We start from the raw sequence: 47,514 nt of genomic DNA on the forward strand, positions 1-47,514 counted from the left end.
CCTTCAAAACGTCGAAACCTCGGCTAAACAAAGGAAAAAACCTCTGTCTAACCGAAAGTCCCCCTTAGGCAGTTCCCGATTGTGCACAACAAGCGATGTTTCTGTACGAAATTTCTCGATAATGCATCATATCCATTATAGACAAAAGGGAAAATTCTATACAGAAAAATTAAACACGACGACGTTTTGGCGGACGACATCCATTATGAGGAACTGGAGTAACATCTCTGATTGCTGTTACTTCTAGACCTGCAGCTTGAAGAGCACGAATTGCAGCTTCACGACCAGCACCAGGACCTTTTACAGTAACCTCTAAAGTTTTTAAACCATGCTCCATTGCAACTTTAGCAGCAGTTTCAGCAGCCATTTGCGCAGCGAATGGAGTAGATTTACGAGATCCACGGAAACCAAGTGCACCAGCACTAGACCAAGAAAGTGCGTTACCATGAGTATCTGTAAGTGTTACGATTGTGTTGTTGAAAGTAGAACGAATATGAGCAATACCAGCTTCAATATTCTTTTTCACACGTTTTTTACGAGTGTTTGTTTTACGTGCCATTGTTAGTTCAACCTCCTTTACTTATTATTTCTTTTTATTTGCTACTGTACGACGTGGACCTTTACGCGTACGAGCATTATTTTTAGAATTTTGACCACGAACTGGTAAACCACGACGGTGACGAAGACCACGGTAAGAACCGATCTCCATTAGACGTTTAATGTTAAGAGAAACTTCACGACGAAGGTCTCCCTCAACTTTAACGCGGTCTACGATGTCACGGATACGTCCTAATTCGTCTTCCGTTAAATCACGAACTCGTGTTTCTTCAGAAACACCAGCTTCAGCAAGAATTTTTTCAGCAGTTGTGCGACCAATGCCGAATACGTAAGTTAAAGAAATAACAACGCGCTTGTCACGAGGAATATCTACACCTGCGATACGTGCCATTCCGAATGCACCTCCTTCTGATTAACCTTGTTTTTGTTTATGTTTAGGGTTTTCACAAATAACCATTACTTTTCCACGTCTACGAATAACTTTACATTTTTCGCAGATTGGTTTAACTGACGGTCTTACTTTCATGTCTCGAACCTCCTTAAAGATTACGGAGTGCTATATTATTTAAAACGGTACGTAATACGACCACGATTTAAATCGTACGGAGATAATTCTACCGTAACTTTGTCTCCTGGTAAAATCCGAATGAAGTTCATACGGATTTTACCAGAAACGTGAGCCAATACGACATGCCCATTCTCTAATTCTACTTTGAACATAGCATTTGGCAACGTTTCAAGAACGGTACCTTCGACTTCAATTACATCATCTTTAGCCATTCAATAGTTCTCCCTTCTTCAAATCAGTAACATTTTACACTGCTCTGAAATCCCGGAGAGCCAGCTACTTATAAAGTGGTAAGGATTTCGTATCCTGCTTCTGTAAGAGCAATCGTGTGCTCAAAATGTGCACACCATTTACCATCTACCGTTACCACTGTCCAGTCATCAGATAGTGTTTTTACATATCGTCTTCCTTGGTTCACCATCGGTTCGACACAGATGACCATTCCCGGCTTTAATCTAGGACCTTTATTTGGTGGACCGTAGTGCGGGATCTGAGGGTCCTCATGTAAGTCTTGCCCGATTCCGTGACCAACATACTCCCTAACGATCGAGAATCCATTATCTTCAGCATACGTTTGAACTGCATGTGAAACATTTGATAATCTCACGCCTGGTTTTATTTGTTCTAGACCAAGATACAACGATTTTTCTGTGACATCAAGTAGCTTTTGAACAGATTCAGAAATGTTTCCTACTGGATACGTCCACGCAGAATCTCCATGGTACCCATTGTATTTCGCACCAATATCGATACTGATGATATCACCTTCTTGGAGCTTGCGCTTACCTGGAATCCCATGTACAAGCTCTTCATTTACAGAAGCACAGATGCTTCCCGGAAATCCGTTGTATCCTTTAAAAGATGGCGTAGCACCATATTTTCGAATCGTCTTTTCCGCTATTTGATCGAGCTCTTTCGTTGTAATTCCTGGAGTAATATGCTTTTTCAACTCTTGATGAGTTAAAGCAACGATCTTGCCAGCTTCTCGCATGATTTCTATCTCGCGAGGAGTTTTGCAAATGATCATTACGCTAAGTCTCCAATGAGAACATCAATATCAGCAAATACCTTATTGATATCTTGCTCACCATTAATGCTTTGTAAGTAACCAAGCTCTTCATAGAAATCAAGCAAAGGTTTTGTTTGCTTAATATTTACCTCTAAACGATTCGCTACAGTTTCTTCATTGTCATCAGAGCGTTGATATAATTCGCCACCACATTTATCGCACACGTCAGCTTTTGCTGGCGGATTGAATTCTAAGTGATAAGTCGCACCGCACTCTTTACAAATACGACGGCCTGTAAGACGTTTTAATAGCAATCCTGAATCCACATTAATGTTTAAAACATAGTCGATTTTTTTGCCAAGATCTTTCATAATCTCTTCAAGTGCAGATGCCTGTGCAACTGTTCGTGGGAAACCATCTAGTAAGAAGCCTTTTACACAGTCTTCTTGACTTAAACGTTCACGAACAATTCCGATTGTAACTTCATCTGGAACAAGCGCACCTTTATCAATAAAGGACTTTGCTTGTAAACCAAGTTCAGTTTCAGCCTTCATAGCTGCACGGAACATATCTCCTGTTGAGATGTGAGGGATGTTATACTTGGCAACAATCTGTTCGGCTTGTGTACCTTTACCAGCACCAGGAAGCCCCATTAAAATTAAGTTCATCCTTGTTCCCCCTCAATACATGAGCATGTAGGGAAGACAATTCTTCCCACTTACTCACTGCTTGATAAACCCTTTGTAATGGCGTTTTACCAGTTGGCTTTCTAGCTGCTTCATTGTTTCTAAAGCAACGCCGACAACGATTAACATACTCGTTCCACCGATCTGTGCAGATGGAGGAAGATTTCCCAATTTCGTAAAGATAACTGGAAGAATTGCAATCGCTGCTAGGAAAATAGATCCTACAAAGGTCAAACGATACAAGATTTTTGTTAGATATTGTTCTGTATTCTTACCCGGACGAATACCTGGAACATATCCACCTTGCTTGTTTAGGTTTTCTGACATTTGCTCTGGATTAACCTGAACAAATGCATAGAAGTATGCGAAGGCTACAATGAGCGCTACATATATTATCATTCCCACTGGGTGGGAATAGTTAAAGTTTGCAATAATCCACTGCGATACGTCATGTTTCGGGAAGAACTGTGCAATAGTTGGAGGTGTAATTAAGAATGAAACAGCAAAAATTACTGGAATAACACCCGCACTATTTACCTTAAGCGGTAAATGTGTGTTTTGTGCTCCAGCATGATTACCATTTCCTCCTGTTACACGCTTCGCATATTGAATTGGGATCTTTCTAACAGCTTGTTGAATGAAAATAACACCAACAACAACTGCTAACACAGCTAGTAAAATCAATACAACTTTAACGATACTCATGAACAATTGATCTCCGGCATTTTGAAACTGTTGTTGATACACTTGAGATATTACACTTGGGATCGCTGCGGCAATACCACCAAAGATTAGGATGGAAATACCATTACCTACACCTTTAGCTGTAATCTGTTCACCTAACCACATTAAAAATGCAGTACCAGCAGTCAGTACCGTAGCAATGTATAAATAAGTGCTCCAACCTGGATTCAAAATTAACTGTCCACCTACCATACCGTTAAAACCGATTGACATACCAAACCCCTGAATAAACGCAAGAACAATTGTAAAATAACGCGTGAATTGCGTTAGTTTACGACGGCCCATTTCGCCTTGCTTCGACCATTCCGAAAATTTAGGAACAACATCCATCTGCAATAATTGCACGATGATGGATGCTGTAATATACGGCATGATTCCCATCGCAAAGATGGAGAAGTTTTTCAACGCGCCACCGCCAAATGTATTTAGGATGCCTAATGCATTTAACTGATCTTGTGCTTTCAGTACGTCTCCATTTGTGAATGGCACTGGGATAAACGTGCCAATCCTGAATACGATTAACATCGCTAAAGTGAATAATATTTTACGTCTTATCTCAGCAACGCGCATAAAGTTGGAGATTGTACGAAACATTAGATCACCTCAACTGATCCGCCAGCTGCTTCAATTGCTTCTTTAGCACTTGAAGAGAACTTGTGCGCTTTAACAGTTAATTTTTTCTCTACAGCTCCGCTTGCAAGAACTTTAACACCGTCGTTTAATTTGCTGATAACGCCAGTTTCCAGCAATAATTCAGGTGTTACTTCTGTACCATCTTCAAAACGATTTAACGTTGCTAAGTTTACGATAGCAAACTCTTTACGGTTAATGTTTGTGAAGCCGCGTTTTGGTAAACGACGGAATAATGGAGTTTGACCACCTTCGAAGCCAAGACGAACACCGCCACCAGAACGTGCGTTTTGTCCTTTATGACCTTTACCAGCAGTTTTACCGTTACCAGAACCGATACCACGACCGACACGGTTACGTACTTTACGAGAACCTTCTGCAGGTTTTAATTCATGAAGTTTCATTCCCAGGCACCTCCTTATATTAATGAGTTATCCTTAAGCTTCTTTTACAGTTACAAGGTGAGAAACTTTGTTGATCATACCAAGAATAGCAGGAGTTTCTTCCTTAACTACAGTTGAATTCAACTTTTTAAGACCTAAAGCTTCTACCGTCGCACGTTGATCTTGTGGACGACCAATTACACTACGAGTGAGGGTAATTTCTAACTTTTTCGCCATTTGTTTTCCCTCCTTCTTAACCTAGTAGCTCTTCTACAGATTTACCGCGTAATTTTGCAACATCTTCAGCGCGCTTAAGCTCGCTTAATCCGTTCACAGTAGCGCGAATCATGTTAATTGGTGTGTTAGAACCAAGAGATTTCGAAAGAATATCTTGTACACCAGCTAATTCAAGTACCGCACGAACTGGTCCACCAGCAATAACTCCAGTACCTTCAGCAGCAGGTTTTAAGAATACTTCACCAGCTCCAAAATGACCGTTGATTGTGTGTGGAATTGTTGTACCAACTAATGGTACTGTGATTAAGTTTTTCTTAGCGTCTTCGATAGCTTTGCGAATTGCGTCTGGTACCTCTTGTGCTTTACCCGTACCGAATCCAACATGACCGTTTTTATCGCCAACTACAACTAGTGCAGCAAAGCGGAAACGACGACCACCCTTAACAACTTTCGCGACACGATTTATCGTAACTACACGTTCTTCAAGTTCTAATTTACTTGGGTCAATGCGATGCATCAATTTTCCCTCCTTTGACCATTAAAATTGTAATCCAGCCTCACGAGCAGCTTCAGCTAGAGCTTTAACACGGCCATGGTATAAGTAACCACCGCGATCAAATACTACTTCTTTAACGCCTTTCTCTACAGCACGCTTAGCAACTGATTCTCCAACTTTCGTAGCAGCTTCAATATTGCTAGTACCGTTAAGAGCAAGGTCTTTATCAAGAGTAGATGCACTTACTAATGTTACACCATTTACATCATCAATAACTTGAGCGTAAATATGTTGGTTAGAACGGAACACATTTAAACGTGGACGTTCTGCAGTACCAGTAAGTTTTGCACGTACACGTGCATGTCTTTTCTTACGAGTCGCATTTTTATCAGCTTTAGTGATCATTCTTGTCACTCCTTTCTCTCACCTAACGGGTTTACTTAGCAGTTTTACCTTCTTTACGACGAACAACTTCGCCTTCGTAACGAATACCTTTGCCTTTATATGGCTCTGGAGCACGTACAGCACGGATGTTAGCAGCAAATTCGCCAACACGTTGCTTGTCGATACCTTTAATTACGATTTTAGTTGGTGCAGGTACTTCAACTTCAAGTCCTGCTTCCGGAGTCATTTCTACTGGATGAGAATAACCTACGCTTAATACAAGTTTATCACCTTGTTTTTGAGCACGGTAACCAACACCGACTAATTCAAGTCCGCGTGCGAAACCTGTAGTTACACCTTCAACCATGTTTCCGATTAAAGCACGAGTTGTACCGTGTAATGCACGGTGTTCCTTCTGTTCAGATGGACGCTCAACTGTTAGTGTATTTTCTTCAATTTTGATAGACATATCAGCATTGAAAGTACGAGTTAATTCACCTTTAGGGCCTTTTACTGTTACAGTATTGTCTTCTGCAACTGTGATAGTAACACCTGCAGGGATTTCAAGAATCTTTTTACCAATACGAGACATGTGGTCACACCTCCGTTCGTTTTAAATATATATTACCAAACGTATGCTACTACTTCTCCACCAGTTTGTAATTGACGAGCATCTTTGTCTGTCATTACTCCCTTAGATGTAGAAACAAGAGCGATACCTAATCCGTTAAGTACACGTGGTACTTCGTCAGCTTTAGCGTAAACGCGTAAGCCAGGTTTACTGATACGTTTTAATCCAGTGATTACACGTTCATTGTTTGCACCATATTTCAGGAAAATACGAAGGATACCTTGTTTGTTATCCTCGATGTATTCTACATCACGAATGAAACCTTCACGTTTTAAAAGTTCAGCGATCTCTTTTTTGATTTTAGAAGCAGGAACCTCTAATTTCTCATGACGTACCATGTTCGCATTACGGATGCGAGTAAGCATGTCTGCAATTGGATCTGTCATCACCATGTGTTTTACCTCCTTCCCATTTGTGGGTTTTACCAACTAGCTTTTTTAACACCAGGAATTTGACCTTTATATGCAAGTTCACGGAAACAAATACGGCAAAGCTTAAATTTGCGGTATACAGAATGCGGACGACCGCAGCGTTCGCAACGTGTATACTCTTGTACTTTAAACTTAGGAGTACGCTTTTGTTTCGCGATCATAGATTTTTTAGCCACGTTTTCGCCTCCTCTACTTAGCGTTGGCTTCCATTATTTTTGGAATGGCATACCGAATTGTGTTAAAAGTTCACGAGCTTCTTCATCAGTTTTCGCTGTAGTAACGATTACGATGTCCATACCGCGGACTTTACTTACTTTATCATAATCAATCTCAGGGAAAATTAGTTGCTCTTTAACACCTAATGTGTAGTTACCACGACCGTCGAATGATTTCTTAGAAACACCACGGAAATCACGCACACGTGGTAAAGAAACTGATACTAATTTATCGAAGAACTCATACATTTGCTCACCGCGTAAAGTTACTTTTGCACCGATTGGCATACCTTCACGAAGACGGAAACCAGCGATTGATTTTTTAGCGCGAGTTACAACAGGTTTTTGACCTGCGATATGCGTTAATTCTTCTACTGCATTGTCTAAAGCTTTTGAGTTAGATACCGCGTCACCAACACCAGTGTTGATTACGATCTTTTCGATTTTCGGTACTTCCATCACAGATTTATAGTTAAACTTGCTCACTAGAGCAGGAGTAATTTCCTTTTGGAACTTCTCTTTAAGGCGATTCAATGAAGTGACCTCCTTTCTTAAGAAAATTATTTATCTAATAATTCACCAGATTTTTTTGCAATACGAACTTTTTTACCATCTTCTACTTTGAAGCCTACACGAGTAGGTTCGCCTGTTTTCGGATCTAATACCATAACATTAGAAACGTGAATAGGTGCTTCTTTCGTAATAATTCCACCTTGTGGATTTAATTGAGATGGCTTAGAGTGTTTCTTAACGATGTTAACACCCTCAACGATAACACGGTTTTGCTTTGGGAAAGCCACAAGGATAACACCTTGTTTTCCTTTGTCTTTACCAGTGATTACCTGTACTTTATCACCTTTTTTTACATGCATCTTAATTCTGCACCTCCTTAGCAAGGCAATACCTTAAATTATAGAACTTCTGGAGCTAAAGAAACGATCTTCATGAAGTTGCTATCACGTAATTCACGAGCTACTGGTCCGAAAATACGAGTACCACGTGGGCTCTTATCGTCTTTAATGATAACCGCTGCGTTTTCATCAAATTTAATGTAAGAACCGTCCGGACGACGAGCTCCGCTCTTCGTACGTACCACTACTGCCTTAACAACGTCACCTTTTTTAACAACGCCACCTGGTGTTGCTTGTTTTACCGTAGCAACGATAATATCACCAATGTTAGCATATTTACGACCAGAGCCGCCTAATACTTTAATTGTTAAAAGTTCACGTGCACCAGAGTTGTCAGCAACTTTCAAACGAGATTCTTGTTGGATCATGTTATGAAACCTCCCTTCGGACTAAAAATTCCGATTCGTCTATTTAGATAATAACCGCTTCTTCAACGATTTCAACTAAACGGAAACGCTTAGTAGCAGAAAGCGGGCGAGTTTCCATGATTTTTACGATATCGCCAATTTTTGCTTGGTTTTGCTCATCATGGGCTTTGTACTTTTTAGAATACTTAACACGTTTTCCGTACAAGGAATGAGTTTTGTAAGTTTCAACTAAAACTGTAATCGTTTTGTCCATTTTGTCAGACACTACACGACCAGTATAAACTTTGCGTTGGTTACGTTCGCTCACTATGCAAACCTCCCCTCAATTTATCGATTAATTCCGATCTCTCTTTCACGAACTACAGTTTTCATACGAGCAATTGCTTTACGCACTTCACGGATGCGAGTTGGATTCTCTAATTGTCCTGTAGCAAGTTGGAAGCGAAGATTAAACAACTCTTCCTTTAAAGCTTTAACTTTTGTTTCGATTTCGGCAGTGGTTAATTCACGAATATCATTAGTTTTCATTAGATTCACCACCATTTTCTTCACGTTTTACGAATTTACATTTCACTGGTAATTTGTGAGCTGCAAGACGTAAGGCTTCGCGTGCTACCTCTTCAGATACACCCGCGATTTCGAACATAATTTTCCCAGGTTTTACTACTGCTACCCAGCCTTCTGGTGCCCCTTTACCGGAACCCATACGTACTTCTAGAGGTTTTGCAGTGTAAGGCTTAGAAGGGAAAATTTTAATCCATACTTTACCGCCACGTTTCATGTAACGAGTCATTGCACGACGAGCAGCTTCGATTTGACGGTTTGTAATCCATGAAGCAGCTTGTGCTTGTAAACCGAATTCACCGAAAGCAATTTCAGCTCCACCTTTTGCACGACCACGCATTTTACCACGATGCTCTCTACGATATTTTACGCGTTTAGGCATTAACATATTATTTTCCTCCTTCCTCAGAAGCTTTCTTTTTTGTAGGAAGGACTTCTCCACGGTAGATCCATACTTTTACGCCTAATTTACCGTATGTTGTATCAGCTTCAACTGCTGCATAGTCAATATCAGCGCGAAGTGTATGAAGTGGAACAGTTCCTTCACTGTAAGATTCTGCACGAGCGATATCAGCTCCGCCAAGACGACCAGAAACCTGTGTTTTAATACCTTTAGCTCCTGCACGCATAGCACGTTGAATTACTTGCTTCTGTGCACGACGGAAAGATACACGGTTTTCTAATTGACGAGCGATGTTTTCGCCTACTAATTTAGCGTTAAGATCAGCTCTCTTAACTTCTAAGATGTTGATGTGTACACGCTTGCCTGTTAATTGGTTAAGAGCTTTACGAAGCGCTTCAACTTCTGTACCACCTTTACCAATTACCATACCAGGTTTTGCAGTGTGAATTGTAACATTTACACGATTTGCTGCACGTTCGATTTCTACTTTAGCAACAGCAGAATCTTTTAAGCGTACAGTAATGTACTCACGGATTTTGATGTCTTCATGTAATAATGTAGCGTAATCTTTTTCAGCGAACCAACGAGATTCCCAGTCACGGATAACACCGACACGAAGACCAATTGGATTAACCTTCTGACCCATCGATTATCCCTCCTTCTTTTCTGATACCACAACTGTAATGTGGCTTGTGCGTTTGTTAATTTGGCTTGCACGACCCATTGCACGTGGACGGAAACGTTTCAACGTTGGACCTTCGTCAACGAAAACTGTTTCAACAACTAGGTTGTTAATGTCCATTTCGTAATTGTGCTCTGCATTTGCGATTGCAGATTTTAAAACTTTCTCTACAACTGGAGAAGCAGTTTTTGGTGTGTGGTTAAGGATAGCAATCGCTTCACCCACTTGCTTACCTCGGATTAAGTCTACAACTAAACGAACTTTACGAGGAGCAATACGAACTGTTCTCGCTACTGCTTTAGCTTGCATTGAAGTGCCTCCTCTCATTATCTTCTAGTTTTCTTATCGTCAGCAAGGTGACCTTTGTACGTACGAGTTGGTGCGAATTCACCTAACTTATGGCCAACCATATCCTCAGTGATGTACACAGGTACGTGTTTACGACCATCATATACAGCAATTGTATGACCGATGAACTGAGGGAAGATTGTTGAACGGCGAGACCAAGTTTTAACAACTTGTTTTTGCTCAGATGCAACTAATTTTTCCATTTTGCTCATTAAGTGATCATCGACAAATGGTCCTTTTTTTAAGCTACGAGCCATTGTGGTGCCTCCCTTCGTGATTGGCGTACGGTTCTAGAAATGAACCGTACTACAATCCCATTATTTTTTACGACGACGAACGATAAATTTATCAGACGCTTTATTTTTCTTACGAGTCTTGAATCCAAGAGTTGGTTTACCCCATGGAGACATTGGAGACTTACGTCCGATTGGAGAGCGTCCTTCACCACCACCGTGTGGGTGATCAACTGGGTTCATTACAGAACCACGAACTGTTGGGCGCTTACCTAACCAGCGAGAGCGACCCGCTTTACCGATTTTGATAAGTTCATGTTGTTCGTTACCTACTTGGCCGACTGTAGCGCGACAAGCAGATAATACTAAACGCACTTCACCAGAAGTTAAACGTACAAGTACGTATTTTCCTTCTTTACCAAGTACTTGAGCAGATGTACCAGCAGAACGAACTAATTGTCCGCCACGACCAGGCTTAAGCTCGATGTTATGAACAACAGTACCTACTGGAATGTTGATTAATGGTAATGCGTTACCGATTTTAATGTCAGCTTCAGCGCCAGACATAACTTCCATACCTACTTCTAAGTTTTTAGGAGCAAGGATGTAACGTTTTTCACCGTCAACGTAGTTAATTAATGCGATATTCGCAGAGCGGTTTGGATCGTATTCGATCGTAGCAACGCGTCCTGGAATTCCATCTTTGTTACGTTTAAAGTCGATGATACGGTATTGACGCTTATGTCCGCCACCTTGGTGACGTACAGTAATTTTACCTTGGTTATTACGACCAGCCTTTTTGCTTAAAGGCGCAAGTAAAGACTTTTCCGGTCTGTCAGTCGTAATTTCAGCGAAATCATTCGTTGTCATATTACGACGACCGTTAGTAGTTGGTTTATACTTCTTAATTGCCATCTCAATTTCCCTCCTTCTTTAGTAAGAATTAAACACCTTGGAAGATTTCGATTTCTTTGCTGTCAGCAGTTAGCTTAACGATTGCTTTACGACGACGGTTAGTAAAACCAGCGTGACGACCAACGCGTTTTGCTTTCGGCTTGTAGTTCATGATATTTACTTTGTCTACATTAACACCAAAGATCGCTTCTACAGCGTCTTTAACTTCTGTTTTATTAGATTTAACGTCCACATCGAACGTGTATTTTTTTTCAGCCATCATTTCCATAGAACGTTCAGTGATAACTGGGCGCTTAATGATATCACGAGGATCTCTCATTATGCAAGCACCTCCTCTACTTTTTCCACTGCCGCTTTTGTCATGATTAGCTTATCATGATGAAGCACGTCTAAAACGTTTACGCCATCAGCAGTGATTACTGTTACTCCAGGAATATTGCGAGCAGATAACTCTACAGCTTCGTTTGCATCAGCAGTTACGATAAGAGCTTTCTTCTCTACAGTTAATCCTTTAAGTACTGCTACCATGTCTTTTGTTTTTGGTGCATTTAACACTAGGTCTTCAAGAACTACAATGTTGTTCTCAACCACTTTAGTAGCTAATGCAGATTTAATAGCTAAGCGACGAACTTTCTTAGGAAGTTTGTACGCATAGCTTCTTGGTGTAGGTCCGAATACCGTACCACCACCACGCCATTGAGGAGAGCGGATAGAACCTTGACGAGCACGTCCAGTTCCTTTTTGACGCCATGGTTTACGACCACCACCGCGCACTTCAGAGCGAGTTTTTACTTTGTGTGTACCTTGACGTAAAGATGCACGTTGCATCATTACAGCTTCGAAAAGTACAGCTTCATTTGGTTCGATACCGAAAATAGCTTCAGCTAATTCGATTTCACCAACCTGTGAACCAGTTTGGTTATATACAGTAACTTTTGGCATTGGAATTCCTCCTTCCTATTGTGAATTATTTACTAACCTTCACAGCGCCTTGAACAACTACAAGAGATTTCTTAGCACCTGGAACGTTACCTTTTACTAGTAATAAGTTGCGCTCAGCGTCAACTTGAACGATTTCTAAGTTTTGGATTGTAACTTGGTCTCCACCCATACGTCCAGCAAGTTTTTTACCTTTGAATACACGGTTCGGAGCAACTGGGCCCATTGAACCAGGACGACGGTGATAGCGAGAACCATGAGACATAGGTCCGCGAGATTGTCCGTGGCGTTTAATAACACCTTGGAAACCTTTACCTTTAGAAATTCCTGTTACGTCAACGATTTCACCTGCAGTGAAAACTTCAACTTTTACCTCTTGACCAACCTCTAATCCGTCCACGTCTGCATCGCGGATTTCGCGAATGAAGCGCTTAGGAGTAGTAGATGCTTTAGCAGTGTGGCCTTGCTCAGGTTTGTTAGTTAACTTTTCACGTTTATCGTCAAATCCTAACTGAATTGCATTATAGCCGTCAGTTTCTGTTGTTTTCTTTTGAAGAACAACGTTTGGAGTCGCAGCGATTACTGTTACTGGGATTAACTCACCGTTTTCAGCAAATACTTGAGTCATACCGATCTTTCTTCCTAAGATTCCTTTGGTCATGAGTTACACCTCCTACATTTTTAAGTTATATAAATTATAATTTGATTTCGATATCTACACCAGATGGTAAGTCTAAACGCATTAATGAATCTACTGTTTGCGGAGTAGGACTCACGATGTCGATTAGACGTTTGTGCGTGCGCATTTCGAATTGCTCACGAGAATCTTTGTACTTATGAACAGCACGAAGAATTGTGTAAACAGTTTTTTCAGTTGGTAATGGGATCGGACCAGAAACTGTTGCCCCAGAACGCTTAGCTGTTTCTACAATTTTCTCAGCTGACTGATCAAGAATACGGTGATCGTAAGCTTTTAAACGGATACGGATTTTTTCTTTTGCCATTATTTTCCCTCCTTCGTTCGCCTATTTCTAAAATAGACCTTCTCCATGGAAATTTCCCCACACCATGCCATGGCAAAGCGGCCGGGTGTGTCAGCAACCTTCCACTTCATCGCAGTCAAAGACCAACATTGTCTATTATACAATGTTATTCGTCTAGATGCAAGCATCTTTTTGTTTGCATCTACTTTTCTCTACTTTTGCTATTATACATGGCACTTTAAAGAATTTCAAGTTTTCATCTACTCTCATTTAACTTACAATTTTTGGTCGTTACTTTCGTTTTATATACTATAGAAGAAACTCATTCAAAAATAGAAAATGCACCTCTTTCTTCTATATAAACAAGCAATAAAAAAACTCAAGGGAGAATCCCTTGAGTTTTTAATAATCTATTTAAAGATTATTCAGCAACGATTGTAGCAACTACACCGTAACCTACTGTACGTCCACCTTCACGAATAGAGAATTTAGTTCCCTCTTCGATTGCGATTGGAGCGATAAGTTCGATAGTCATTTCGATGTTGTCACCAGGCATTACCATTTCAGTACCTTCTGGTAATTGGATGATACCAGTTACGTCAGTTGTACGGAAATAGAATTGCGGACGGTAGTTAGCGAAGAATGGAGTGTGACGTCCACCTTCTTCTTTAGATAATACGAAAACTTCAGCTTTGAATTTAGCGTGAGCTTTTACAGAACCGCTTTTAGCAAGAACTTGTCCACGTTGGATGTCTTCACGAGCAACCCCACGAAGTAGAGCACCAATGTTGTCTCCTGCTTGAGCTTGGTCAAGAAGTTTACGGAACATTTCTACACCAGTTACAGTTGTAGAAGCGTTCTCTTCAGCAAGACCGATGATTTCTACTACGTCACCAACTTTAACTACTCCACGCTCTACACGACCAGTTGCAACTGTACCACGACCTGTGATAGAGAATACATCCTCGATAGGCATTAAGAATGGTTTGTCAGTTTCACGTTCTGGAGTTGGGATGTAAGCATCAACTTCAGCCATTAATTCGATGATTTTTTCTTCCCACTCAGCTTCTCCTTGAAGAGCTTTAAGAGCAGAACCTTTAACTACAGGAATATCGTCGCCTGGGAATCCGTATTCAGATAATAGGTCGCGAACTTCCATTTCTACTAATTCTAATAATTCTTCGTCGTCTACCATGTCGCATTTGTTTAAGAATACAACGATGTAAGGAACACCTACTTGACGAGAAAGAAGGATGTGCTCACGTGTTTGAGGCATTGGGCCATCAGCAGCAGATACTACTAAGATACCGCCGTCCATTTGAGCAGCACCAGTGATCATGTTTTTAACATAGTCAGCGTGACCTGGGCAGTCAACGTGTGCATAGTGACGAGTTTCAGTTTCGTACTCAACGTGTGCAGTTGAGATTGTGATACCGCGCTCTCTTTCTTCTGGAGCAGCATCGATTTGGTCGTATCCGCGTGCTTCAGCACCACCAGCTTTTGCAAGAACTGTAGTGATCGCAGCAGTTAATGTAGTTTTACCATGGTCAACGTGGCCGATTGTACCGATGTTAACATGGGGTTTAGAACGTTCGAATTTAGCTTTAGCCATTCTAAATTCCTCCTTAGTTTATATAGGTTATTTTATATTTAGACTAGAAAGTGAAACTTAAGTCCCACTTTCTAAGCTTACATAAGTAGTTATACTTGAACAATCGATAAAAATCAATTATTCACCTTTATTTTTTTTGATAATTTCTTCTGAAACAGACTTCGGTACTTCTTCATAATGATCAAATGTCATTGAGAATGTTCCGCGTCCTTGCGTGTTAGAACGTAATGACGTTGCATAACCGAACATTTCAGAAAGTGGAACCATAGCACGAACAACTTGTGCGTTACCGCGAGCTTCCATACCTTCTACACGTCCACGACGAGATGTTACGTCACCCATAATGTCACCCATGTACTCTTCAGGAATTACAACTTCAACTTTCATCATTGGCTCAAGAATTACTGGGCTACATTTAGAAACCGCAGCTTTAAGCGCCATAGATGCAGCGATTTTGAACGCCATCTCAGAGGAGTCAACATCATGGTAAGATCCATCAACTAATGCAGCTTTAATGTCAACTAGTGGATAACCAGCTAGTACACCATTTTTAAGTGCATCTTCAAGACCTGCTCCAACAGCTGGGATGTATTCACGTGGAACTACACCACCGACGATCTTGTTTTGGAATTCGAATCCTTTACCTTCTTCATTAGGTTCAAACTCAATCCAAACGTGACCGAATTGTCCACGACCACCAGATTGACGAGCGAACTTACCTTCAACTTTCGCAGCAGCACGGAAAGTCTCACGGTATGCTACCTGAGGAGCACCAACGTTTGCTTCCACTTTGAATTCACGGCGCATACGGTCAACGATGATATCAAGGTGAAGTTCACCCATACCAGCGATGATTGTTTGGCCAGTTTCTTGGTCAGTGTGAGCACGGAATGTTGGATCTTCTTCAGAAAGCTTAGATAATGCTGTACCCATTTTATCTTGGTCAGCTTTAGATTTTGGTTCGATAGCTACAGAGATAACTGGCTCTGGGAATTCCATAGACTCAAGGATAACAAGGCTCTTCTCGTCACAAAGAGTATCACCAGTAGTAGTATCTTTTAAACCAACAGCAGCAGCGATATCACCAGCGTAAACTGTTGAAATCTCTTCACGGCTGTTAGCGTGCATTTGTAGGATACGTCCTACACGCTCACGCTTACCTTTAGTTGAGTTTTTCACGTATGATCCAGAGTTTAACACACCAGAATATACACGGAAGAACGTTAATTTACCAACATAAGGGTCAGTCATGATTTTGAATGCTAGAGCTGCGAATGGCTCTTCATCGCTAGACTTACGTTCTACAGCTTCATCTGTATCCGGAAGAGTACCTTTAATAGCAGGTACATCTAATGGAGATGGTAAGTAGTCAATAACTGCGTCTAACAGAATCTGAACACCTTTATTTTTGAATGCAGAACCACAGATTACTGGGAAGAATTCAACAGAAGTTGTAGCCTTACGGATACCAGCTTTAAGCTCTTCTACAGTAATTTCTTCACCTTCTAGGTACTTCATCATCATTTCTTCATCAAGCTCAGCTACCGCTTCAATAAGTTTTCCACGGTATTCTTCAGCTAGTTCTTTGTGCTCTTCAGGAATTTCAACACGCTCGATGTCTGTTCCTAAATCGTTACCGTACATGTAAGCACACTCTTCAACAAGGTCAATGATACCATTGAACTCGTCCTCAGCACCGATTGGTAACTGAATTGGATGTGCGTTTGCTTGTAAACGATCGTGGATTGTTCCTACAGAGTATAAGAAATCTGCACCGATCTTATCCATTTTGTTAACGAATACGATACGAGGTACGCCGTAAGTAGTAGCCTGACGCCAAACAGTTTCTGTTTGTGGTTCTACACCAGATTGTGCATCAAGTACTGCTACCGCACCATCAAGTACGCGTAAAGAACGTTCTACTTCTACTGTGAAGTCTACGTGTCCTGGAGTGTCAATGATATTTACACGGTGACCTTTCCATTGAGCTGTAGTTGCAGCAGAAGTAATTGTGATACCACGCTCTTGCTCTTGCTCCATCCAGTCCATCTGAGATGCACCTTCATGAGTTTCACCGATTTTATGAATACGTCCTGTGTAATACAGAATACGCTCAGTTGCTGTTGTTTTACCAGCATCGATGTGAGCCATGATACCAATATTACGAGTGTTTTCTAAAGAGAACTCTCTTGTCATTTGGTGTCTTGCTCCTTCCATATATGGATTGGATTATTTTATTTTAAGTAGCAAAAAAGCCACTTTATATTGTTACATATGCCAGTGTCCAGTACCCTCATTATGTAAAACGAGCGCCCAACGAAAGGGAGAGGCATTCTCCCTCTCCACACTTCCATAAGCGACAAATAAAGCGGTTTATGCATACATTTATTTTACGTTGAATCCTACCAACGGTAATGAGCAAATGCTTTGTTAGCTTCTGCCATTTTATGAGTGTCTTCACGTTTCTTAACAGATGCACCAGCGTTGTTAGCTGCATCTAAGATTTCGTAAGCTAGACGCTCTTCCATAGTTTTTTCACCACGAAGACGAGCATAGTTTACTAACCAGCGAAGACCTAAAGTTGTACGGCGTTCTGGACGAACCTCAACTGGAACTTGGTAGTTAGCACCACCAACACGACGAGCACGTACTTCAAGAACAGGCATGATGTTCTTAAGAGCTTGCTCGAATACTTCCATAGGCTCTTTACCAGCACGTTCACGAACGATATCGAACGCGTTATAAAGAATTGTTTGAGATTTACCTTTTTTACCGTCAACCATCATTTTGTTGATTAGGCGTGTTACAAGTTTAGAATTGTACATTGGATCTGGTAACACGTCACGTTTCGCAACAGGTCCTTTACGAGGCATATTGAGTTCCTCCTTTCATTTTAAGTTTATTATTTTTTAGCAGGTTTTGGTCGCTTAGTACCATATTTAGAACGTCCTTGCATACGTTTGTCAACACCAGCTGTATCAAGCGCACCACGAACGATGTGGTAACGTACCCCTGGTAAATCCTTTACACGACCACCGCGAATTAATACTACGCTATGCTCTTGTAGGTTATGACCGATACCTGGGATGTAAGCTGTAACCTCGATACCATTTGTTAAACGTACACGAGCGTATTTACGTAACGCTGAGTTCGGTTTCTTTGGAGTCATTGTACCAACACGAGTACACACACCACGTTTTTGAGGTGCAGAGATATCAGTTGATTTTTTCTTTAAAGAGTTGAAACCTTTGTTTAACGCAGGTGATTTAGATTTCCATACTTTATCAGTACGACCATTTCTCACTAATTGGTTAATAGTAGGCATTTGATTTATCCTCCCTTCGCATGTTTGTATGACCACATATCCAGGTGGTTCATTATTAGTTGAAAACAAAGTTTTTGCAAGGAAGAGCAAATGCTCTCTCCTCACAAAAACAGTTTTAACTTATTATTCCTATTGCTGAAGCTCCCACTTGAATCCCCGAAACTTTTCCAAGTTTACGAATTGATTCAACTTTGGTTATGGGTACGTTATATTGCAATGCAGTACGAGTAATAACATGGGTTAACCGCATGTCAGCATCTTCTGCAATGACAACTTCTTTAACTGTACCATTTTTGATTGCTTCCAATGTTCGTTTATGACCAACGACTACATTTTCAGCAGTTGACACTTTTTGATAAGACATATACATATCCTCCAAAGCATCGTTCAGGAGCAACCTTGCTTATAGTAACATTTTGACTCATATAATGTCAACTAGGATTATCTGTTTTTATACAAAATTTACGACGGAAAATTTTACTGTTCCACATAAACTTCATCGTTTTCTACATTCATGTCATCTTGTGTTGTTTTCACAAGATCCACTTTGCGATAACGATTCATACCTGTTCCAGCAGGAACAAGTTTACCGATAATAACATTCTCTTTCAATCCTAGAAGTTCATCACGTTTTCCTTTAATTGCTGCATCTGTTAGAACGCGAGTTGTTTCTTGGAACGATGCTGCAGATAAGAATGAATCTGTTTCTAGTGAAGCTTTTGTAATACCAAGAAGAACCGGTCTAGCCGTTGCTGGTTGTTTACCTAATAGTAGCACCTTCGCATTCGCATCAGTGAACTGATGGATGTCTAGTAACGTTCCTGGTAATACATCTGTTTCACCAGCATCGCTTACGCGAACTTTACGAAGCATTTGGCGAACCATTACTTCTACGTGCTTATCACCAATTTCTACCCCTTGCATACGGTATACTTTTTGAACTTCACGTAGTAAGTATTCTTGAACTGCTGTAATATCAGTTACTTTTAATAATTCTTTCGGATCAATAGAACCTTCTGTTAACTCTTTTCCGTGACTGATAGGCTGTCCTGGAGTTACTTTCAGACGAGCACCGTAAGGAATAGCATACGTACGAGCTTCAACTTCACCCTGTACAACTACTTCTTGACGATCTTTAACATCGTTGATCGCTGCGATAACACCGTCGATTTCACTGATAACTGCCTGACCTTTCGGATTACGAGCTTCGAAGATCTCTTGGATACGAGGTAAACCTTGTGTGATATCATCCCCGGCAACCCCACCTGTATGGAACGTACGCATCGTTAACTGTGTACCTGGCTCACCGATAGATTGAGCTGCGATAATACCTACCGCCTCTCCCACTTCTACGTCTGTACCAGTTGCTAAGTTACGACCGTAACACTTCTTACATACACCATGGCGAGTATTACATGTAAACGCTGAACGAATGTTTACAGTTTCAACACCCGAATTTTCAACGATATGAGCGATATCTTCAGTAATTAATTGGTTTTCACCAACTAATACTTCACCTGTTTCAGGATGTTTTACAGTTTTTCTTGCAAAACGTCCAACAAGACGGTCATATAATGACTCAATAACTTCATTACCCTCTTTAATCGCACCAATTAGTAAACCACGATCTGTTCCACAATCATCTTCACGGACAATTACATCTTGTGCAACGTCTACAAGACGACGTGTTAAGTAACCAGAATCGGCAGTTTTAAGTGCTGTATCGGCAAGACCTTTACGCGCACCATGCGTAGAGATGAAGTACTCAAGTACTGTTAAACCTTCACGGAAACTTGATTTGATTGGAAGTTCAATGATACGACCAGATGGGTTTGCCATCAAACCACGCATACCAGCAAGCTGAGTAAAGTTCGATGCGTTACCACGGGCACCAGAATCACTCATCATGAAGATTGGATTGCGCTTATTCAAGGATTTCATCAGTTTTCCTTGGATAACATCTTTCGCATTACTCCAAATAGAGATAACACGATCGTAACGTTCTTCTTCCGTGATTAAACCGCGACGGAATTGTTTAATTACATTATCCACTTTTGCTTGTGCTTCGTGGAGAATTTCATCTTTTTCACCTAATACAAGAATATCCGCTACCCCAACTGTAATACCAGCTTTTGTAGAATATTTAAATCCTAAGTTTTTCATGCGATCAAGCATACGAGATGTTTCCGTAATTTGGAAACGTTTAAATACTTCCGCAATGATATTTCCAAGGATTTTCTTGCTAAATGGCGCCACTTCTTCACGACTAGCGATAATCTCTTTAATGTTCGCACCTTTTTCAACGAAATACTTCGCTGGTGTTTCTTTTTCAAGGTTTGAATTTGTCGGTTCGTTAATATAAGGGAACGACTTCGGTAAGATTTCGTTAAACATTAATTTACCAACTGTTGTTAATAGAAGTTTGCTCTTTTGCTCTTCAGTAAATGTTTCGTTGTTTACTGAACTTGCAGCAACTGCAACACGTGTGTGCAGATGTACATATCCATTTTGATATGCAAGCAATGCTTCATTTGCATCTTTGAACACCATACCTTCACCAATTGCACCCTCGCGCTCAAGTGTTAAGTAGTAGTTACCTAATACCATATCCTGAGATGGAGTAACAACTGGTTTTCCATCTTTCGGGTTCAAGATGTTTTGTGCCGCTAACATAAGAAGACGAGCTTCCGCTTGAGCTTCTGATGATAACGGAACGTGAACCGCCATTTGGTCACCATCAAAGTCCGCGTTGTATGCAGTACATACAAGTGGATGAAGACGGATTGCGCGTCCTTCTACTAATGTAGGTTCGAACGCCTGGATACCAAGACGGTGAAGCGTTGGAGCACGGTTTAGAAGTACAGGGTGTTCTTTAATCACAGATTCTAAAACATCCCAAACTTCAGGTTGTACACGCTCGATTTTACGCTTCGCACTCTTAATGTTGTGTGCTAATCCTTTTTCCACTAAATCTTTCATAACGAAAGGTTTGAACAGTTCAAGCGCCATCTCTTTCGGTAATCCACATTGATACATCTTTAAGTTCGGTCCTACAACGATTACAGAACGGCCAGAGTAGTCAACACGTTTACCTAATAAGTTTTGACGGAAACGTCCTTGTTTACCTTTAAGCATGTGAGATAGTGATTTTAATGGGCGGTTACCTGGTCCAGTAACTGGACGGCCACGACGACCATTATCGATTAATGCGTCTACAGCTTCTTGTAACATACGTTTTTCGTTTTGAACGATGATGCTTGGTGCACCTAAGTCCAATAGACGTTTTAAACGATTATTACGGTTAATTACACGACGATATAAATCATTTAAGTCAGAAGTTGCAAAACGTCCACCATCTAACTGTACCATTGGGCGTAGTTCTGGCGGGATAACTGGAAGAACATCTAAGATCATCCAAGATGGCTCATTTCCAGAGTTACGGAATGCTTCTAATACTTCTAGACGTTTAATAGCACGAGTACGGCGTTGTCCTTGTGCTGTTTTTAATTCTTCTTTTAAGAAGTCTACTTCTTTATCTAAATCGATGTCTTGTAATAGCTTCTTAATTGCTTCTGCGCCCATAGCAGCTTGGAATGTGCTGCCATATCGATCACGATATGCACGGTATTCTTTTTCAGAAAGTAATTGCTTCTTATCAAGTGGTGTATCTCCACTTTCTGTTACAACATAAGAAGCGAAATAAATTACTTCTTCAAGCGCGCGAGGGGACATGTCTAAGACAAGTCCCATGCGGCTCGGGATACCTTTGAAATACCAAATATGAGATACAGGAGCAGCTAATTCGATATGGCCCATACGTTCACGACGAACTTTTGCACGCGTTACTTCAACGCCACATCGATCACAAACTACACCTTTATAACGTACACGTTTATATTTTCCGCAATGACATTCCCAGTCCTTTTGTGGTCCGAAAATACGCTCACAGAACAAGCCATCTTTTTCAGGCTTTAACGTACGATAGTTAATCGTTTCTGGTTTCTTAACTTCACCGTATGACCAAGAACGAATCTTGTCAGGTGAAGCAAGTCCAATCTTCATATATTCAAAGTTATTTACATCTATCAAGGGGCCTACCTCCCTTTTAGTCTACAGGTTATCCCAATTATTCCTTAGTTGTCTCAACTTCGATATTCAATTTGTCTGCTGATTGATGATCATCATCTTCCGTATCACGCATCTCAATTTCTGTATCGTCACTAGACATCATTTTAACGTCCATACCTAAACTTTGCAGTTCTTTAATCAATACTTTGAATGATTCTGGAACGCCTGGTTCTGGAACATTTTCACCTTTAACAATTGCTTCGTACGTCTTAACACGTCCAACAACATCATCAGACTTCACTGTTAAGATTTCTTGAAGAGTATAAGCAGCACCGTAAGCCTCAAGTGCCCAAACCTCCATCTCACCGAAACGCTGTCCACCGAACTGAGCTTTACCTCCAAGAGGTTGCTGCGTTACAAGTGAGTATGGTCCAGTAGAACGAGCATGAAGTTTATCGTCAACCATGTGCGCAAGTTTGATCATGTACATGACACCAACAGATACGCGATTGTCGAATGGTTCACCAGTACGTCCATCATAAAGGATTGTTTTCGCATCATTTGCCATACCAGCTTCTTCGATTGTACCCCATACGTCTTCCTCACGAGCACCATCGAATACTGGCGTTGCAATATGGATGCCAAGGTATCTTGCTGCCATACCAAGATGAAGCTCTAATACCTGACCGATATTCATACGAGATGGTACCCCTAATGGGTTCAACATGATATCGATTGGCGTGCCATCTGGTAAGTAAGGCATATCTTCTTCTGGTAAAATACGAGAGATAACACCTTTGTTACCATGACGACCGGCCATCTTGTCACCTTCAGAAATTTTACGTTTTTGAACGATATATGCACGTACAAGTTGGTTCACACCTGGTGGCAATTCATCGCCATCTTCACGGTTGAATACTTTTACGTCTAAGATAATACCGCCACCACCATGTGGTACACGTAGTGATGTATCACGTACTTCACGCGCTTTTTCACCGAAGATTGCATGTAATAGACGTTCTTCTGCTGTTAATTCTGTTACACCTTTTGGCGTTACTTTACCAACAAGTAGATCTCCATCTTTTACTTCAGCACCGACGCGAATAATACCGCGCTCGTCAAGATTACGAAGTGCATCTTCCCCAACATTCGGGATATCACGTGTAATTTCTTCTGGTCCAAGCTTCGTATCACGAGCTTCTGACTCATATTCTTCAATATGGATAGAAGTGTACACATCATCTTTTACAAGGCGCTCACTCATGATGATTGCATCCTCGTAGTTATAACCATCCCATGTCATAAAGCCAACAAGCACGTTACGTCCAAGTGCTAGTTCACCTTTTTCCATAGAAGGACCATCCGCAAGGATTTCACCTTTTACAACTTGATCTCCAACACTTACAATTGGACGTTGATTGTAACAAGTTCCTTGGTTAGAACGAATGAATTTCAACATTTTGTAGCGATCTAAATCGCCTTTTACTTTTTGACCGTCAACTTCTACATAGCGACGTACCCAAACTTCACGTGCTTCTACGCGCTCAACAGTACCAGGATGTTTACAGATTACTGCAGCTCCTGAGTCTTTTGCTGATACGTACTCCATACCTGTACCTACAATCGGAGATTCCGGATTCATTAACGGAACCGCCTGACGTTGCATGTTCGCACCCATAAGTGCACGGTTGGAGTCATCGTTTTCTAAGAACGGAATACAAGCTGTCGCTGCGGACACTACTTGTTTTGGAGATACATCCATGTAATCGATACGTTCTTTATTTGTGACAATGTTTTCACCACGGAAACGAGCTACGATATCTTCATCAAGGAATTCTCCTTCTTCAGATAATTTCATGTTCGCTTGGGCTACAACATAGTTATCTTCTTCATCTGCTGTTAAGTAATCAACATGGCCCGTTACACGTCCAGTTTCTGGATCAACACGACGGTATGGTGTTTCAATGAAACCAAACTCATTTACTTTCGCGAATGAAGATAATGAGTTGATCAAACCGATGTTTGGTCCCTCTGGCGTTTCGATTGGACACATACGACCATAGTGAGAGTAGTGAACGTCACGTACTTCAAAGCCTGCACGCTCACGCGTTAAACCACCAGGTCCTAATGCAGATAGTCTTCGTTTGTGTGTTAACTCTGCTAATGGGTTTGTTTGGTCCATGAACTGAGATAACTGAGAACTTCCGAAGAACTCTTTAATAGATGCAATAACCGGACGAATGTTAATTAACGCTTGCGGTGTAATTGCATTTGTATCTTGGATCGACATTCTCTCACGAACAACACGTTCCATACGAGAAAGACCGATACGGAATTGGTTTTGTAATAACTCCCCTACAGAACGAAGACGACGGTTTCCTAAATGGTCAATATCATCTGTATCCCCTACTTTGTATAGTAAGTTAAAGAAGTAGCTAATAGAAGCAAGGATATCACCTGGTGTGATGTGTTTTACGTCACGAGTGATATTTGCATTCCCAATTACATTGATAGAACGTTCACCGTCTGACTCTGGAGCATAAATCTTAATCGATTGCAGCTCAACATCGCCTTCTACCACTCCACCCATTGGTTTCGCTGTCTTGAATCCAATGTTTTTCTCTAAGTAAGGTAAAATGCGATCTAGTGTACGACGGTCTAAGATTGTTCCTTCTGCTGCTAAAATTTCTCCAGTTTCTGGATCTACTAATGTTTCAGCTAAGCGTTGGTTAAACAATCTGTTTTTAATGTGTAACTTTTTGTTGATCTTGTAACGACCTACATTTGCTAAATCGTAGCGCTTCGGATCAAAGAAGCGAGAAACAAGCAAGCTTTTCGCATTTTCTACTGTTGGTGGTTCACCTGGGCGTAGACGCTCATAAATTTCAAGCAATGCTTTTTCTGTGCTATCTGTGTTGTCTTTTTCTAGCGTATTGCTTAAGTATTCGTTATCACCTAAAAGCTCGGTGATTTCTTGATCAGAGCCAAACCCTAATGCGCGTAACAAAACAGTTACAGGAAGTTTACGCGTACGGTCGATACGCACATATACAACATCCTTAGCATCTGTTTCATACTCTAACCAAGCTCCGCGGTTTGGAATTACAGTAGCAGTAAAACCACGTTTTCCGTTTTTATCCACTTTGCCACTATAGTATACGCTTGGAGAGCGAACTAACTGGGAAACGATAACACGTTCTGCACCGTTAATTACGAATGTTCCTGTCTCTGTCATGAGTGGGAAATCTCCCATGAACACATCCTGTTCTTTTACTTCACCAGTTTCCTTATTGATTAGACGAACTTTCACACGAAGTGGTGCTGCATACGTCACATCACGCTCTTTACATTCTTCTACAGAGTATTTAGGTTCACCTAAGCTGTAGTCGATAAATTCAAGCGATAGATTTCCCGTAAAGTCTTCAATCGGAGAAATGTCTTGGAACATTTCTCGCAAACCCTCATCAAGAAACCACTGATAAGAAGAGGTTTGAATTTCGATAAGATTTGGTAACTCTAATACTTCACTAATACGGGCATAACTTCTTCGTTGGCGGTGGCGTCCGTATTGAACTAGTTGACCTGTCAACTGCTTCACCCCTCAAATCATGAGTATTATAAATGCACAAAAAAATTGTGCAAAATCACAAATAAATATAGCTAACGCCAGTAGCGCAGCTTTTTTCTCTCAAAGATAGATACGTTGAGTCTTTCTACCTGCTCAAAAAAGAAAAATGGCTTCTATAAGAAAACCATCATTCTGTTTCATCATCTGCTGATTTTACTATCTTTTCCAAGAGAAGCAAAAATATACATCGTTCTCAACGCAGAAAATCATATATTGGCATTGTATAATGTTAACATAGCCAAAAATAACCGTCAACGTTTTTTTGATTTTATGATATAATATCCTTTTTTCTTTTCTACAACTTCAACTTCAGAAAATGTTTCCTCTAGTTTTTTAAGCGCAGATGGTGCACCTTGTTTCTTTTGAATAACAATCCAAAGCTCTCCACCCGACACTAGATGAATGGCAGCTTTTTCTAAAATCTCATGCACGATATGCTTACCAGCACGAATTGGAGGATTAGATAGAATAGCAGCATACTTGCCATCTACATTTTCATAGACACTACTTTGAAAAATACGAACGTTTTCAACTTTGTTATTAGCAGCATTTTCTTTTGCAAGTCCAAGTGCCCTTTCGTTCACATCCACCATGTGAACACTACGCTCTTGAAACTCTTTCGCTAACGACAAACCGATTGGACCGTATCCACATCCCACGTCTAATACGTCACCTTTAATATCCGGCATTTGAAACGCTTCAATTAAAAGACGAGAACCAAAGTCCACCTCGTTTTTCGAAAACACCCCATGATCAGATAAAAAAGCAAATTGAGATCCTCGCAATGTATATTCCCATCGTTTACGATCACTTTTGCTCGAAGGGTCATTAGAAAAATAATGGTCTGCCATATGGCCACCTCTTTTCTTTACAGTTAAAAAAAAAGCCCGCATAAGAGCGAGCTTTTTTTAAGCTTCAAAAGTTAATTACTTAACTTCTACAGCAGCGCCAACTTCTTCAAGTTTAGCTTTCATTTCTTCAGCTTCTTCTTTAGAAGCGCCTTCTTTGATTGCTTTTGGTGTGTTGTCAACTAATTCTTTAGCTTCTTTTAAGCCAAGACCAGTGATTTCACGAACAACTTTGATAACTTTGATTTTTTGCGCGCCAGCACTTTCAAGTACTACGTCAAATTCAGTTTTCTCAGCAGCAGCTTCACCAGCGCCACCAACAACAGCTACAGGAGCAGCAGCAGTTACGCCGAATTCTTCCTCGATAGCTTTTACTAAGTCGTTAAGTTCTAATACAGTCATAGATTTAACTGCTTCAATGATTTGTTCTTTAGTCATTGTAAATATCCTCCCTTAGATAGGTTTGTATTGTTTTATCGATAACACGTAATTATCTTTTAAAAAATTAAGCGCCTTGCTCTTCCTTTTGATCTGCAACTGCTTTAGTAGCAAGTGCAAGGTTACGGATTGGAGCTTGAAGAACGCTAAGAAGCATAGAAAGTAAGCCTTCACGAGATGGAAGAGTAGCGATAGCTTTAACCTCATCAAGTGTTACAAGTTTACCTTCGATTACGCCCGCTTTAATTTCTAAAGCTTCATGATCTTTAGCGAAGTCGTTTAATACTTTCGCAGGAGCAACTACATCCTCGTTACTGAACGCGATTGCGTTTGGTCCTGTTAAGAATTCGTTTAACTCAGCCATTTCAACAGATTCTGCAGCACGACGAGTTAAAGAGTTTTTGTAAACTTTGAACTCAACGCCAGCTTCACGTAAGTTTTTACGTAATTCTGTTGCTTCAGCAACTGTTAAACCACGGTAGTCAACAACGATTGTAGATTTACTTTCGCGAAGTTTTTCAGCGATTTCAGTTACAACTTGTTGTTTAGTTTCGATTGCTTTGCTCATGTTATTACACCTCCTGTAGATTATATAGAAGATGTACCGACAGTGCACTAAAAAACCCCCATGCCCAATTGTAGACATGGAGGCATATAGTCACAGAAAAAATTCCGTTTCGTATATTAACACCTAGGTGGGAAATTAAGCCAAGTTGGCACCCACTGTCTACGGTACACTATTTAAATTCACAACATAAATGATTATATTAAAACTTCTTTATGAAGTCAACTTCCAATTTTTACGCGATTGTAGAAACGTCTACACGTACGCCAGGTCCCATTGTAGAAGCAACAGTTGCGTTCTTCATGTAAGTACCTTTTGCAGCAGCTGGTTTAGCTTTTAACAGCGTGTCAGCAATTGTTTTGAAGTTTTCTACTAGTTTAGCATCTTCGAAAGATACTTTACCGATTGGAACATGGATGTTACCAGCTTTATCAACGCGGTATTCAACTTTACCAGCTTTGATTTCGTTAACAGCTTTTGTTACATCGAAAGTAACTGTTCCAGTTTTAGGGTTCGGCATTAAACCTTTAGGTCCTAATACACGACCAAGTTTACCAACTTCACCCATCATGTCAGGAGTTGCTACTACTACATCGAAATCGAACCAACCTTGTTGGATTTTGCCGATGTAATCAGTATCACCTACGAAGTCAGCGCCAGCAGCTTCAGCTTCTTTTGCTTTTTCGCCTTTAGCGAATACTAATACACGTTGAACTTTACCAGTACCGTGTGGAAGAACAACTGCACCACGAATTTGTTGGTCAGCTTTCTTAGGGTCAACACCTAAACGAAATGCAGCTTCTACAGTTGCATCAAATTTAGCTGTGTTTGTTTTCTTTACTAATTCTACTGCTTCTGTTGCAGAGTAAGCAGTTGCACGATCAACAAGCTTCGCAGCTTCTACGTACTTTTTACCTCTTTTAGCCATGTTTATTTCCTCCTTGAATGTGGTTTTAGCGGAATAACCTCCCACGTTTACGCCTTCATTCCGGGAACCCCCGAGGATGTGCGCCCATCCATTTATTTAAAAACGATACTCATTTACGATAATAAAGGTTGCGAATTGGAATTCCAGACCCGCAACCTTTTTTACAAAAAAACAAATCGAATTAGTCTTCGATTACGATGCCCATACTGCGTGCAGTACCTTCAACCATACGCATTGCAGCTTCTACACTAGCAGCGTTTAGGTCAGGCATTTTAGTTTCAGCGATTTCGCGAACTTTATCACGCTTAACAGTTGCCACTTTATTACGGTTTGGTTCACCAGAACCAGACTCGATACCAGCTACTTTCTTAAGAAGAACAGCAGCAGGAGGAGTTTTAGTAATGAAAGTGAATGAACGGTCTTCGAATACCGTAATTTCAACAGGAATGATAAGACCAGCTTGATCTGCTGTACGAGCGTTGAACTCTTTACAGAAGCCCATGATATTAACACCCGCTTGTCCTAATGCTGGACCAACTGGTGGAGCTGGGTTAGCTTTACCTGCAGGAATTTGAAGTTTTACCATTTTAATTACCTTTTTAGCCACGAGACACACCTCCTTAAGTCCGTGATGTGGTCAATTGGGCAGTGATTTGCCCTCCCACTTTTATTTTATCTGTACGATAAAATCTTTTCAAAAAACGTCTCCGTTACCGAAGACGTACTGACTTAAAAGATATTATCACTTTTTACAATTCATTTCAAGTTTCATTTTATAATTTTTCAATTTGATGGAAATCCAGCTCGACCGGTGTTTCACGACCAAACATGTCTACAAGCACTCTTACTTTTTGTTTTTCCATATCAATCTCTTCGATTGCGCCTGTATAGTTCGCGAATGGCCCTTCATTTACACGCACTGTTTCATGAAGTTCAAAGTCAAAATCAACCACTTCATTGTCCATTCCCATATGCTTCATAATGGTAACAACTTCCTCTTCTAATAAAGGAGATGGCTTTGAACCTGACCCAGAAGATCCAACAAAACCTGTTACGCCTGGTGTATTACGAACAACATACCAAGAATCATCAGTCATAATTAGTTCAACTAATACATAACCTGGGAATACTTTTCTTTTTGTTAACTTTTCTTTTCCGTTTTTCATTTCTACTTCTACTTCTTCCGGAACAACAACACGGAAAATTTTATCTTGCATTCCCATTGATTCTACACGTTTCTCTAGGTTTGCTTTTACTTTATTTTCATATCCAGAATAAGTATGGACAACATACCAACTTTTTTCCATTCATTTAGGACGAGCGTCCTTCCCTCCCTGACGTACATTTTTTTGTGCAAATGAAAAAACCCGTTCATCGGGCTTTTACACAGTTCGTATAAATAACATTATATCATGGATAAGTGCTTCTTATTCAAGAACTAACCAAGAATTAACCGAATTAAAGAAGAAATACCCATGTCAACTACTGCAAAGAAAACTGCAAAAAACACAACTGTCGCAATAACAGTAGCTGTTGAACGGAGTAATTCATCTTTCTTAGGCCAACTTACTTTTTTCATTTCGCGACCTACATCGCCGAAAAAGTTCGTCAAACGCATTTACGGGACCTCCAGTGTATTGTTTCGATTATTTATTTTGTTTCCTTATGAACTGTATGCATATTGCATGTTTTACAAAACTTCTTTATCTCAAGTCGCTCTACTGAGCTCGTATCTTTCATTGTGGAGTAGTTTCGATTCTTACACTCTTCACATGAGAGTACAACTTTTTTCCTCATTTGTTACACCAACCTTGTAACATTATGTCCCTAAAAATGTATCATACAATAAAAGACAATGTCAATGACATGCCGCTTACTACCTTACAAAAAGAAAACAGGAGAATCACTTTACCTCCTGCGACATATACTATGAGTTTAAAGTTGTATTTTCTCTCATTTCCATATATCGTTCAAGTTTTCTTTTCACACGCTGCAGGGCGTTATCAATAGACTTTACGTGTCTATTTAGCTGTTCTGAGATTTCTTGATAAGAGCGACCATCTAAGTATAAAGAAAGGACTTTCCTTTCTAAATCGCTTAATAATTCAGATATTTTTAGTTCTATGTCGGTATATTCTTCCTGGCTAATAATCATCTCTTCAGGATCAGTTACCTTTGCTTCTGAAATAACATCTAATAGCGTACGATCAGATTCCTCATCGTAAATCGGTTTGTCTAAAGAAACATATGAATTTAAAGGAATATGTTTTTGTCTCGTTGCTGTCTTAATAGCAGTAATAATTTGACGAGTAATACATAATTCAGCAAACGCTTTAAAAGAAGAGAGCTTGTCCTCTTTATAATCACGAATAGCTTTAAACAATCCAATCATACCTTCTTGAACAATATCTTCCCGATCGGCACCTACTAAAAAATACGATCTTGATTTTGCGCGAACAAAGTTCTTGTACTTGTGAATTAAATATTCAAGAGCATCAATATTACCTTTTCGAACTAACTCAACTATTGCCTCATCCTCTAAATCGCGAAACGTAACGTTGTTGGTACTTACGAAGCCTGTTTCCACTCTGATCCCTCCGACCGCTATTTATTTAGAAATATTATACAGTAAGCGCTTGAAGAGCGTCAATGGTTCAACGCTCTCCTCGCCTTAATTTTTCTAACTTTTCTGTAATATCCTTGCTAAATATCGTTCGCATAGCTGGTTGTTTATCTTTTACCTCTCGCGTTTGATGGCGCACTTGTCGTTCCACCGCCTGTACTTCTATCTCTAGTTCACGGGCTGATTTCCTAAGTGCTCCTTGCGCAAAAATAACCCACTGTTCTGTATAATCGGAAGTTGCAACATAAATTTGTGTATTAATGTTACGAAGCTCAATCGCGAGCTGTTCAATTTTTTCATCAGCAGTTTGATTTCTCCTTGTGAAAATAACTTCAACACGCGATTGCTTCATCTTCTTCTCAATACCTTGAACTGTATAAGCATCAAATACAATCATTACTCTTGTTCCTGTATAGCCCTGATAATCCGCCATCTTATCAATTAGCGCGTCCCTTGATGCCTGTAAGTCTACATCCCTCAATTTTTTCAAGTCTCTCCAAGCCCCAATAACGTTATAACCGTCAACGATTAAAATATCGTCCATTTTTACTCACCAATTTGGTGACGTTTGCGATATACCTCGTACATTAGCAGACTAGCAGCTACTGAAGCATTTAAGGATGTAACTTTACCAACCATCGGTAAATGAATAAGGAAATCACACTTTTCACCAATAATACGGCTCATACCTTTCCCTTCACTACCAATTACTAACCCAATCGGCATATTGCCATCTAAGTTGCGATAATCTGTTTTCCCTTTTGCATCTGTGCCCGCAATCCAAAGACCACGTTCCTTTAACTCATCAATTGTTCGTGATAAATTTGTCACACGAGCAACTGGAATGTATTCAATTGCCCCTGTTGAAGCCTTTGCAACCGATGCCGTTAACCCAACTGCTCGGCGCTTTGGAATAATAATCCCATGCGCTCCCGTTGCATCTGCTGTACGCATAATAGATCCTAGGTTATGTGGGTCTTCAATTTCATCAAGAATTAAGAAGAACGGATCTTCGTTACGCTTAGCAGCTACCTCAAATAAATCTTCTAATTCCGCATACTGATATGCCGCAACTTGCGCAATCACCCCTTGATGATTTCCTTCAACAAGCTGATCTAATTTTTTCTTTGGTGCATGCTGTAAAATAATTTTATTCTCTTTCGCTAACGCTAATACAATTTGCACTTGTCCCTTGGCAGCACCTTCTGCAATCCAAATCTTATTAATATCTCGCCCTGATCGTAACGCTTCAATTACAGGGTTACGGCCGATAATGTATTCACTACTCATGTTGATGCGCCTCCTTCTTTTACCTCTAATACATCAATTGCTTTATATACAAGCTCTTCTAATCGTTCACGATTGTTCAATAAATAATGATAGCCGAGCAATGCCTCGAAGGCCGTACTATGGCGATACGTTTGTACATCCGTATTTTTTGGAACAGTACCAGAATTCGCATTACGTCCTCTTCTTAGTACCGCTTCTTCTTCCTCTGTTAGAAATGCTGTCTCTAAAAAATGATAAACAACTTTCGCCTGCGCCTTTGCTGAAACAAAGCTTGTCCCTAAACGATGTAGTTGATTGGGACGAACTGTTCCTTTTTGAAGGAGGTGATAGCGGATATATTGTTCATATACCGCATCACCCATATAGGCTAACGCTAAGCTGTTCAATTGCTTTGCATCAATCATGCTTATCCTCTTTTCCATCTTGTACCTTGTGCTGTATCTTCTAAAATAATATTGCGCTCTTTTAAATCATCGCGAATTTGATCTGATAATGCGAAATCACGATTTTTACGAGCTTCAATACGTTTTTGAATTAACACTTCAATCTCTTCATCAAGTAATTCTTCTTTTGTTAATTCTAATCCTAAGATGCCAAATAATGTTTCAAACTGTTTTACATACGCCTCAAGCACAGCTTTTGATGTATGTTCTTCTAGTAAATATTGATTTGCATGGTTTGCTAAGTTATATAATTCTGTTACTGCGTTTGCTGTATTAAAATCATCATCCATCGCTGCTTCAAATGCAACTTGGAATTTCTTCATTTCAGCTAACCACTTCTCGTTATGATCCGTTAAATCCGTACTGCTTTCCATGCGATGTTTTAAATTACCGTATGCCGTTTTAATACGCTCTAACCCATTATTCGTATTCTGTAATAATTCTTCACTAAAGTTAATTGGATGACGATAGTGAACCGATAGCATAAAGAAGCGAATTAATTGCGGATTATATTGCTTAATAATATCGTGAACTAAAATGAAGTTCCCTAATGATTTAGACATTTTTTCATTGTTAATATTAATATATCCATTATGCATCCAGTAACGTGCAAATGTTTTTCCAGTCAAAGCTTCTGATTGTGCAATCTCATTTTCATGATGTGGGAACGCTAAATCTTGACCACCAGCGTGAATATCGATTGTATCTCCTAAATATTTCCGTGCCATTGCAGAGCATTCAATATGCCATCCCGGACGACCTTTCCCCCAAGGGCTCTCCCAGAAGATCTCTCCTTCTTTCGCAGCTTTCCATAATGCAAAGTCAAGTGGATCTTGTTTCTTTTCTCCAACTTCAATACGTGCACCATGACGTAAATCTGCAATTGGTTGATGAGACAATTTGCCGTAGCCTTCAAATTCTTTCGTTTTGTAATAAACATCTCCTTCTGATTCATATGCATATCCTTTTTTCACAAGTTCCTCAATAAACTCAATAATGATATCCATATTTTCTGTTACACGAGGGTGAACTGTAGCGTGCTTGCAACCTAATGCAGTTACATCTTCAAAATACGCTTCAACAAAGCGATCTGCAATTGTTGGAACGTCCTCTCCTAGCTCATTTGCTGCTTTAATTAATTTATCATCTACATCCGTAAAATTAGAAACATATTGTACATCATACCCTTTATATTCTAAGTAGCGACGCACTGTATCAAATACCATAGGCGGTCTTGCATTTCCAATATGAATATAGTTGTATACTGTCGGCCCGCATACATACATCTTCACTTTATTTTCTTCTAAAGGAACAAACTCCTCTTTCTGACGCGTTAACGTATTATAAATGTGAATAGTCATTTTCATCCTTCCTTTCCACTTTTACTTCAAGTTGCTTTTTTAATTTCTCAAGCTCAGCTTCCATCACTTTCAATTTATCGAAAATTGGATCCGGAAGATCCGAATGGTTTAATTCCTGACCTACCTTTACTCCATTCTGAATTACGACACGACCAGGTATACCTACAACTGTCGAATGCGCAGGAACTTCTTTCAACACAACGGACCCTGCACCAATTTTGGAATTCTCTCCAACCGTAATGGATCCGAGTACTTTCGCACCAGTTGCAATAAGTACATTATCTTGAATTGTTGGATGCCTTTTTCCTTTTTCTTTCCCTGTACCACCTAATGTAACTCCTTGATAAATGGTTACATTGTCTCCAATTTCACATGTCTCCCCAATAACAACTCCCATACCATGGTCAATAAAAAAGCGGCGACCAATTGTGGCTCCTGGATGAATCTCGATACCAGTAAAAAAACGACTAACTTGTGAAATCCAACGCGCAATAAAGAAAAAATTTCGTTTATAAAAGGCGTGTGCAATTCGGTGTGCCCAAACTGCATGTAATCCGGAGTAAGTTAAAATGACTTCGAAATAACTTCGCGCCGCTGGATCCTGTTCAAAAACGACTTCAATATCTTCTCGAAGCCTCTTAAACATCGATGTCCCCTCCCCTTTATGGACTACTATTCCGAGTGAACTGATTCCCCCGCTATTGGTGGACAGTATTACCTCCACCTCATCATTCAGTGAAAGAAAAGAAGTTAGATTGGAGATGAATTACCCGTAAAGGCCCAATTGGTGAAGGCTAATAATTAGTGAGGAATGAAGCCCCACTGATTAAAGGTTCACTTTATCGCTAACTTCCTTGTTTGTTACCTAGTCTTTATCCATCTGTACAAAAACTTATATCCATACCTATTTACATGGTATAAAAAAAGACGCCTCTGTCATATTGACAGAGGCGCCTTATAAGCGCGGTTCCACTCTGTTTAGGCTCAAATAAAGCCTCAAACTCATCCATGATAACGGTTTATACCGCTTCTGCTTACTTTGCGTCCTTATGACGTCCCGAAACTCTTCGTTGTTCAGCAGAAGACTCGAAGGGGCATTTCAAAAATCCACTTATAAACCACTTCCAGCCAAAAGGTGGTTCTCTCTGTAAAAAGCCTGATTTTCTACTTCTCCTTCTCGTCGCTTTTCCTTATTAGGTTTTTAAGTATTCTTATTATATTTCTAAATTCGTCAAATGTTAACCAATTACTTTACGAATACGATTTAAAACTTTTTCTTTTCCAAGAAGTGCAATTGCGTTTGGAAGTTCTGGGCCATGTGTTTGACCCGTAGTTGCAACACGAATTGGCATAAATAAATTTTTGCCTTTATGACCTGTTTCTTTTTGAACAGCTTTAATTGCCTTCTTGATTGCTGCTGGTTCTACTTCATCTAAAGCTTCTAATCCTGCTGCAAATGCACGAAGTACTTCAGGTACTTGTTCACCTTTTAATACTTCTTGTCCTTCTTCTTCATAGTCTACATGATCTTTGAAGAACATTTCAGAAAGCTCTACAATTTCAGCTCCAAAGCTCATTTGTTCATGGTATAAAGCAATTACACCACGAACCCAAACCTGTTCTTGTTCGCTTAAGTTTTCACTTACACGACCAGCTTTCACTAAATGCGGTAAGCTTAATGCAACAACAGCATCTAGGTCTTGCTTTTTCATATATTGATTGTTCATCCATTTTAGTTTTTGAGAATCGAATAATGCAGGTGATTTTGATAAACGTGCCGCATCAAACATTTCAATAAACTCATCTTTAGAGAAGATTTCTTCCTCCCCTACTGGTGACCAACCAAGTAATGCGATAAAGTTAAAAATCGCTTCTGGAAGATATCCAAGCGCTTGATATTGTTCAATAAATTGAATAATAGATTCATCACGTTTACTTAATTTTTTACGGCTCTCATTTACGATTAATGTCATATGACCGAATTGTGGGATATCCCATCCAAATGCTTCATAAATCATCATTTGTTTCGGTGTGTTAGAGATATGGTCATCGCCACGAAGAACATGTGTGATTTCCATTAAATGATCATCTACCGCTACTGCAAAATTATAAGTTGGAATACCATCTTTTTTCACAATAACGAAATCACCAAAGTCATTTGAATGGAAAGCAACTTCATCTTTTACGACATCCTTAAACGTGTAGTCGCGGTCAGCCGGTACACGGAAACGAATACTTGGAATGCGGCCTTCTGCTTCAAATTGCTTGATTTGTTCTTCTGTTAAATCACGGTGATTACCTGCATAACGAGGTGTTTCACCACGAGCAATTTGTCCTTCACGCTCTGCTTCTAATTCCTCTTCTGTCATGTAACATTTATAAGCTAAACCACGTTCTAGCAAATCTTCATATAACTTTTTATAAATATCTAAACGTTCTGTTTGACGATATGGTCCATATTCACCACCAACATCAACACCTTCATCCCAGTCCATACCGAGCCATTTCAAGTATTTTAATTGGCTTTCTTCACCACCAGCAACATTACGTTTTACATCAGTATCTTCAATACGAATAATAAACTTGCCATCTTGATGACGAGCAAATAAATAATTAAATAATGCCGTACGCGCATTTCCGATATGTAAGTGTCCTGTTGGACTTGGCGCATAGCGTACTCTCACTTGCTTTTCCATAATTGGTACACCTTCCATTCTTAATGTCAACACATTCTATAATTGTACACCAAAAAAATCTGATTATCCATCTTACGAATCAAAAACAACTATTTTTTCTGTAATAATACAACTGCTTGAGAAGCAATCCCTTCTTCTCTTCCTGTAAATCCTAATTTTTCAGTTGTTGTTGCCTTCACATTAATATTGCCTATAGAAGTTTCTAATAACTCACTAATACGCTTACGCATATTTTCAATATGTGGTGCCATTTTCGGCTTCTGCGCAATAATTGTACAATCTAAATTACCTAACTCATACCCTTGTTCACGCACAAACTCCCAAACTTTTTGCAATAACACCGCTGAATCTGCATCCTTAAAGGCAGGATCTGTATCTGGAAAATGTTTTCCGATGTCACCTGCAGCAATTGCTCCTAAACATGCATCAGCAATTGTATGTAAAAGTACATCTGCATCTGAGTGACCTAACAAACCTTTTTCATGCGGAATCGTAATTCCACCGATAATTAACGGTCTACCTTCTGCAAATTCATGTACATCAAAACCTTGTCCAATTCGAAACATTTTACATCCTCCTCAAGCTAAACTACTGAACGTTATGATTCTATATTATATCTATGCACCTATAAAGAAAAGCCCGGCAGTAACCGGGCTTTTCTTTATATTCTTTCTACTACCCCTTCTGAACACGCAAGAAACTTTCAGCAATTAATAAATCTTCTGGCGTTGTCACTTTAATATTGTAATAACTACCCTCTACTACGCCCACTTCCTTACCAATACGTTCTACAAGACTTGCATCATCTGTACCAAGGAAACATCCCTGTTTTGCACTTTGATGCGCTTCTAGTAAAAGTGGAACAGAAAATCCTTGAGGTGTTTGTACGGCTCTCAACTGAGAACGTTCAACTGTTTCAACAACTGTATTTTGTTCTACCCGTTTTACTGTGTCCTTTACAGGTACCGCGCAAATCGAAGCACCTTTCTGCTTCGCTGCAATCAATACATCACGGGTCATTTTATTCGTTACAAACGGACGTGCTCCATCATGTACGAGAACATACTCGGTTTGTTTCACATATTGAAGTGCATTATATACACTATCTTGTCTTTCAGCCCCACCTTGGATAAACTTCACACTCTTTTGAATCGGATATCTCTGTATTAACCCTTCAAAATAGGAACGTTCTTCTTCATTAATTGCCATAATAATATTTTTACATGCTTCATCTTTTTCAAAAACACGTAATGTATGCACAATAATAGGCACTTCATTAATAAGCAAAAATAATTTATTTTTACCAGCACCCATTCGCTTTCCTCGGCCCGCGGCCGGAATAATTAATGTATACATGCTAATAATCCTCTACTTATAATGCTTTTTCTAGTAATTTTCGCTTTGCAAAAATCATACGACCAGCAGATGTTTGTAGTACACTTGTAACGAGTACATCAAGTTGTGAACCAACATATTCTCGACCATCTTCTACTACAATCATCGTACCATCATCTAAATAAGCAACACCTTGATTTTGCTCTTTTCCATCTTTGACAACATAAACGCTTAGTTCTTCACCGGGAAGTACAACTGGCTTAATTGCATTTGCTAAATCATTAATGTTTAGAACTGTTACTCCTTGTAGTTCAGAAACTTTATTTAAGTTAAAATCATTTGTGACAACAGTACCACCAGTTACTTTCGCTAATTTCACAAGCTTGCTGTCCACTTCTTGAATATCTTCGAAATCGCCTTCATAAATCTCTACTGGAATTGGCATCTCTTTTTGAATACGGTTTAAAATATCTAATCCTCTACGTCCTCGATTACGCTTTAATGCATCCGAAGAATCAGCAATATGTTGCAACTCCTCTAATACAAACTGAGGAATGACAATCGTTCCTTCTAGGAATTTCGTTTGACAAATATCAGCAATACGTCCATCAATAATTACACTAGTATCAAGAATTTTCCAATGCGAAAAAGATTCCTCTACTCCTGTTTCCGTTTCAGCCTCTTCATTATCACTATTGTTATTTTTCTTCTTGCCACCGCGTTGTGGTAGTGTAAATAATCCTAACAATTCATTTCTCTTTTTAAATCCTACCTGGAATCCTAAGTAACCAAGTAGAAGTGTAAAGAAGATTTGCAATACAGTACTAATGACTGGAATTGTAAATTCACGAATTGGTATCAAAATTAAATACGCAACAATAAGACCTGAGATTAATCCTAGCGTGCCAAATAAAACATCTGTTACAGGCGCCTTTACAAGAGCTTCCTCAATATGTTTAATAAGCTGAACAATATAATCTACGAGCCAAAATGTTGTTAAAAATAAAATAATTGCACCAATAATTGCACGAACATATGAGCCCTCCAGTAACGGGATTGCACCCATGTCCAATACATTAATAACTTTCGGGATTAAATAAATCCCTAACGCTCCTCCGATTACTAAAACGAAGAGCTGTACGATCCGTTTTAACATCCAACCACCTCCTACTCATTATTAACCATTGTTTTGCTAATCAAAACGCCGAATGCAAAAGCGGACGTGTCTTTTTATAAATTGGTTTATTTACCAATATATCATATCATATACCAAAAATGTGCTAGTGTCGTTATATTATGAAATCAATGTAATATTCTTAATTGTGTCTACTCATATATAAATGCTCTTGGATTCGTTTTAAACCTTCTCGTATTTTTTTCGCCCGAACTTCTCCAATTCCTTCTACATCATCTAACTCATTAATACTTGCACGACAAACGCCTTGCAATGTTTTAAATCGATTGATCAAATTTTCAATAATAAGAGGTGGTACCCGAGAAATTTTACTTGTAATCCTATATCCTCTCGGTGTAACACTTTCCTCTAAACTCATTTGCCCTGGGTAACCAAGCAATTTCACTAAATCACTATCTTCTAAAAGCTGTGCATTTGCAAGTTCCTGTAATTTTTTTAAAATTTGATAGTGATCCTGCGTCTTTTCTTGATAGTAGTCTTTAATTAATAATGCTGCCTCTGCTTCCAAATCAGCCAACAGCTCAGTAAGCTGTAAACGAATAAGTCTACCTTCTGTTCCTAATTCATGAATATAACTTAGAATTTCATTCTTAATACGGAGTACCATCTCGACACTATGTAGGACGTGGACCACTTCAGACATCGTAACAACTTCCTCAAATTCTAGAATACCCAAGTTCGTAATACCATCATTCCATACTGCTTTATATTTTTCTAAAGTTTGAATAGCCTGATTTGCCTTTGTTAAAATAACGCCTATGTCTTTTAGTGTATAACGTAAACCTCCCTGATATAGCGTAATTACGTTACGTCTTTGTGAAATAGCAACAACAAGACTTCCTGTTTGCTTCGCCACACGTTCTGCTGTGCGATGACGCATTCCTGTTTCAATGGAATCAATAGATGACTCGGGAACTAACTGTGCATTTGCAATTAAAATTTTACTTCCCGTCTCATTTAAAATAAGAGCTCCATCCATTTTTGCTAGTTCGTATAAACTAGCGGGAGAGAATGCACAATTAATGTGAAATCCTCCATCAACAATGCTTTTAATTTGATCATTATACCCAAGGACAATTAAGCCACCTGTTTGCGCACGAAGTACATTATCTATGCCTTCTCGCAAAGGTGTCCCTGGTGCAACAAGCTGCAAAATATTAATCATACTTTTGACACGTTGCTTGTTTTCTTCCATAGCCTAGCCTCCTAATGTCAAACGAAGCGCCTCTCCTAAATTAGAAACACCAACTACTTCAATCCCCTCAGGAATTGTCCAACCCCCTAAATTTTTTTGCGGGATGATGGCACGCTGAAATCCTAATTTAGCCGCTTCTTGTACTCGTTGTTCAATTCTCGATACCCTTCTTACTTCTCCAGTTAACCCAACTTCTCCTATTACCGCATCGGTCGGGGCAGTTGACTTATCTCGAAAACTCGATGCAATACTTAAAGCCACTGCCAAATCAATTGCTGGTTCATCCAATCTCAATCCTCCAGCAACCTTTAAATACGCATCTTGATTTTGCAATAATAAACCTGCTCTTTTTTCTAGCACTGCCATAATAAGTGATACACGATTATGATCAATCCCTGTAGCCATTCTTCGTGGATTTCCAAAACTAGTAGGAGAAATTAATGCCTGTATTTCTACTAAAACAGGCCTTGTCCCTTCCATAGAAGCAACAACTGTAGAGCCAGCAACTCCAACAGGTCTTTCCTCTAGAAAAATTTCAGAAGGATTTAATACTTCTGCAAGACCGAGTTCCTTCATTTCAAAAATACCCATCTCATTTGTAGAACCAAAGCGATTTTTAACCGCTCGCAAAATACGATATGTATGATGACGGTCTCCTTCAAAATAAAGAACCGCATCCACCATATGTTCTAACATACGCGGTCCTGCAATTGCCCCTTCTTTCGTTACATGTCCTACGATAAAAATTGGAATTCCTTTCGTTTTTGCAAGTTTCATCAGTTCCGCTGTACATTCACGTACTTGTGAAACACTACCTGGTGCTGAGGTTACTTCTGGCAAATAAATAGTTTGAATGGAATCAATGACAACAAAGGAAGGGTTCATTTCATCGATATGTGCCGCAATTCGCTGTAAATCTGTTTCCGAAACAACAAATAAGTTGCTTCCATTTACATGTAGACGATCTGCACGAAGTTTAATTTGTTTTGCTGATTCTTCACCAGATATATACAATACATCATACGAAGAATCTGCTAATTGCGATGATATTTGTAGTAGTAAGGTTGATTTTCCAATTCCAGGATCTCCTCCAATAAGTACGAGGGAACCGTCAACAATTCCTCCACCGAGTACACGATTAAATTCTTGAAATTTTGTTTCAATCCGTGCCTCTGACTTTGTTTCTACTTCTGTAAGACGCCTTGGCTTTGTTACTTCCGTTTGAATCGCATTTGCATAGTTGATGCGACGCGATGATACAACTTGTTCCATCTCTTCGACAAGCGTATTCCATTGCCCACATCCAGGGCACTTACCCATATATTTTGGTGACTGATAACCACATTCTTGACATATAAATTTCGTTTTCTTTTTAGCCATCTTGTTTTTACTTCACTTCACTTTCATCTATAAACATACATCCTTCTCGTACAAGAAAGAGGGCTATTATTTAGCCCTCCTTGTTTGTCTATACTTATTTTACCTTTTCTGCACTGCGAATGACAAATGATTCCCCTTCGGCGTCAAAGACAACTTTTTGACCTTTCTCAATTGCTCCTTTTAGAAGTTCTTCTGACAATCGATCTTCCACATGTTTTTGGATTGCTCGACGAAGTGGACGAGCACCATACTCACGATCGAATCCTTTATCAGCAATCGATTCAATTGCTGTACTTGTTAACTCTAATTCAATCTCTTGTTCTTTTAACCGATTTACTAATTGATTAACCATAAGCGTTACAATTTCTTGAATATGTTTTTTCTCAAGCATATGGAAAACAATGATTTCATCAATACGGTTTAAGAACTCTGGACGAAATGCTTTTTTCAATTCATCCATTACTTTACCCTTCATATCTGAATAATCACGACTCTCATCTTGTACGTTAAAACCGAGATGTTTATTACGTTTTAATGCTTCGGCACCAACGTTAGATGTCATAATAACAATTGTATTTCGGAAATCAACTGTACGCCCTTTAGAGTCTGTTAAACGCCCATCTTCTAGCACTTGCAGTAAAATGTTAAATACATCTGGATGTGCCTTCTCTACTTCATCTAGCAGCACGACAGAATATGGTTTGCGACGAACTTTTTCTGTTAATTGGCCGCCTTCTTCATATCCCACATATCCTGGGGGAGACCCCACTAAGCGAGAAGTAGAATGTTTCTCCATATACTCAGACATATCAATACGAATCATTGCATCTTCATCACCAAACATAGATTCTGCTAATGCACGCGCAAGCTCCGTTTTACCTACACCAGTCGGTCCTAAGAAAATAAATGAACCAATTGGGCGTTTCGGATCTTTTAAACCCGCTCTTGCGCGGCGCACTGCTTTCGCTACTGCGACAACAGCTTCATCTTGGCCAATTACACGGTCATGTAAAATGGATTCTAGATTCAATAATTTATTTGTCTCTGTTTGTGCAAGTTTAGAAACCGGAATACGCGTCCACGTAGAAACAACATTTGCAATGTCTTCTACTGTTACTTCTGAATTTTCTTTTCCTTGCTGCTCTTTCCACTGACGTTTTGTATCCTCTAATTTTTCACGTAAACGTTGTTCCATATCTCGTAAAGAAGCTGCCTTTTCAAATTCTTGGCTCTGTACGGCTGCATCCTTTTCTTTTCGAATTTCTTCAAGTTTCACTTCAAGTTCTTTTAAATCTGGTGGTGTTGTATAAGAACGTAAGCGTACTTTTGAAGCTGCTTCATCGATTAAGTCAATTGCTTTATCAGGTAAGAAACGATCTGTAATATAACGATCCGAAAGTTTTACAGCTGCTTCAATTGCATCATCTGTAATGGAAACGCGGTGATGCGCCTCGTAACGATCGCGTAACCCTCTTAAAATTTGAATCGATTCTTCTAAGCTTGGCTCGTCAACATGAATTGGTTGGAAACGTCTTTCTAGTGCTGCATCTTTTTCAATGTATTTACGATACTCATCTAATGTTGTCGCCCCAATACATTGCAATTCACCACGTGCTAATGATGGTTTCAAAATATTGGATGCGTCAATTGCACCTTCTGCACCACCTGCACCAATTAATGTATGAAGTTCATCAATAAATAGAATGATATTACCAGCTTGGCGAATTTCATCCATCACTTTCTTTAAACGATCCTCAAACTCACCACGGTATTTCGTGCCAGCAACAACTGTACCCATATCTAACGTCATAACACGCTTATCGCGTAATGTTTCTGGAACTTCATTATTTACAATTTGCTGTGCTAGACCTTCAGCAATTGCTGTTTTACCTACCCCAGGTTCTCCAATTAATACTGGGTTATTCTTAGTTCTACGGCTCAATACTTCAATAACACGTTGAATCTCTTTACTACGGCCAATAACAGGATCTAAGCGTCCTTCACGTGCAACAACTGTCAAATCTCGCGCTAAACTATCAAGCGTTGGTGTATTTGCATTTGCTGATGCACCACCTTGATGGCCTGATGTAGCTTCATTGCTTCCAAGGAGCTGCAATACTTGTTGTCTTGCTTTGTTTAAACTTACGCCTAAGTTATTTAAAACACGCGCTGCAACACCTTCACCTTCACGGATCAACCCTAGTAAAATATGTTCCGTTCCAACATAAGAATGACCTAGCTTACGTGCCTCATCCATTGATAACTCAATTACTTTTTTGGCACGCGGTGTATAATGAACAGTTTGAGACATCTCTGTTCCACGACCAATTAATGCCTCTACCTCTTTTTGTACCTTCTCTGGACTTAACCCAAGAGCAATTAACGCTTTAGCTGCAATTCCTTCCCCTTCGCGTACAAGCCCAAGTAAAATATGTTCTGTACCAATATTATTATGCCCAATGCGAATTGCTTCTTCTTGAGATAAAGCTAATACTTTCTGTGCTCTTTCTGTAAATCTTCCAAACATCATAGAAATCGCCTCCTACTTGCGCTCAATTTTGTTCAATTCGTAGTCTTTCACGGATTAATGTCGCCCTTCGATAATCCCTTTCTTCTGGGCTTAAAGGACCTCCAGCGTATTGCTGTAAAATTCCTGGCTGAGTTAGTACCATTAACTCTGTTAAAATATTTCTTGATATATTTTTTATATAATCAAGATCAATACCTAACCGCATATCTGACAGACAAGTAGCAGCTTCTGCCGATTGAATTAATCGACTATTAGCCAGTACACCGTAAGAACGATATACTCGGTCTTCCAGTTCAATACTTGAATTTTTCATAATTAGTTCTCGAGCTACTCTCTCTTGTTGTATAAGCTGATGAACAACACTCTCTAAATCTGCTATAATATCTTCTTCTGATTTTCCTAATGTCATTTGATTAGAAACTTGAAATATATTACCTAAGGCTTCGCTACCTTCACCGTATATTCCTCTTACGACTAAACCTAATTGTTGAATTGCTTGTATAATACGATTTATCCGTTTCGTCAAAACAAGTGCTGGTAAATGCATCATTACAGAAGCTCGTAACCCCGTACCAACATTTGTGGGGCAACTGGTAATATAGCCAAGCGATTCATCAAAAGCATATTCAACTGCTTTTTCAATCCATGTATCCATTTTGTTTGCGCTTTGCAGTGCTTCTGATAATTGCAGCCCTGAGAATAAACATTGAATTCGCACATGATCTTCTTCATTAAGCATCACACTTATATGTTCACTTTCTGATAGTAGACAAGTACCAAATTCCGTTCCAGCAAGATTAGGACTAATTAAATGTTTTTCTACTAAAACTCTTCGCTGAAGCGGTTTTAGTTCATTCATTTTTAATAGTTCAAAATTCCCGAGGGATTTCACTTTCTGATTTACAAACTTCTTTTGAAATAAATTAGTAATCTGCTTAGCTTCTTCATCAGTTTGTATAATAGGGAAATGATAATCTTTTAAATTACGAGCCAAACGAATACGACTACTTAAAACAATATCAGAATCGGGGCCATCTCCCCTCATCCACGGACTAATTGCTTCATTCATAATACGATCCAGTGACATAGAACTATTCCCCTCCTCTATGCTCACTAAGCTGATTTTCAATACTTCGGATTTGATCACGCGTTTGAGCTGCTTTTTCAAATTCTTCTTTCTGTACACATTGCTTTAATTTTAATTTTAGTTCATCTAATTCTTTCTTTAGATGAATATTTCCTCCCATACGCTCGGGAATTTTTCCACAATGATGTGTATGACCACCATGAAGCCGCTTCAACATTGGCTTTAGTTGTTCCTTAAATGTCTCATAACAAGAAGCACATCCAAAGCGACCTACTTTTGCAAATTGTTTATATGTCATATTACAAGTTGAACATCGTAATACTCTTGCATCTGAAAAACTATCCTCTTGGTTTTCAAACATTGATGGTTCTCCATGTAGCAATCCAGCTAGTAAGTCATGGAAGGAAAAACTAGATTGTGGTGATTGAAAGAAAGACGTATAGCCATTTTGCTCTGCACATTGCTCACAAAGATGAACTTCCGTCTTTTGTCCGTTTATTACTTTTGTATAATGTAGTGCTGCTGGTCTTATATTACAATTTTGACAAGTCATCTTATATCCCCACCTTTACAATAGGAACGATCTACCTCATGATACTTTTTATACACCACTAGATTATTTTGTTCATTTAATCTTGTCTGTAAAAAGTCCCACTATAAAATGAATTACCGCTAAAAACATTTCTTAACAAAAGCTGTATTTATTTATATTTCAGTGTCCTTAACATTGCGCATAATATTCGAGCCCTAAGTTCATCTCTAGAAGGTAAATCCATTAATAATACAGATCGATCTAATACGCTCAGCATAAGTTTTGCTTCCCGATTGGTCACAATATCTTCTTCCACTAATCGTATAATGATACTTTCCGCATTCCCTTGCGCAATACTATGCTCGATCATATGAAGCATTTGATCAATAATGTCTATATCGTCATGCAATTTGACTTTGATAATGCGAATGTAACCTCCTCCGCCTCGTTTACTTTCAACTACAAATCCTCTTTCTAACGTAAAGCGAGTATTGATTACATAATTAATTTGAGACGGAACACAATCAAATCGATCCGCAATCTCATTTCTCTTAATCTCAATCACATTATTATTGCTTAAGTCAATAACTTGCTTTAGAAATTGCTCAATGATATCAGATATATTTCTCATTTATCCGCCACCTTTATTGACTTTGACTATCTTTGACTTTAATTATATACGTATTAAAGAAATTTGCAACTCTTTTGCTTCCTCACTATCCTAGCCAAAATTTCTTTTCTTTAATCACTACGTTTATATTTTATACAACAGAATTAACTTCTCATTTTTATTTGTACATATTAATACCAAATAAAAATATACAAAAAAGCACGAGTCAATTGACTCGTGCTTTAATTGCTTGGCGACGTCCTACTCTCACAGGGACAAGGTCCCAACTACCATCGGCGCTAGAGAGCTTAACTTCCGTGTTCGGTATGGGAACGGGTGTGACCTCTCTGCCATCATCACCAAACTATTGAAGGTATATTCCTTCAAAACTAGATAACATTTGCTTCATATTATATGGTTAAGTCCTCGATCTATTAGTATTCGTCAGCTCCACATGTCACCATGCTTCCACCTCGAACCTATCAACCTGATCATCTTTCAGGGATC

The 47,514-nt window shown here is 39.4% G+C and carries 59 protein-coding genes, 2 rRNA genes and 2 other annotated features; all 61 genes read right to left on the bottom strand.

What is annotated here, in order from left to right:
* Nucleotides 1-169: 169 nt before the first annotated feature.
* Complete coding sequence (rpsK, locus tag C564_RS0125625) at nt 170-559, bottom strand: 30S ribosomal protein S11 (protein WP_003194384.1); 390 nt, start codon at nt 557-559, stop codon at nt 170-172.
* Nucleotides 560-583: 24 nt separating this feature from the next.
* A complete protein-coding gene (gene rpsM, locus C564_RS0125630) occupies nt 584-949 on the bottom strand; it encodes a 30S ribosomal protein S13 (protein WP_003194382.1) in 366 nt (121 codons plus the stop codon).
* Between the two features lie 21 nt (nt 950-970).
* Nucleotides 971-1,084, bottom strand: coding sequence for a 50S ribosomal protein L36 (gene rpmJ / locus C564_RS0125635; protein ID WP_000868344.1), 114 nt, complete (start codon nt 1,082-1,084; stop codon nt 971-973).
* Between the two features lie 35 nt (nt 1,085-1,119).
* Entirely contained in the window at nt 1,120-1,338 is a 219-nt protein-coding gene (infA, locus tag C564_RS0125640; protein ID WP_001029884.1) for a translation initiation factor IF-1, read from the bottom strand.
* 68 nt (nt 1,339-1,406) lie between these two features.
* A complete protein-coding gene (map, locus tag C564_RS0125645) occupies nt 1,407-2,153 on the bottom strand; it encodes a type I methionyl aminopeptidase (protein WP_018767342.1) in 747 nt (248 codons plus the stop codon).
* Complete coding sequence (locus tag C564_RS0125650) at nt 2,153-2,803, bottom strand: adenylate kinase (RefSeq protein ID WP_003194378.1); 651 nt, start codon at nt 2,801-2,803, stop codon at nt 2,153-2,155. The genes map and C564_RS0125650 overlap by 1 nt, the downstream gene beginning before the upstream one ends.
* 54 nt (nt 2,804-2,857) lie before the next feature.
* Nucleotides 2,858-4,159: a preprotein translocase subunit SecY gene (secY, locus tag C564_RS0125655; protein ID WP_018767343.1), complete on the bottom strand. Its 1,302-nt coding sequence runs from the start codon at nt 4,157-4,159 to the stop codon at nt 2,858-2,860.
* Nucleotides 4,159-4,599, bottom strand: coding sequence for a 50S ribosomal protein L15 (gene rplO / locus C564_RS0125660; RefSeq protein ID WP_018767344.1), 441 nt, complete (start codon nt 4,597-4,599; stop codon nt 4,159-4,161). Before rplO ends, secY begins: the two co-directional genes overlap by 1 nt.
* Nucleotides 4,600-4,632: 33 nt before the next feature.
* Nucleotides 4,633-4,815 (bottom strand): 50S ribosomal protein L30, encoded by a 183-nt coding sequence (rpmD, locus tag C564_RS0125665; RefSeq protein ID WP_001085234.1) that lies wholly within the window; start codon nt 4,813-4,815, stop codon nt 4,633-4,635.
* A 16-nt stretch (nt 4,816-4,831) separates the two neighbouring features.
* A complete protein-coding gene (rpsE, locus tag C564_RS0125670) occupies nt 4,832-5,332 on the bottom strand; it encodes a 30S ribosomal protein S5 (protein ID WP_003194373.1) in 501 nt (166 codons plus the stop codon).
* Nucleotides 5,333-5,353: 21 nt separating this feature from the next.
* Nucleotides 5,354-5,716: a 50S ribosomal protein L18 gene (gene rplR / locus C564_RS0125675; protein WP_000628816.1), complete on the bottom strand. Its 363-nt coding sequence runs from the start codon at nt 5,714-5,716 to the stop codon at nt 5,354-5,356.
* 31 nt (nt 5,717-5,747) lie between these two features.
* Entirely contained in the window at nt 5,748-6,287 is a 540-nt protein-coding gene (gene rplF, locus C564_RS0125680) for a 50S ribosomal protein L6 (protein ID WP_003194369.1), read from the bottom strand.
* A gap of 32 nt (nt 6,288-6,319) precedes the next feature.
* Nucleotides 6,320-6,718, bottom strand: a complete 399-nt coding sequence (rpsH, locus tag C564_RS0125685; protein ID WP_000245511.1) for a 30S ribosomal protein S8 — start codon at nt 6,716-6,718, stop codon at nt 6,320-6,322.
* A 29-nt stretch (nt 6,719-6,747) separates the two neighbouring features.
* Nucleotides 6,748-6,933, bottom strand: a complete 186-nt coding sequence (rpsN, locus tag C564_RS0125690) for a 30S ribosomal protein S14 (protein WP_001085700.1) — start codon at nt 6,931-6,933, stop codon at nt 6,748-6,750.
* Between the two features lie 33 nt (nt 6,934-6,966).
* Nucleotides 6,967-7,506 (bottom strand): 50S ribosomal protein L5, encoded by a 540-nt coding sequence (gene rplE / locus C564_RS0125695; protein WP_018767345.1) that lies wholly within the window; start codon nt 7,504-7,506, stop codon nt 6,967-6,969.
* Between the two features lie 26 nt (nt 7,507-7,532).
* Nucleotides 7,533-7,844 carry a 50S ribosomal protein L24 gene (rplX, locus tag C564_RS0125700; protein ID WP_000558201.1) on the bottom strand — a complete coding sequence of 104 codons (312 nt, stop codon included), beginning with the start codon at nt 7,842-7,844 and terminating at the stop codon, nt 7,533-7,535.
* A gap of 38 nt (nt 7,845-7,882) precedes the next feature.
* Entirely contained in the window at nt 7,883-8,251 is a 369-nt protein-coding gene (gene rplN / locus C564_RS0125705; RefSeq protein WP_000615912.1) for a 50S ribosomal protein L14, read from the bottom strand.
* A 43-nt stretch (nt 8,252-8,294) separates the two neighbouring features.
* Nucleotides 8,295-8,558, bottom strand: a complete 264-nt coding sequence (gene rpsQ, locus C564_RS0125710) for a 30S ribosomal protein S17 (RefSeq protein ID WP_016116954.1) — start codon at nt 8,556-8,558, stop codon at nt 8,295-8,297.
* Nucleotides 8,559-8,578: 20 nt separating this feature from the next.
* On the bottom strand, nt 8,579-8,779 hold the full coding sequence (rpmC, locus tag C564_RS0125715; protein WP_000855718.1) for a 50S ribosomal protein L29: 201 nt from the start codon (nt 8,777-8,779) through the stop codon (nt 8,579-8,581).
* Nucleotides 8,769-9,203 (bottom strand): 50S ribosomal protein L16, encoded by a 435-nt coding sequence (gene rplP / locus C564_RS0125720; protein WP_016116953.1) that lies wholly within the window; start codon nt 9,201-9,203, stop codon nt 8,769-8,771. The genes rpmC and rplP overlap by 11 nt, the downstream gene beginning before the upstream one ends.
* A 1-nt stretch (nt 9,204) precedes the next feature.
* Nucleotides 9,205-9,864: a 30S ribosomal protein S3 gene (rpsC, locus tag C564_RS0125725; protein ID WP_000529958.1), complete on the bottom strand. Its 660-nt coding sequence runs from the start codon at nt 9,862-9,864 to the stop codon at nt 9,205-9,207.
* Nucleotides 9,865-9,867: 3 nt separating this feature from the next.
* Nucleotides 9,868-10,209: a 50S ribosomal protein L22 gene (gene rplV, locus C564_RS0125730; RefSeq protein ID WP_003194358.1), complete on the bottom strand. Its 342-nt coding sequence runs from the start codon at nt 10,207-10,209 to the stop codon at nt 9,868-9,870.
* Between the two features lie 17 nt (nt 10,210-10,226).
* Nucleotides 10,227-10,505 carry a 30S ribosomal protein S19 gene (gene rpsS / locus C564_RS0125735; RefSeq protein WP_000124454.1) on the bottom strand — a complete coding sequence of 93 codons (279 nt, stop codon included), beginning with the start codon at nt 10,503-10,505 and terminating at the stop codon, nt 10,227-10,229.
* A gap of 60 nt (nt 10,506-10,565) precedes the next feature.
* Nucleotides 10,566-11,396 carry a 50S ribosomal protein L2 gene (rplB, locus tag C564_RS0125740; protein WP_003194355.1) on the bottom strand — a complete coding sequence of 277 codons (831 nt, stop codon included), beginning with the start codon at nt 11,394-11,396 and terminating at the stop codon, nt 10,566-10,568.
* A 28-nt stretch (nt 11,397-11,424) separates the two neighbouring features.
* On the bottom strand, nt 11,425-11,715 hold the full coding sequence (gene rplW / locus C564_RS0125745; RefSeq protein WP_003194353.1) for a 50S ribosomal protein L23: 291 nt from the start codon (nt 11,713-11,715) through the stop codon (nt 11,425-11,427).
* Nucleotides 11,715-12,338 (bottom strand): 50S ribosomal protein L4, encoded by a 624-nt coding sequence (rplD, locus tag C564_RS0125750; protein WP_003194351.1) that lies wholly within the window; start codon nt 12,336-12,338, stop codon nt 11,715-11,717. The genes rplW and rplD overlap by 1 nt, the downstream gene beginning before the upstream one ends.
* Before the next feature lie 25 nt (nt 12,339-12,363).
* Nucleotides 12,364-12,996 (bottom strand): 50S ribosomal protein L3, encoded by a 633-nt coding sequence (gene rplC, locus C564_RS0125755; RefSeq protein WP_003194350.1) that lies wholly within the window; start codon nt 12,994-12,996, stop codon nt 12,364-12,366.
* 34 nt (nt 12,997-13,030) lie between these two features.
* A complete protein-coding gene (gene rpsJ, locus C564_RS0125760) occupies nt 13,031-13,339 on the bottom strand; it encodes a 30S ribosomal protein S10 (RefSeq protein WP_001040596.1) in 309 nt (102 codons plus the stop codon).
* A 400-nt stretch (nt 13,340-13,739) separates the two neighbouring features.
* The gene (gene tuf, locus C564_RS0125765) at nt 13,740-14,930 is read right to left on the bottom strand and encodes an elongation factor Tu (protein ID WP_003205504.1); all 1,191 of its coding nucleotides are present in this window, start codon (nt 14,928-14,930) and stop codon (nt 13,740-13,742) included.
* 117 nt (nt 14,931-15,047) lie between these two features.
* Nucleotides 15,048-17,126: an elongation factor G gene (gene fusA / locus C564_RS0125770; RefSeq protein ID WP_018767347.1), complete on the bottom strand. Its 2,079-nt coding sequence runs from the start codon at nt 17,124-17,126 to the stop codon at nt 15,048-15,050.
* A gap of 206 nt (nt 17,127-17,332) precedes the next feature.
* Nucleotides 17,333-17,803, bottom strand: a complete 471-nt coding sequence (gene rpsG / locus C564_RS0125775; RefSeq protein ID WP_003194344.1) for a 30S ribosomal protein S7 — start codon at nt 17,801-17,803, stop codon at nt 17,333-17,335.
* Between the two features lie 29 nt (nt 17,804-17,832).
* Nucleotides 17,833-18,255 (bottom strand): 30S ribosomal protein S12, encoded by a 423-nt coding sequence (rpsL, locus tag C564_RS0125780; RefSeq protein WP_001142341.1) that lies wholly within the window; start codon nt 18,253-18,255, stop codon nt 17,833-17,835.
* Between the two features lie 115 nt (nt 18,256-18,370).
* Nucleotides 18,371-18,619: a 50S ribosomal protein L7ae-like protein gene (locus C564_RS0125785; RefSeq protein WP_016116949.1), complete on the bottom strand. Its 249-nt coding sequence runs from the start codon at nt 18,617-18,619 to the stop codon at nt 18,371-18,373.
* Nucleotides 18,620-18,732: 113 nt separating this feature from the next.
* A complete protein-coding gene (rpoC, locus tag C564_RS0125790) occupies nt 18,733-22,344 on the bottom strand; it encodes a DNA-directed RNA polymerase subunit beta' (RefSeq protein WP_003194339.1) in 3,612 nt (1,203 codons plus the stop codon).
* Nucleotides 22,345-22,381: 37 nt separating this feature from the next.
* Nucleotides 22,382-25,912: a DNA-directed RNA polymerase subunit beta gene (gene rpoB / locus C564_RS0125795; RefSeq protein ID WP_018767348.1), complete on the bottom strand. Its 3,531-nt coding sequence runs from the start codon at nt 25,910-25,912 to the stop codon at nt 22,382-22,384.
* A gap of 290 nt (nt 25,913-26,202) precedes the next feature.
* A complete protein-coding gene (locus tag C564_RS0125800) occupies nt 26,203-26,802 on the bottom strand; it encodes a class I SAM-dependent methyltransferase (protein ID WP_018767349.1) in 600 nt (199 codons plus the stop codon).
* Nucleotides 26,803-26,877: 75 nt separating this feature from the next.
* Nucleotides 26,878-27,237, bottom strand: a complete 360-nt coding sequence (rplL, locus tag C564_RS0125805) for a 50S ribosomal protein L7/L12 (RefSeq protein ID WP_006093113.1) — start codon at nt 27,235-27,237, stop codon at nt 26,878-26,880.
* Nucleotides 27,238-27,304: 67 nt separating this feature from the next.
* The gene (rplJ, locus tag C564_RS0125810) at nt 27,305-27,805 is read right to left on the bottom strand and encodes a 50S ribosomal protein L10 (protein WP_006093114.1); all 501 of its coding nucleotides are present in this window, start codon (nt 27,803-27,805) and stop codon (nt 27,305-27,307) included.
* Between the two features lie 40 nt (nt 27,806-27,845).
* Nucleotides 27,846-27,988 (bottom strand) — a sequence feature (ribosomal protein L10 leader region).
* A 49-nt stretch (nt 27,989-28,037) separates the two neighbouring features.
* Nucleotides 28,038-28,730, bottom strand: a complete 693-nt coding sequence (gene rplA / locus C564_RS0125815; protein ID WP_003205496.1) for a 50S ribosomal protein L1 — start codon at nt 28,728-28,730, stop codon at nt 28,038-28,040.
* Between the two features lie 181 nt (nt 28,731-28,911).
* Entirely contained in the window at nt 28,912-29,337 is a 426-nt protein-coding gene (gene rplK, locus C564_RS0125820; RefSeq protein WP_001085872.1) for a 50S ribosomal protein L11, read from the bottom strand.
* A gap of 166 nt (nt 29,338-29,503) precedes the next feature.
* The gene (nusG, locus tag C564_RS0125825; RefSeq protein ID WP_000415795.1) at nt 29,504-30,037 is read right to left on the bottom strand and encodes a transcription termination/antitermination protein NusG; all 534 of its coding nucleotides are present in this window, start codon (nt 30,035-30,037) and stop codon (nt 29,504-29,506) included.
* A 131-nt stretch (nt 30,038-30,168) separates the two neighbouring features.
* A complete protein-coding gene (gene secE / locus C564_RS0125830) occupies nt 30,169-30,348 on the bottom strand; it encodes a preprotein translocase subunit SecE (protein ID WP_003194325.1) in 180 nt (59 codons plus the stop codon).
* Between the two features lie 32 nt (nt 30,349-30,380).
* Nucleotides 30,381-30,527: a 50S ribosomal protein L33 gene (gene rpmG / locus C564_RS35440; protein ID WP_002055487.1), complete on the bottom strand. Its 147-nt coding sequence runs from the start codon at nt 30,525-30,527 to the stop codon at nt 30,381-30,383.
* 130 nt (nt 30,528-30,657) lie between these two features.
* Nucleotides 30,658-31,317, bottom strand: a complete 660-nt coding sequence (locus C564_RS0125835) for an RNA polymerase sporulation sigma factor SigH (RefSeq protein WP_003194323.1) — start codon at nt 31,315-31,317, stop codon at nt 30,658-30,660.
* Between the two features lie 67 nt (nt 31,318-31,384).
* Complete coding sequence (locus C564_RS0125840; protein WP_018767350.1) at nt 31,385-31,897, bottom strand: NYN domain-containing protein; 513 nt, start codon at nt 31,895-31,897, stop codon at nt 31,385-31,387.
* 2 nt (nt 31,898-31,899) lie between these two features.
* On the bottom strand, nt 31,900-32,643 hold the full coding sequence (rlmB, locus tag C564_RS0125845) for a 23S rRNA (guanosine(2251)-2'-O)-methyltransferase RlmB (protein WP_003194319.1): 744 nt from the start codon (nt 32,641-32,643) through the stop codon (nt 31,900-31,902).
* Nucleotides 32,640-33,047: a Mini-ribonuclease 3 gene (locus tag C564_RS0125850; protein ID WP_003205491.1), complete on the bottom strand. Its 408-nt coding sequence runs from the start codon at nt 33,045-33,047 to the stop codon at nt 32,640-32,642. Before C564_RS0125850 ends, rlmB begins: the two co-directional genes overlap by 4 nt.
* Nucleotides 33,048-33,049: 2 nt before the next feature.
* Entirely contained in the window at nt 33,050-34,447 is a 1,398-nt protein-coding gene (cysS, locus tag C564_RS0125855; protein ID WP_018767351.1) for a cysteine--tRNA ligase, read from the bottom strand.
* Nucleotides 34,428-35,093, bottom strand: coding sequence for a serine O-acetyltransferase (gene cysE / locus C564_RS0125860; RefSeq protein WP_003194315.1), 666 nt, complete (start codon nt 35,091-35,093; stop codon nt 34,428-34,430). Before cysE ends, cysS begins: the two co-directional genes overlap by 20 nt.
* A 297-nt stretch (nt 35,094-35,390) precedes the next feature.
* Nucleotides 35,391-35,637: a binding site (T-box leader), on the bottom strand.
* Nucleotides 35,638-35,685: 48 nt separating this feature from the next.
* The gene (gene gltX / locus C564_RS0125865; protein ID WP_018767352.1) at nt 35,686-37,143 is read right to left on the bottom strand and encodes a glutamate--tRNA ligase; all 1,458 of its coding nucleotides are present in this window, start codon (nt 37,141-37,143) and stop codon (nt 35,686-35,688) included.
* 89 nt (nt 37,144-37,232) lie between these two features.
* Nucleotides 37,233-37,709, bottom strand: coding sequence for a 2-C-methyl-D-erythritol 2,4-cyclodiphosphate synthase (gene ispF, locus C564_RS0125870; RefSeq protein WP_003205484.1), 477 nt, complete (start codon nt 37,707-37,709; stop codon nt 37,233-37,235).
* A 109-nt stretch (nt 37,710-37,818) separates the two neighbouring features.
* On the bottom strand, nt 37,819-38,499 hold the full coding sequence (ispD, locus tag C564_RS0125875) for a 2-C-methyl-D-erythritol 4-phosphate cytidylyltransferase (protein ID WP_003194309.1): 681 nt from the start codon (nt 38,497-38,499) through the stop codon (nt 37,819-37,821).
* A 16-nt stretch (nt 38,500-38,515) separates the two neighbouring features.
* Nucleotides 38,516-39,634, bottom strand: coding sequence for a PIN/TRAM domain-containing protein (locus C564_RS0125880; RefSeq protein ID WP_003194307.1), 1,119 nt, complete (start codon nt 39,632-39,634; stop codon nt 38,516-38,518).
* 160 nt (nt 39,635-39,794) lie between these two features.
* Nucleotides 39,795-40,868 (bottom strand): DNA integrity scanning diadenylate cyclase DisA, encoded by a 1,074-nt coding sequence (disA, locus tag C564_RS0125885; RefSeq protein WP_003194305.1) that lies wholly within the window; start codon nt 40,866-40,868, stop codon nt 39,795-39,797.
* 3 nt (nt 40,869-40,871) lie between these two features.
* Nucleotides 40,872-42,248 carry a DNA repair protein RadA gene (gene radA / locus C564_RS0125890; protein ID WP_003194303.1) on the bottom strand — a complete coding sequence of 459 codons (1,377 nt, stop codon included), beginning with the start codon at nt 42,246-42,248 and terminating at the stop codon, nt 40,872-40,874.
* A gap of 94 nt (nt 42,249-42,342) precedes the next feature.
* Nucleotides 42,343-44,778 carry an ATP-dependent protease ATP-binding subunit ClpC gene (gene clpC / locus C564_RS0125895; protein WP_003194302.1) on the bottom strand — a complete coding sequence of 812 codons (2,436 nt, stop codon included), beginning with the start codon at nt 44,776-44,778 and terminating at the stop codon, nt 42,343-42,345.
* A gap of 22 nt (nt 44,779-44,800) precedes the next feature.
* Complete coding sequence (locus tag C564_RS0125900) at nt 44,801-45,865, bottom strand: protein arginine kinase (protein ID WP_003194301.1); 1,065 nt, start codon at nt 45,863-45,865, stop codon at nt 44,801-44,803.
* Nucleotides 45,866-45,869: 4 nt separating this feature from the next.
* On the bottom strand, nt 45,870-46,418 hold the full coding sequence (locus C564_RS0125905; protein WP_003194299.1) for a UvrB/UvrC motif-containing protein: 549 nt from the start codon (nt 46,416-46,418) through the stop codon (nt 45,870-45,872).
* Between the two features lie 148 nt (nt 46,419-46,566).
* Entirely contained in the window at nt 46,567-47,028 is a 462-nt protein-coding gene (locus C564_RS0125910; RefSeq protein WP_003194296.1) for a CtsR family transcriptional regulator, read from the bottom strand.
* 227 nt (nt 47,029-47,255) lie between these two features.
* A 5S ribosomal RNA gene (gene rrf / locus C564_RS0125915) occupies nt 47,256-47,371 on the bottom strand.
* A 50-nt stretch (nt 47,372-47,421) separates the two neighbouring features.
* A 23S ribosomal RNA gene (locus C564_RS0125920) occupies nt 47,422-47,514 on the bottom strand; the annotation flags it as partial.

Source organism: Bacillus sp. 105MF (assembly GCF_000374885.1).
Classification (GTDB): domain Bacteria; phylum Bacillota; class Bacilli; order Bacillales; family Bacillaceae_G; genus Bacillus_A; species Bacillus_A pseudomycoides.

What these genes read in the sequence shown, in the direction of transcription:
- rpsK (WP_003194384.1), bottom strand. Translation starts at nt 559, where the DNA reads ATGGCACGTAAAACAAACACTCGTAAAAAACGTGTGAAAAAGAATATT.
- rpsM (WP_003194382.1), bottom strand. Translation starts at nt 949, where the DNA reads ATGGCACGTATCGCAGGTGTAGATATTCCTCGTGACAAGCGCGTTGTT.
- rpmJ (WP_000868344.1), bottom strand. Translation starts at nt 1,084, where the DNA reads ATGAAAGTAAGACCGTCAGTTAAACCAATCTGCGAAAAATGTAAAGTT.
- infA (WP_001029884.1), bottom strand. Translation starts at nt 1,338, where the DNA reads ATGGCTAAAGATGATGTAATTGAAGTCGAAGGTACCGTTCTTGAAACG.
- map (WP_018767342.1), bottom strand. Translation starts at nt 2,153, where the DNA reads ATGATCATTTGCAAAACTCCTCGCGAGATAGAAATCATGCGAGAAGCT.
- C564_RS0125650 (WP_003194378.1), bottom strand. Translation starts at nt 2,803, where the DNA reads ATGAACTTAATTTTAATGGGGCTTCCTGGTGCTGGTAAAGGTACACAA.
- secY (WP_018767343.1), bottom strand. Translation starts at nt 4,159, where the DNA reads ATGTTTCGTACAATCTCCAACTTTATGCGCGTTGCTGAGATAAGACGT.
- rplO (WP_018767344.1), bottom strand. Translation starts at nt 4,599, where the DNA reads ATGAAACTTCATGAATTAAAACCTGCAGAAGGTTCTCGTAAAGTACGT.
- rpmD (WP_001085234.1), bottom strand. Translation starts at nt 4,815, where the DNA reads ATGGCGAAAAAGTTAGAAATTACCCTCACTCGTAGTGTAATTGGTCGT.
- rpsE (WP_003194373.1), bottom strand. Translation starts at nt 5,332, where the DNA reads ATGCATCGCATTGACCCAAGTAAATTAGAACTTGAAGAACGTGTAGTT.
- rplR (WP_000628816.1), bottom strand. Translation starts at nt 5,716, where the DNA reads ATGATCACTAAAGCTGATAAAAATGCGACTCGTAAGAAAAGACATGCA.
- rplF (WP_003194369.1), bottom strand. Translation starts at nt 6,287, where the DNA reads ATGTCTCGTATTGGTAAAAAGATTCTTGAAATCCCTGCAGGTGTTACT.
- rpsH (WP_000245511.1), bottom strand. Translation starts at nt 6,718, where the DNA reads ATGGTGATGACAGATCCAATTGCAGACATGCTTACTCGCATCCGTAAT.
- rplX (WP_000558201.1), bottom strand. Translation starts at nt 7,844, where the DNA reads ATGCATGTAAAAAAAGGTGATAAAGTACAGGTAATCACTGGTAAAGAC.
- rplN (WP_000615912.1), bottom strand. Translation starts at nt 8,251, where the DNA reads ATGATCCAACAAGAATCTCGTTTGAAAGTTGCTGACAACTCTGGTGCA.
- rpmC (WP_000855718.1), bottom strand. Translation starts at nt 8,779, where the DNA reads ATGAAAACTAATGATATTCGTGAATTAACCACTGCCGAAATCGAAACA.
- rplP (WP_016116953.1), bottom strand. Translation starts at nt 9,203, where the DNA reads ATGTTAATGCCTAAACGCGTAAAATATCGTAGAGAGCATCGTGGTAAA.
- rpsC (WP_000529958.1), bottom strand. Translation starts at nt 9,864, where the DNA reads ATGGGTCAGAAGGTTAATCCAATTGGTCTTCGTGTCGGTGTTATCCGT.
- rplV (WP_003194358.1), bottom strand. Translation starts at nt 10,209, where the DNA reads ATGCAAGCTAAAGCAGTAGCGAGAACAGTTCGTATTGCTCCTCGTAAA.
- rpsS (WP_000124454.1), bottom strand. Translation starts at nt 10,505, where the DNA reads ATGGCTCGTAGCTTAAAAAAAGGACCATTTGTCGATGATCACTTAATG.
- rplB (WP_003194355.1), bottom strand. Translation starts at nt 11,396, where the DNA reads ATGGCAATTAAGAAGTATAAACCAACTACTAACGGTCGTCGTAATATG.
- rplW (WP_003194353.1), bottom strand. Translation starts at nt 11,715, where the DNA reads ATGAGAGATCCTCGTGATATCATTAAGCGCCCAGTTATCACTGAACGT.
- rplD (WP_003194351.1), bottom strand. Translation starts at nt 12,338, where the DNA reads ATGCCAAAAGTTACTGTATATAACCAAACTGGTTCACAGGTTGGTGAA.
- rplC (WP_003194350.1), bottom strand. Translation starts at nt 12,996, where the DNA reads ATGACCAAAGGAATCTTAGGAAGAAAGATCGGTATGACTCAAGTATTT.
- rpsJ (WP_001040596.1), bottom strand. Translation starts at nt 13,339, where the DNA reads ATGGCAAAAGAAAAAATCCGTATCCGTTTAAAAGCTTACGATCACCGT.
- tuf (WP_003205504.1), bottom strand. Translation starts at nt 14,930, where the DNA reads ATGGCTAAAGCTAAATTCGAACGTTCTAAACCCCATGTTAACATCGGT.
- fusA (WP_018767347.1), bottom strand. Translation starts at nt 17,126, where the DNA reads ATGACAAGAGAGTTCTCTTTAGAAAACACTCGTAATATTGGTATCATG.
- rpsG (WP_003194344.1), bottom strand. Translation starts at nt 17,803, where the DNA reads ATGCCTCGTAAAGGACCTGTTGCGAAACGTGACGTGTTACCAGATCCA.
- rpsL (WP_001142341.1), bottom strand. Translation starts at nt 18,255, where the DNA reads ATGCCTACTATTAACCAATTAGTGAGAAATGGTCGTACTGATAAAGTA.
- C564_RS0125785 (WP_016116949.1), bottom strand. Translation starts at nt 18,619, where the DNA reads ATGTCTTATCAAAAAGTGTCAACTGCTGAAAATGTAGTCGTTGGTCAT.
- C564_RS0125800 (WP_018767349.1), bottom strand. Translation starts at nt 26,802, where the DNA reads ATGGCAGACCATTATTTTTCTAATGACCCTTCGAGCAAAAGTGATCGT.
- rplL (WP_006093113.1), bottom strand. Translation starts at nt 27,237, where the DNA reads ATGACTAAAGAACAAATCATTGAAGCAGTTAAATCTATGACTGTATTA.
- rplJ (WP_006093114.1), bottom strand. Translation starts at nt 27,805, where the DNA reads ATGAGCAAAGCAATCGAAACTAAACAACAAGTTGTAACTGAAATCGCT.
- rplA (WP_003205496.1), bottom strand. Translation starts at nt 28,730, where the DNA reads ATGGCTAAAAGAGGTAAAAAGTACGTAGAAGCTGCGAAGCTTGTTGAT.
- nusG (WP_000415795.1), bottom strand. Translation starts at nt 30,037, where the DNA reads ATGGAAAAAAGTTGGTATGTTGTCCATACTTATTCTGGATATGAAAAT.
- secE (WP_003194325.1), bottom strand. Translation starts at nt 30,348, where the DNA reads ATGCGTTTGACGAACTTTTTCGGCGATGTAGGTCGCGAAATGAAAAAA.
- rpmG (WP_002055487.1), bottom strand. Translation starts at nt 30,527, where the DNA reads ATGAGGAAAAAAGTTGTACTCTCATGTGAAGAGTGTAAGAATCGAAAC.
- C564_RS0125840 (WP_018767350.1), bottom strand. Translation starts at nt 31,897, where the DNA reads ATGGACGATATTTTAATCGTTGACGGTTATAACGTTATTGGGGCTTGG.
- rlmB (WP_003194319.1), bottom strand. Translation starts at nt 32,643, where the DNA reads ATGAGTAGTGAATACATTATCGGCCGTAACCCTGTAATTGAAGCGTTA.
- C564_RS0125850 (WP_003205491.1), bottom strand. Translation starts at nt 33,047, where the DNA reads ATGATTGATGCAAAGCAATTGAACAGCTTAGCGTTAGCCTATATGGGT.
- cysS (WP_018767351.1), bottom strand. Translation starts at nt 34,447, where the DNA reads ATGACTATTCACATTTATAATACGTTAACGCGTCAGAAAGAGGAGTTT.
- cysE (WP_003194315.1), bottom strand. Translation starts at nt 35,093, where the DNA reads ATGTTTAAGAGGCTTCGAGAAGATATTGAAGTCGTTTTTGAACAGGAT.
- gltX (WP_018767352.1), bottom strand. Translation starts at nt 37,143, where the DNA reads ATGGAAAAGCAAGTGAGAGTACGCTATGCGCCAAGTCCAACAGGACAC.
- ispF (WP_003205484.1), bottom strand. Translation starts at nt 37,709, where the DNA reads ATGTTTCGAATTGGACAAGGTTTTGATGTACATGAATTTGCAGAAGGT.
- ispD (WP_003194309.1), bottom strand. Translation starts at nt 38,499, where the DNA reads ATGTATACATTAATTATTCCGGCCGCGGGCCGAGGAAAGCGAATGGGT.
- C564_RS0125880 (WP_003194307.1), bottom strand. Translation starts at nt 39,634, where the DNA reads ATGTTAAAACGGATCGTACAGCTCTTCGTTTTAGTAATCGGAGGAGCG.
- disA (WP_003194305.1), bottom strand. Translation starts at nt 40,868, where the DNA reads ATGGAAGAAAACAAGCAACGTGTCAAAAGTATGATTAATATTTTGCAG.
- radA (WP_003194303.1), bottom strand. Translation starts at nt 42,248, where the DNA reads ATGGCTAAAAAGAAAACGAAATTTATATGTCAAGAATGTGGTTATCAG.
- clpC (WP_003194302.1), bottom strand. Translation starts at nt 44,778, where the DNA reads ATGATGTTTGGAAGATTTACAGAAAGAGCACAGAAAGTATTAGCTTTA.
- C564_RS0125900 (WP_003194301.1), bottom strand. Translation starts at nt 45,865, where the DNA reads ATGTCACTGGATCGTATTATGAATGAAGCAATTAGTCCGTGGATGAGG.
- C564_RS0125905 (WP_003194299.1), bottom strand. Translation starts at nt 46,418, where the DNA reads ATGACTTGTCAAAATTGTAATATAAGACCAGCAGCACTACATTATACA.
- C564_RS0125910 (WP_003194296.1), bottom strand. Translation starts at nt 47,028, where the DNA reads ATGAGAAATATATCTGATATCATTGAGCAATTTCTAAAGCAAGTTATT.